Source organism: Bacillus sp. WMMC1349 (genome assembly GCF_013155385.1).
In the GTDB taxonomy this organism is placed as follows: domain Bacteria; phylum Bacillota; class Bacilli; order Bacillales; family Bacillaceae; genus Bacillus.
Window position 1 is genome coordinate 1196030 of sequence record NZ_JABJUQ010000007.1, and the last position, 57671, is coordinate 1253700.

At 38.5% G+C, this 57671-nt stretch carries 58 protein-coding genes, 1 tRNA gene, 1 pseudogene, 1 riboswitch and 1 other annotated feature (2 of these 62 running past the window's edge); of the genes and pseudogenes, 37 read left to right on the forward strand and 23 right to left on the reverse strand.

The features are described from left to right. Both HOO54_RS08410 and HOO54_RS08415 read left to right on the forward strand, forming a co-directional pair. On the forward strand, window positions 1-756 hold the 3' portion of the coding sequence (locus tag HOO54_RS08410) for an MFS transporter (protein WP_172294234.1). The gene continues 498 nt to the left of window position 1, outside the view; only the last 756 of its 1254 coding nucleotides appear in the window; the start codon falls outside the window, past its left edge; the stop codon is at window positions 754-756. Between the two features lie 202 nt (window positions 757-958). After that, on the forward strand, window positions 959-1861 hold the full coding sequence (locus tag HOO54_RS08415) for a phosphotransferase (protein WP_172294236.1): 903 nt from the start codon (window positions 959-961) through the stop codon (window positions 1859-1861). On the opposite strand, the gene HOO54_RS08420 is transcribed toward HOO54_RS08415, so the two are convergent. Then, window positions 1858-2748, reverse strand: a complete 891-nt coding sequence (locus HOO54_RS08420) for a LysR family transcriptional regulator (RefSeq protein WP_172294238.1) — start codon at window positions 2746-2748, stop codon at window positions 1858-1860. The genes HOO54_RS08415 and HOO54_RS08420 overlap by 4 nt on opposite strands. A 125-nt stretch (window positions 2749-2873) precedes the next feature. Between HOO54_RS08420 and HOO54_RS08425 the strand changes: the two genes are divergently transcribed. Next, window positions 2874-3887, forward strand: coding sequence for a YeiH family protein (locus HOO54_RS08425; RefSeq protein WP_172294240.1), 1014 nt, complete (start codon window positions 2874-2876; stop codon window positions 3885-3887). Between the two features lie 764 nt (window positions 3888-4651). Here HOO54_RS08425 and HOO54_RS24705 read toward each other — a convergent pair. Both HOO54_RS24705 and HOO54_RS08435 read right to left on the reverse strand, forming a co-directional pair. Further along, complete coding sequence (locus HOO54_RS24705) at window positions 4652-5203, reverse strand: STM3941 family protein (RefSeq protein ID WP_301539277.1); 552 nt, start codon at window positions 5201-5203, stop codon at window positions 4652-4654. Window positions 5204-5435: 232 nt separating this feature from the next. Beyond that, window positions 5436-5508, reverse strand: a tRNA-Val gene (locus HOO54_RS08435). A 197-nt stretch (window positions 5509-5705) separates the two neighbouring features. Here HOO54_RS08435 and HOO54_RS08440 point away from each other — a divergent pair. The 3 genes from HOO54_RS08440 to HOO54_RS08450 all read left to right on the forward strand — a co-directional run bounded on the left by HOO54_RS08440 (window position 5706) and on the right by HOO54_RS08450 (window position 7067). Further along, a complete protein-coding gene (locus tag HOO54_RS08440) occupies window positions 5706-5993 on the forward strand; it encodes a hypothetical protein (protein ID WP_172294244.1) in 288 nt (95 codons plus the stop codon). A 21-nt stretch (window positions 5994-6014) separates the two neighbouring features. Next, complete coding sequence (locus HOO54_RS08445) at window positions 6015-6305, forward strand: hypothetical protein (RefSeq protein ID WP_172294246.1); 291 nt, start codon at window positions 6015-6017, stop codon at window positions 6303-6305. 216 nt (window positions 6306-6521) lie between these two features. Continuing rightward, window positions 6522-7067, forward strand: a complete 546-nt coding sequence (locus HOO54_RS08450) for an IseA DL-endopeptidase inhibitor family protein (RefSeq protein WP_375335802.1) — start codon at window positions 6522-6524, stop codon at window positions 7065-7067. 229 nt (window positions 7068-7296) lie between these two features. Here HOO54_RS08450 and cysI read toward each other — a convergent pair whose 3' ends face one another. After that, window positions 7297-9015 (reverse strand): assimilatory sulfite reductase (NADPH) hemoprotein subunit, encoded by a 1719-nt coding sequence (gene cysI, locus HOO54_RS08455; RefSeq protein ID WP_172294248.1) that lies wholly within the window; start codon window positions 9013-9015, stop codon window positions 7297-7299. Window positions 9016-9035: 20 nt separating this feature from the next. Continuing rightward, window positions 9036-10802 carry an assimilatory sulfite reductase (NADPH) flavoprotein subunit gene (locus HOO54_RS08460; protein WP_172294250.1) on the reverse strand — a complete coding sequence of 589 codons (1767 nt, stop codon included), beginning with the start codon at window positions 10800-10802 and terminating at the stop codon, window positions 9036-9038. Window positions 10803-10975: 173 nt separating this feature from the next. On the opposite strand from HOO54_RS08460, the gene HOO54_RS08465 reads away from it, so the two are divergent. From HOO54_RS08465 to HOO54_RS08475, 3 genes are all read left to right on the forward strand, one after another. Further along, window positions 10976-11854, forward strand: a complete 879-nt coding sequence (locus tag HOO54_RS08465; RefSeq protein WP_172294252.1) for a LysR family transcriptional regulator — start codon at window positions 10976-10978, stop codon at window positions 11852-11854. Window positions 11855-11955: 101 nt separating this feature from the next. Beyond that, window positions 11956-12297, forward strand: coding sequence for a hypothetical protein (locus HOO54_RS08470; protein ID WP_172294254.1), 342 nt, complete (start codon window positions 11956-11958; stop codon window positions 12295-12297). A gap of 873 nt (window positions 12298-13170) precedes the next feature. Next, window positions 13171-13884: a LysM peptidoglycan-binding domain-containing protein gene (locus HOO54_RS08475; protein ID WP_172294256.1), complete on the forward strand. Its 714-nt coding sequence runs from the start codon at window positions 13171-13173 to the stop codon at window positions 13882-13884. Between the two features lie 50 nt (window positions 13885-13934). Here the strand turns inward: HOO54_RS08475 and HOO54_RS24710 are convergent, their stop codons facing one another. From HOO54_RS24710 to HOO54_RS08495, 5 genes are all read right to left on the reverse strand, one after another. Continuing rightward, window positions 13935-14066: a hypothetical protein gene (locus HOO54_RS24710; protein WP_301539278.1), complete on the reverse strand. Its 132-nt coding sequence runs from the start codon at window positions 14064-14066 to the stop codon at window positions 13935-13937. A gap of 186 nt (window positions 14067-14252) precedes the next feature. Further along, complete coding sequence (locus tag HOO54_RS08480; RefSeq protein WP_172294258.1) at window positions 14253-14417, reverse strand: type II toxin-antitoxin system SpoIISB family antitoxin; 165 nt, start codon at window positions 14415-14417, stop codon at window positions 14253-14255. Then, entirely contained in the window at window positions 14417-15160 is a 744-nt protein-coding gene (locus tag HOO54_RS08485) for a type II toxin-antitoxin system SpoIISA family toxin (protein ID WP_172294260.1), read from the reverse strand. Before HOO54_RS08485 ends, HOO54_RS08480 begins: the two co-directional genes overlap by 1 nt. Window positions 15161-15267: 107 nt before the next feature. Further along, window positions 15268-16266 carry an inorganic phosphate transporter gene (locus tag HOO54_RS08490; RefSeq protein ID WP_172294262.1) on the reverse strand — a complete coding sequence of 333 codons (999 nt, stop codon included), beginning with the start codon at window positions 16264-16266 and terminating at the stop codon, window positions 15268-15270. 12 nt (window positions 16267-16278) lie between these two features. Beyond that, complete coding sequence (locus HOO54_RS08495; protein ID WP_172294264.1) at window positions 16279-16896, reverse strand: DUF47 domain-containing protein; 618 nt, start codon at window positions 16894-16896, stop codon at window positions 16279-16281. A gap of 226 nt (window positions 16897-17122) precedes the next feature. On the opposite strand from HOO54_RS08495, the gene HOO54_RS08500 reads away from it, so the two are divergent. Next, window positions 17123-17773, forward strand: coding sequence for a YesL family protein (locus tag HOO54_RS08500; RefSeq protein WP_172294266.1), 651 nt, complete (start codon window positions 17123-17125; stop codon window positions 17771-17773). Between the two features lie 307 nt (window positions 17774-18080). Next, window positions 18081-19949 (forward strand): rhamnogalacturonan lyase, encoded by a 1869-nt coding sequence (locus tag HOO54_RS08505; protein ID WP_375335803.1) that lies wholly within the window; start codon window positions 18081-18083, stop codon window positions 19947-19949. A gap of 84 nt (window positions 19950-20033) precedes the next feature. Here the strand turns inward: HOO54_RS08505 and HOO54_RS08510 are convergent, their stop codons facing one another. Together HOO54_RS08510 and HOO54_RS08515 are read right to left on the reverse strand one after the other, a co-directional pair. Beyond that, entirely contained in the window at window positions 20034-21344 is a 1311-nt protein-coding gene (locus HOO54_RS08510) for an APC family permease (protein ID WP_172294268.1), read from the reverse strand. A gap of 237 nt (window positions 21345-21581) precedes the next feature. Beyond that, the gene (locus HOO54_RS08515) at window positions 21582-22805 is read right to left on the reverse strand and encodes a S1C family serine protease (RefSeq protein ID WP_253907642.1); all 1224 of its coding nucleotides are present in this window, start codon (window positions 22803-22805) and stop codon (window positions 21582-21584) included. Between the two features lie 219 nt (window positions 22806-23024). Between HOO54_RS08515 and HOO54_RS08520 the strand changes: the two genes are divergently transcribed. The 9 genes from HOO54_RS08520 to HOO54_RS08560 are packed head-to-tail and all read left to right on the forward strand — an operon-like array spanning window position 23025 to window position 32377. Further along, window positions 23025-23849 (forward strand): M55 family metallopeptidase, encoded by an 825-nt coding sequence (locus HOO54_RS08520; protein ID WP_172294272.1) that lies wholly within the window; start codon window positions 23025-23027, stop codon window positions 23847-23849. A gap of 17 nt (window positions 23850-23866) precedes the next feature. Next, on the forward strand, window positions 23867-24793 hold the full coding sequence (locus HOO54_RS08525) for an ABC transporter permease (RefSeq protein WP_172294274.1): 927 nt from the start codon (window positions 23867-23869) through the stop codon (window positions 24791-24793). Window positions 24794-24798: 5 nt separating this feature from the next. After that, window positions 24799-25761, forward strand: a complete 963-nt coding sequence (locus tag HOO54_RS08530; RefSeq protein ID WP_172294276.1) for an ABC transporter permease — start codon at window positions 24799-24801, stop codon at window positions 25759-25761. Between the two features lie 4 nt (window positions 25762-25765). Next, entirely contained in the window at window positions 25766-26755 is a 990-nt protein-coding gene (locus HOO54_RS08535; protein WP_172294278.1) for an ABC transporter ATP-binding protein, read from the forward strand. Between the two features lie 31 nt (window positions 26756-26786). Continuing rightward, the gene (locus HOO54_RS08540; protein WP_172294280.1) at window positions 26787-28403 is read left to right on the forward strand and encodes a peptide ABC transporter substrate-binding protein; all 1617 of its coding nucleotides are present in this window, start codon (window positions 26787-26789) and stop codon (window positions 28401-28403) included. Between the two features lie 14 nt (window positions 28404-28417). Next, window positions 28418-29341, forward strand: coding sequence for a S66 peptidase family protein (locus tag HOO54_RS08545; protein ID WP_172294282.1), 924 nt, complete (start codon window positions 28418-28420; stop codon window positions 29339-29341). Window positions 29342-29353: 12 nt separating this feature from the next. After that, entirely contained in the window at window positions 29354-30433 is a 1080-nt protein-coding gene (locus tag HOO54_RS08550; protein ID WP_172294284.1) for a mandelate racemase/muconate lactonizing enzyme family protein, read from the forward strand. Window positions 30434-30447: 14 nt separating this feature from the next. Further along, entirely contained in the window at window positions 30448-31407 is a 960-nt protein-coding gene (locus HOO54_RS08555) for a C40 family peptidase (RefSeq protein ID WP_309244868.1), read from the forward strand. Further along, window positions 31343-32377, forward strand: coding sequence for an ABC transporter ATP-binding protein (locus HOO54_RS08560; protein ID WP_172294286.1), 1035 nt, complete (start codon window positions 31343-31345; stop codon window positions 32375-32377). The genes HOO54_RS08555 and HOO54_RS08560 overlap by 65 nt, the downstream gene beginning before the upstream one ends. Before the next feature lie 186 nt (window positions 32378-32563). On the opposite strand, the gene HOO54_RS08565 is transcribed toward HOO54_RS08560, so the two are convergent. Continuing rightward, window positions 32564-33430, reverse strand: coding sequence for a dimethylarginine dimethylaminohydrolase family protein (locus HOO54_RS08565; protein WP_172294288.1), 867 nt, complete (start codon window positions 33428-33430; stop codon window positions 32564-32566). Window positions 33431-33605: 175 nt separating this feature from the next. Here HOO54_RS08565 and HOO54_RS08570 point away from each other — a divergent pair, with 175 nt between their 5' ends. From HOO54_RS08570 to HOO54_RS08610, 9 genes are all read left to right on the forward strand, one after another. Next, window positions 33606-34124 (forward strand): acyl-CoA thioesterase, encoded by a 519-nt coding sequence (locus HOO54_RS08570; RefSeq protein ID WP_172294290.1) that lies wholly within the window; start codon window positions 33606-33608, stop codon window positions 34122-34124. A gap of 93 nt (window positions 34125-34217) precedes the next feature. Then, window positions 34218-34955, forward strand: coding sequence for a DUF421 domain-containing protein (locus tag HOO54_RS08575; protein WP_172294292.1), 738 nt, complete (start codon window positions 34218-34220; stop codon window positions 34953-34955). Between the two features lie 114 nt (window positions 34956-35069). Continuing rightward, window positions 35070-36377, forward strand: a complete 1308-nt coding sequence (locus HOO54_RS08580; protein WP_172294294.1) for a pectate lyase family protein — start codon at window positions 35070-35072, stop codon at window positions 36375-36377. 272 nt (window positions 36378-36649) lie between these two features. Continuing rightward, a complete protein-coding gene (gene purU / locus HOO54_RS08585; RefSeq protein WP_172294296.1) occupies window positions 36650-37552 on the forward strand; it encodes a formyltetrahydrofolate deformylase in 903 nt (300 codons plus the stop codon). A gap of 48 nt (window positions 37553-37600) precedes the next feature. Then, window positions 37601-37816: a binding site (T-box leader), on the forward strand. 66 nt (window positions 37817-37882) lie between these two features. Next, window positions 37883-38980, forward strand: coding sequence for a glutamate 5-kinase (proB, locus tag HOO54_RS08590; protein ID WP_172294298.1), 1098 nt, complete (start codon window positions 37883-37885; stop codon window positions 38978-38980). A gap of 14 nt (window positions 38981-38994) precedes the next feature. Then, complete coding sequence (locus HOO54_RS08595) at window positions 38995-40242, forward strand: glutamate-5-semialdehyde dehydrogenase (protein WP_172294300.1); 1248 nt, start codon at window positions 38995-38997, stop codon at window positions 40240-40242. Window positions 40243-40487: 245 nt separating this feature from the next. After that, entirely contained in the window at window positions 40488-40913 is a 426-nt protein-coding gene (locus HOO54_RS08600; RefSeq protein ID WP_172294302.1) for an organic hydroperoxide resistance protein, read from the forward strand. Between the two features lie 132 nt (window positions 40914-41045). Beyond that, entirely contained in the window at window positions 41046-41267 is a 222-nt protein-coding gene (locus HOO54_RS08605; RefSeq protein WP_172294304.1) for a helix-turn-helix transcriptional regulator, read from the forward strand. A gap of 18 nt (window positions 41268-41285) precedes the next feature. After that, on the forward strand, window positions 41286-41660 hold the full coding sequence (locus HOO54_RS08610; RefSeq protein ID WP_172294306.1) for a hypothetical protein: 375 nt from the start codon (window positions 41286-41288) through the stop codon (window positions 41658-41660). 275 nt (window positions 41661-41935) lie between these two features. On the opposite strand, the gene HOO54_RS08620 is transcribed toward HOO54_RS08610, so the two are convergent. Beyond that, complete coding sequence (locus HOO54_RS08620; RefSeq protein WP_172294310.1) at window positions 41936-42379, reverse strand: MarR family winged helix-turn-helix transcriptional regulator; 444 nt, start codon at window positions 42377-42379, stop codon at window positions 41936-41938. A gap of 27 nt (window positions 42380-42406) precedes the next feature. Then, window positions 42407-42877: a guanine deaminase gene (guaD, locus tag HOO54_RS08625; RefSeq protein ID WP_172294312.1), complete on the reverse strand. Its 471-nt coding sequence runs from the start codon at window positions 42875-42877 to the stop codon at window positions 42407-42409. 146 nt (window positions 42878-43023) lie between these two features. Between guaD and HOO54_RS08630 the strand changes: the two genes are divergently transcribed. Beyond that, the gene (locus HOO54_RS08630) at window positions 43024-43653 is read left to right on the forward strand and encodes a histidine phosphatase family protein (protein WP_172294314.1); all 630 of its coding nucleotides are present in this window, start codon (window positions 43024-43026) and stop codon (window positions 43651-43653) included. Between the two features lie 90 nt (window positions 43654-43743). On the opposite strand, the gene HOO54_RS08635 is transcribed toward HOO54_RS08630, so the two are convergent. The 4 genes from HOO54_RS08635 to metE all read right to left on the reverse strand — a co-directional run bounded on the left by HOO54_RS08635 (window position 43744) and on the right by metE (window position 48277). After that, window positions 43744-44598 (reverse strand): DUF6544 family protein, encoded by an 855-nt coding sequence (locus tag HOO54_RS08635; protein ID WP_216664738.1) that lies wholly within the window; start codon window positions 44596-44598, stop codon window positions 43744-43746. A gap of 171 nt (window positions 44599-44769) precedes the next feature. Further along, the gene (locus HOO54_RS08640; RefSeq protein WP_172294319.1) at window positions 44770-45435 is read right to left on the reverse strand and encodes a hypothetical protein; all 666 of its coding nucleotides are present in this window, start codon (window positions 45433-45435) and stop codon (window positions 44770-44772) included. Beyond that, a complete protein-coding gene (locus HOO54_RS08645; protein ID WP_172294321.1) occupies window positions 45432-45746 on the reverse strand; it encodes a DUF5082 domain-containing protein in 315 nt (104 codons plus the stop codon). The genes HOO54_RS08640 and HOO54_RS08645 overlap by 4 nt, the downstream gene beginning before the upstream one ends. A gap of 248 nt (window positions 45747-45994) precedes the next feature. Continuing rightward, on the reverse strand, window positions 45995-48277 hold the full coding sequence (gene metE, locus HOO54_RS08650; protein WP_172294323.1) for a 5-methyltetrahydropteroyltriglutamate--homocysteine S-methyltransferase: 2283 nt from the start codon (window positions 48275-48277) through the stop codon (window positions 45995-45997). Between the two features lie 514 nt (window positions 48278-48791). Between metE and HOO54_RS08655 the strand changes: the two genes are divergently transcribed. Further along, the gene (locus HOO54_RS08655) at window positions 48792-49613 is read left to right on the forward strand and encodes an SDR family oxidoreductase (protein ID WP_172294326.1); all 822 of its coding nucleotides are present in this window, start codon (window positions 48792-48794) and stop codon (window positions 49611-49613) included. A gap of 121 nt (window positions 49614-49734) precedes the next feature. On the opposite strand, the gene HOO54_RS08660 is transcribed toward HOO54_RS08655, so the two are convergent. Beyond that, window positions 49735-50739 carry a S8 family peptidase gene (locus tag HOO54_RS08660; RefSeq protein WP_253907643.1) on the reverse strand — a complete coding sequence of 335 codons (1005 nt, stop codon included), beginning with the start codon at window positions 50737-50739 and terminating at the stop codon, window positions 49735-49737. A gap of 133 nt (window positions 50740-50872) precedes the next feature. On the opposite strand from HOO54_RS08660, the pseudogene HOO54_RS08665 reads away from it, so the two are divergent. Continuing rightward, window positions 50873-51037, forward strand: a pseudogene (locus HOO54_RS08665) (transcriptional regulator SplA domain-containing protein); the annotation flags it as partial. 141 nt (window positions 51038-51178) lie between these two features. Then, window positions 51179-51343, forward strand: a riboswitch (M-box (ykoK) riboswitch). A gap of 251 nt (window positions 51344-51594) precedes the next feature. Continuing rightward, a complete protein-coding gene (gene mgtE / locus HOO54_RS08670) occupies window positions 51595-52950 on the forward strand; it encodes a magnesium transporter (protein ID WP_172294333.1) in 1356 nt (451 codons plus the stop codon). A gap of 127 nt (window positions 52951-53077) precedes the next feature. On the opposite strand, the gene HOO54_RS08675 is transcribed toward mgtE, so the two are convergent. After that, a complete protein-coding gene (locus HOO54_RS08675) occupies window positions 53078-53410 on the reverse strand; it encodes a MerR family transcriptional regulator (protein ID WP_172294335.1) in 333 nt (110 codons plus the stop codon). 181 nt (window positions 53411-53591) lie between these two features. On the opposite strand from HOO54_RS08675, the gene HOO54_RS08680 reads away from it, so the two are divergent. The 3 genes from HOO54_RS08680 to HOO54_RS08690 all read left to right on the forward strand — a co-directional run bounded on the left by HOO54_RS08680 (window position 53592) and on the right by HOO54_RS08690 (window position 54650). Beyond that, window positions 53592-53753 carry a hypothetical protein gene (locus HOO54_RS08680; RefSeq protein WP_172292295.1) on the forward strand — a complete coding sequence of 54 codons (162 nt, stop codon included), beginning with the start codon at window positions 53592-53594 and terminating at the stop codon, window positions 53751-53753. A 91-nt stretch (window positions 53754-53844) separates the two neighbouring features. Continuing rightward, window positions 53845-54018: a stress protein gene (locus tag HOO54_RS08685; RefSeq protein WP_172294337.1), complete on the forward strand. Its 174-nt coding sequence runs from the start codon at window positions 53845-53847 to the stop codon at window positions 54016-54018. A 170-nt stretch (window positions 54019-54188) separates the two neighbouring features. Beyond that, complete coding sequence (locus HOO54_RS08690; protein WP_172294339.1) at window positions 54189-54650, forward strand: MarR family winged helix-turn-helix transcriptional regulator; 462 nt, start codon at window positions 54189-54191, stop codon at window positions 54648-54650. Here the strand turns inward: HOO54_RS08690 and HOO54_RS08695 are convergent. Both HOO54_RS08695 and ku read right to left on the reverse strand, forming a co-directional pair. Next, the gene (locus HOO54_RS08695) at window positions 54647-56485 is read right to left on the reverse strand and encodes a DNA ligase D (RefSeq protein WP_172294341.1); all 1839 of its coding nucleotides are present in this window, start codon (window positions 56483-56485) and stop codon (window positions 54647-54649) included. The genes HOO54_RS08690 and HOO54_RS08695 overlap by 4 nt on opposite strands. A 3-nt stretch (window positions 56486-56488) precedes the next feature. Continuing rightward, window positions 56489-57352: a non-homologous end joining protein Ku gene (gene ku / locus HOO54_RS08700; RefSeq protein WP_172294343.1), complete on the reverse strand. Its 864-nt coding sequence runs from the start codon at window positions 57350-57352 to the stop codon at window positions 56489-56491. Window positions 57353-57493: 141 nt separating this feature from the next. Between ku and HOO54_RS08705 the strand changes: the two genes are divergently transcribed. Further along, window positions 57494-57671, forward strand: partial view of a DedA family protein gene (locus tag HOO54_RS08705; protein ID WP_172294346.1) — the 5' end (the start) only. It continues 464 nt past the right edge of the window; the window shows 178 of its 642 coding nt (coding positions 1-178); its start codon is at window positions 57494-57496; the stop codon falls past the right edge of the window.

Consider the following 57671-nt stretch of genomic DNA (forward strand, 5'->3'; position numbering starts at 1 on the left):
GCAGCAGATACAATGTTGATCACACTGCCGCTTTATCTCATATCGGCAGGTTTAGTTCTTTTGATTAAATATAAAGTAAATGATGATAAGCCGAAAAACAATGGATTCAAACAAGACAATACATATATGAGTAAATTAAGAAGAGGCTTTACCATTGTACGCCGCCATCAAATTTTGTTTCCACTCACGATATATTGCATTTTTCTAAACTTAGGCTCCGCTCCTTGGGAAGCATTATCAGCCATTTATATTTCTGAATTAGACGGAAATTCAATTACTCATTCTATTTTAAGAGTTGCTACTGCAACAGGTGCCTTTCTCATGGGTTTTATCTTAACAAAAGTAAGGGTGAATCGATATGGATTATTGTTTATTGGCGCTGGAATTGTAGAAGGGTTAGCTTTTTTGCTTACAGGTATGAATTCACTCCTATTATTGGTTATTTTTGCAGCCTTTATTTTAGGTTTAACAATAAGTGCAAACAATGTCCCTGAACATACAATTATTCAAATATCAGTCACTGATGAAGACCAGCCACAAGTGTTTGCTGTGACCAGACTAATTTCATATACCATGATTCCAATCGGAGCTTTATTAAGTGGATATGCTGCGTCCGTTTTTGGAGCAGGAAAAGTTATTGCTATTGGTGGAGCCGTTGAAATCATTGCAGGGATTGCAATATTATCTCTGACAAAGCTAAGTAAAACTCAGCGTTCAGACTTGATATTGGCGAAAGAAGAAACAATCAAGATGTAGACCAACTAAAAGGCTTAAAGTGGTTTAATGAAGTAAATTAGTCAACTCAGTCAACAAATCACTATCTAGCTTGATGGGGTGTATAATTCATCAAGTTATTCCATGCTCTCGATTATTATAGAAAATCAGCTTAACTCATTTAATTCGATAAATAAATTATTATTTTAATCGGTATCGATTAAAATAGTAAGGAGGAGAAAACATGACTAATGAAGCAACTTTGCAAAAACTATTTCAGCAAAAAATAAAAAAAGCTGTTGTGTTTGGAGATCTTTATGAAGGTCGCGCCAACAATGTTTGGAGGATCATCTTTGAAGATGCTCCTGACTGCATCGTTAGAGAGCCTAAGTCAGGCCTTGAAGAAAGTGAGTTTTCATTTGGATGTAAAGAGATATTTGGTTTAAATATGAGCCGTGTTGATGAATATATTGAAACAGTGAACGAACAGTTAAAGAAAACCGATTCATTTGCGATTCCTGCTGTTATTTGCAAACAGCAAGTAGATGAACGACGTTTTCTAGTTATGGAAAAAATTGAAGGAAAGCAAGTTACCAGTTTTATTGATCGCTCACCAGGATTTTTAATGGACTATGGTCGACAATTAGCAAAACTTCATCAATTTGATGCTAATTATTTTGGTACTGTTCAAGAAGGTAAACGAGCAAATCTTAGTGAGTTCCATCAAACATTGATATCAACAGCCGAAAAGTTAATCGATCGTTATGACATGCACTCTAAAAATATTAGAGAGTATTTTCCTGTATTTAAAGAAAAAATTCGCAACCTTGAGCCTCCTGCATCTGCAAGCTTTATTTTAATCGATATTGATCCGAGTCAATATGTTGAAAAAAACGGTGTGATTAGTGGGCTTGTGGACACAGAAGCTGTTGCAATCGGACCGCGTGAGTATGATTTTGTTGCACTTGAATATCTATTGACTGAAAGAGAAGCTTTATTTATTCAACAAGGATATGAAGACATTTCTACCCTCCCAAAAAATCTTGACGCTGTTCGTGAATGCTACCGGTTTATTTGTTTATTGTTGGATATTCATGGAACATGGGACTTTCATCAATGGATGAGACACCCCGTGCGGTTTTTTTAGCATGCTTGCCCCACTAATTCCTTGGTGATTTGAATAAATATTTGCAATGCTTTTGTTTGGTATAAGCTGTGTGTCACAATGGAAAATCTCCGTTTGAAGGGCAGTTCAATCACCGGAATGGTGGAGATATAACCGTTTTTCCGTTCTTTTTCAATGGCCCAGTTCGATAATAAAGAAATACCTAACCCTGCTTCAACTGATTCTTTAATCAGTTGCGTACTCCCAAATTCCATCATGTTTTGCGGGGACATATTGTACATTTCAAAAAGTTTTTCGGCAGCTTGCCTTGTCCCTGACCCATTTTCTCTTAATATCCATGTTTCATGACTGAGTTCAGTAATGCTTCTTGCTTTTTTTGTATGGACAAGAGGATGTGATGGAGATGCAACAATATTCATATGATCATCAGAAATCGCTTCGGTATTTAATGTGTCATCAGTAAAAGTTCCTTCAATAATGCCAATATCTATTTGATGCCCTCTAACAAGTTCGATTATCTTCTTCGTATTATGAATCTTAACCGTTGGTGTAATCAGTGGATAATGTTTCTGAAGTTTTGCAATCATCCTAGGTAAAATATATTCTCCGAATGTATAGCTTGCTCCAATGACAATTGGACCGCTTGCATGACGGGTTAGATCATCGATAGATGTTTGCATTTTCGTATAGAGCGCTAAAATCTCTATTGCATGGCGATAGACAATTTCACCAGCTTGATTGAGACGAACATACTTATTGCTTCTTTCTAATAACCTAGTTCCAACAGATTCTTCAAAAACTTTAATATATTGACTCACAGCGGGTTGTGTCATATGAAGTTCCTCTGCTGCCCGTGAGAAGTTTTGTTTTTCCACCACTTTGACAAACACTTTTAAATATTGATCCATCGTTATTCCCCTTTATTTTCTCTATTTATATTGATTTACTTATGATAACTATTATACATATTTATTTTTCTAATGATAAGAATCCATGTATGCTAGATTTATTAACATTCTAGAGGTGATTCATCATGAATTCTAAATTTGCGGGGGTTGAACGATATCAGCTGTTTTGGTTTGGAGGTGTAGGCTTTACATTTATTTTAGCTGGTCTTGGCTTCACCTTAGCTTTTTTACCTGGTTTAAATCATATCGGTCCAATGGCCTGTTCAATTTTGTTAGCTGTGTTGTATCGCCAATTTTTTCAGTATCCGATACTTTTAAAAGATGGAATTCAATTTGTTTCTAAAAAAATTTTACGGTTTGCCATTATTTTATATGGTTTAAAACTGAATATAGATGTAATCCTTCAGCAGGGAGTAGGTTTGCTTGTCAAAGATGCAATGGTTATTACATTTGCGATTTTGGCTACAGTCTGGCTTGGACAAAAACTAAAAGCAGACGCATCGGTCACACTGTTGTTAGGAATAGGGACAGGTGTCTGCGGGGCGGCGGCGATTGCTGCCGTTTCCCCTATTGTTAAATCTAAAGAAGATGAAACCGCAATGTCAGTCGGAATTATTGCTTTAGCAGGTACTATTTTTTCGATTGCGTATACCATTTTAAGACCGATTCTTCCACTATCAGCAAGCGAGTATGGCATGTGGAGTGGAATGAGTTTGCATGAAATTGCTCATGTTGCCTTAGCTGGGGCTCCTGCGGGTGAGAAAGGATTAGCGCTAGCACTTGTTGTCAAATTGGGACGTGTTCTGTTGCTTGTTCCATTATCACTGCTTCTTATCTACTGGATGAAACGAAAAAATGCAGATCAAAATATGTCTGCTAAAATAGATTTCCCATGGTTTTTAGTTGGATTTTTATTGATGAGTTTATTTGGAAGCTTTGTGCTCGGCAAATCAATCTATGTTTCTTCAGAAATGATCAATGGTGTTTCAGCAGTGACGACATTTCTGTTAACATCAGCAATGGTTGGGCTAGGTCTAAACATTAGTTTGCGAGAGCTTCGTAAAAAAGCCTTGCGTCCTGTCGCAGTCATTTTTATCGTATCGATCGCACTATCGATTGTTACGTTTTTGATCGTGTAGTTAGAGAGAGTATAGATCCCTGAGTTATGGTGTCGGTCGACATAGAGAGGAGGGAGAAGGAAAAATTGTGGAAGGCTGTGATCATTCTTAAGGGGTGTTCTGAAAGTGGTGTTGTCGCTTTCCGCGGGCATCCGCGAGTCTCCTTGGAGCTTGTTCTTTGCTCCTGTGGGGTCTCGCCTGATCATGTTGATAAAGGACTTTTTAGACAGCTCTTTCTCTAGTCAAGTACAAATCCCGAATTGTTGTCTAAATACTTATCATTACATAAAACTAAAACTTTCATCTTTTGCGCAAGGTTGTTTATGGTATCGTAGTGCTAAACCGGTTACGAACAGGTTGCTGCTGTTTCCGTGTGTAATAACGTGAAAAACCACTTTCAAAAATATTTATACACGCATAGGACGTAACTTTATGAGGTTTTTCTCTGAGGTTGCGTTTTTAATTTGTCATCATAAGATCTTGTTCTTATAGTGAGTATGGCGTGACTGATAACGCATAAGGCATTTAATTGTTTATGATTTAACTTAATGAATGGAACAGCCCATCCCTGAAAATGATCGAAGTATTTGATATTCTATACGTTCATTTTTGTTTTACAAGCTGTTCTTTTTCTCCTTTAAGTCTGTGATGTGCCATGCGTTATCTTTGATTCGTTCACAACGTACTCTTCTTTTGTGATTGCTGGATAAGAGGTTCAAGGAGGGCGATTCTTTCTCTTCAAAAAATAGTAGCACAAACCTTGGCCTTGGTCTGTGCTGCTAGTGTTAGTTCGTTTTTTCATCATTAAAATGTAATTGTGAATATGTATGAATAATTTCAAGTATTTCTTCTACTTGATATGATATTGTTACAAAATTGATTAAAAAAACAGTGCCTGTCATTTGCTTGTTCATTTCTATACCTTTTCTGCTCATCCGATTATAGTTCTTTATAAACCTACTTTCGTCTTCAATCTCATCAAAAATATGAATACCAATAAATTTTTGCCGGCTTATTTTGCAAATGCTAAGTTCTTTAATATCTTCCCAACTTAGACGGAACTCAGGAATATGTTGATGACTCGTAATCCCATCTTGATTAATAATTAATATCGGTTTTGATTGGATGAAAAGGCGTAACATTTTTGAAACTCCAAATCCGAAAAAAATGAAGGCAAAAATCGAAAGAAGTTTCATCAATATATCTAAAATTAAGGATTGATTGTAAAAAGACATAATAAAGATTAAGATACAGGCAGAGAATAAGAATAAAGACGATAATAACACAAAAACCAATTTCTTTTTGCTCGGATAAACAATTAATTCTTTTTTTGCCATAAGACTATCACACTACCTTTCTCATTTAAAAGTATTAGTTTAATAAAAATCTTCTTAATGTTAACATAAACCATTGTTGAGAAGAAGCAAATAAGGTTTTCATCATGTCGCACCAAAAAGAAAACCGCAACCTTGTCGTTGGTAGGACCGCTACCCTGTGGATAAGTCAACGCAAATAAAAAAACGGCAAGAATGCCGTTATATCAACGTTTCCTGCCGTTTCGATTTTGTATGATTCCGACTGGGCTCGAACCAGCGACCTCTACCCTGTCAAGGTAGCGCTCTCCCAGCTGAGCTACGGAATCATGAAGCTGGGTACTTCCTTACTGACAAGTTCTATTATATGCATATGAACTTAGACTGTCAACTGTTTTTTAAAACTTCAAGGTGTTTTGTAAATGTAACTTAAGTATTTGCATGGAACTGTTCTAAAATCAATATGATGATCATTGAGACAATACCTCAAGATCGCCATGATAAATCTTCAAGAATGAACTGTATTGTGAAAAAAAGTTCGGAAAGTATTGACAACTTCCATTCTTATCTTCATTATTTAATTGAAAGGAATGATTTGGATGGAATGATTGAACTGTTTCATCATCAAATCCAAGCATCGAATTTGTTAAACAGCTGTACAGGGTGTAAAAATGAGGAATGGTTTAAAGGATTTTTGATGTTCCCATGTGGTCATCATGAACATTCTCTCGCAAAAAATCAGGTTATGGTGAGATCAGCTCAGGGTTCATTATCATCTTCATGTGGTTTATTTTCAGAAGGTTTAGTGAAATGATATTAAAAGGGTGATTAAATTATGACAAATGGCCCAACTTCAGTGAAAGGGTTAATTTTCCAAACGCATATTTACAGATTAAAGGAATTGATGGAAAAGTTTTTGGAGGGTAACATCTCGAAAGCAGAGCGCCGCGAATTACTGCAACTTCATGAAGATTGTACAGATATGATGGTTCATATTTTCAAAGACTCGAACCGTGCATTGTTTGATGCTGAATTAATTCCTGCGGAACATGCCAAAAAGATTAACGACCTTTTAAAGAGAATATATCAAAACAGCCAAAATATAAGAGATTTATTAGATGATTAGCACAGTCTTGAGTATGGATCAGTACCTTGTTTTTAGGGTGCTTTTTTTAGTGGACTGATTTTAAGGCGGTGGATCTAGCTTGCGTCAAGCTTGAAATCATGAATAAAACAATCAACGCTTAAACAAAGGAAAAATTTTCTCGAAAATATCTTGTAATCTAATCGTAATTATTGTAACATTTGTAACATAAGAGATATATCCGAGGAGAGAATAACTGTGAAAAAACTAATGATTTTTTTAATAGGTGCTATGTTGTTTCTGCCGAACAGCTCAACGGCCATGAAAAACCAACAATCAACAGACTTAACTAAAAAACAAGTGATGGTCATGACGTTACAGGCTCGTGAACATTTTTGGAACACAATGATGGGGCATAATCCTAAAATAAAACATTCCGCTTGTCAGACGGAAACTGTTGAATATAATCATCTATCATATATGTACATGTGCAGCGAATTTAGTACAAAAGAAAAAATCACAAAATACTTAGCTCCCATTTTTACAAAAAAAGCAATTAAAGAAGGGTTTAAGAAATACAAAATCATGTCTTACAAAGGAAAAATGATCGTTCCTATTGGTGATGGGAGCAACCTTTTAGGTTGGGAAAAATCATCATTTAAACTCATATCTAAAAAAGAGAACATACGCACATACGAATTTACTGTTCCGTCTTTAGATGGATCAGGATCAGTCAAAAGAAAAATTATATTTGTCAAAGAAAATCATAAATGGAAAATGAATCAGCTCGATGCTGTGATGTAAAAGAAACAGCTAGTGTCAAAACAGACACTAGCTGTTTTTGTGAGAATCCTGAAAGTCGTGTGGATGAATAAAAATTGGGGAATTTGCTCGCTTTCCGCGGGCGATCCGCGAGCCTCCTCAGAGCTCGTTCCTTGCTCCTCTTGGGTCTCGCCTGGCTCGCTGTTTCCGCAGGAGTCTCGCAATTCCCCCTGATTTATGTTGAAAAAGAACTTTTTAGACAGATCCTTAATTACTGATGAAAGTTTGTACCATCCGTCGTTTCCTTAACAATGCCAGCGCGAATGACGAAATCACCGAAATGTTCACCTTCCCTGCGTTCTTTCGCATAACGGGGAAGTATCTGCCGAAGTTCGCTTAAAATTTCTTCTTCACCAATGTTCTCGCGGTACATTTTGCTGAGCCGGCTCCCATCAAAAGCGGCACCAAGATACATATTGTATTTGCCGGGGGCTTTACCAATAAAACCGATTTCTGCAAGTGCGTGGCGGGCACAGCCGTTTGGGCATCCGGTCATTCGAATCGTGATGTCTTCGTGATGAAGACCGTTTTCCTCAATGATTTCATCAACTTTGTCAATGAGAGAGGGTAAATAACGTTCTGCCTCAGCCATTGCCAAGCCGCATGTTGGCAGGGCGACACAAGCGATCGAGTTGCGGCGGAGCGCTGTATAAACATTTCCATCTGTTAAACTATATTTTTCAATAAGTTCGTTCATTAATGTCTTTTTTTCGCTTGACACATTGGCAATGATCAAATTTTGATTTGCGGTTAGGCGAAACTCACCTGTATGGATTTTGGCCATTTCACGCAAACCTGTCATCAAACTGTAGTCGTCTTGATCTTTGACACGGCCGCCTTCAACAAACAATGTTAAATGCCATTTTCCTTGGATGCCTTGAACCCAGCCGTAACGATCACCATTATGATCAAAATGATAAGGTTTTGCTTCAGCAAGGCTCCAACCGAGACGATTTTCAAGTTCCTTTTTGATCGATTCTAATCCAAGGCGGTCAACCGTGTATTTAAAGCGGGCATTTTTGCGAACGGAACGATTTCCGTAATCACGTTGAATTGTAATCGTTTTTTCTGCGACTTCATACAATTGTTCAGGCAGACAAAACCCGATGACTTTGGCAAGCTGCGGATATGTCGCTTTATCTCCGTGAGTCATTCCCATCCCACCGCCGATTGCAATATTAAAGCCTAGAAGTTTGTTATTTTCTACAATTGCGATAAACCCAAGATCTTGAGAAAATACGTCAATATCATTTGCTGGTGGAACAGCGATGCCAATTTTAAATTTTCGCGGTAAATAGAGTGGCCCATACATTGGCTCAATTTTAGCTGTCTCTGGTACACCGATCACTTTTTCTTCATCAAGCCAAATTTCATGATATGCACGGGTACGGGGCAGTAGCTGATCACTCAGTGTCTTTGCCCATTCATAGACTTCAGCGTGAATTTCTGACTGATCAGGATTTGAGGCACACATCACATTACGATTGACATCTCCGCAAGCGGCAATCGTGTCCAATAGAACAGTATTGATTTTTTGAATTGTGTTTTTCATGTTCCACTTTAAAATACCATGTATTTGAAATGTTTCTCTTGTTGTCAGTTTCAATGTACCATTTCCATATTGGCGGGCAAGCTCATCCATAACAAGCCATTGTTCAGGTGTTGCTACACCACCTGGCAGCCGCACACGGAGCATAAACTGATAGGCTGGCTCCAATTTCTGCTTTTGGCGTTCATGACGGAGGTCTCGGTCATCTTGCAAATAGCTGCCATGATGTTTTAACAAGCGGTTGTCATCATCAGGAATTCCGGCACTGATTGAATCAAGCATGGCTTCCTTCAAATTACCGCGCAAATAATTGCTTTCTTGTTTTATTCGTTCAACATCACTTGGCGAACCTTCGGGTGCTTTTAATGGTTGGCTTCGCATCGCTAAAAACCCCTTTCATGTTAATATACATCACGCTGATAACGTTTTTGCTGTCTCAACTCCGTTAAATAGGCCTCCGCTTTTTCGAAGCTCATGTTGCCTTCTTTTTGAAGAATGTCTAACAAAGTGTGGTGAACATCTTTCGCCATTTTTTTCTTATCCCCGCAAATGTAGAATACCGCTCCATCTTCAAGCCACTCAAACAGTTCTTTGCTGTGTTCCAGCATACGATGCTGTACATAGACTTTTTCTGTCGAATCCCGTGAGAAAGCAACATCCATCTTCGTCAATACTCCTGTTTTCAGCCATTGTTGCCATTCCGTTTGATAAAGAAAATCTGTCACAAAGTGCTGATCACCGAAAAACATCCATGACTTTCCTGTTGCTCCTGTTTCTTCACGTTCTTGCATAAACGAACGAAACGGAGCGACACCTGTACCAGGACCAACCATAATAATAGGGGTATCAGAGTTTTCAGGAAGCTTAAAGTTTTGGTTGGCTTGGATATAAACCGGAAGTGTATCACCAGGTTGAATACGTTCGGAACATAAGGTTGAGCAGACACCTTTTCGTTTGCGACCGTGTGCTTCGTAACGGACAGTGCCGATTGTGATATGAACTTCATCTGGATTAGCCAAAAAACTGCTGGCAATTGAATAAAGACGTGCTGGCATTTTCCGAAGTATAGAGACAAATTGTTGTGCTGATGTATTGAAAGGTCCAAAATCCCGAACGAAATCTAGCAAATCGCGGCCTTCGAGATACGCTTTGGTTTTTGTCTCATTCTCTGTCAATGAAGGTTGATTGGACCATTCAGCAGCTTTTTGAATCAATTTCTTTGTCAGAACAGTGATTTCAAAATAAGAAGTCAGCGCTTCTTTTAATGGCATGCTTTCACCCTGTTTATTAACGGTTACTGCTTCTTTTGGATCCCATTTCAGTTCCTTTAAAAGCATGTCAACGAGTACGGGGTCATTTTCTGGGTAAATCCCAAGTACATCACCAGGTTTATATGTTAGACCTGAACCCTCAAGTGATAATTCTAGATGGCGTGTTTCTTTGTTTGATCCACGACCATTTAAATTTAAATTTTCCAGTACTTCAGCTCGAAATGGTTTTTTTCTTGAATAAATCGCTTCTGCTGCTTTAGGAGCTTTCACCGTGGATAATGTAGAATTGGTGTTTTCGCCTTGATTCAATTTGCCTAAAACACCTTCAATCCATTTGCCTGCTGGTTCATCATAGTCCAGGTCACAGTCAGCGCGCGGATAAAGTCTTGCACCACCCAGTTCTTTTAGCCGCTGATCAAAGTCTTTACCTGTTTGGCAAAAAAACTGATATGAACGATCTCCAAGTGCCAAAACGGAAAAGTAGAGATCATCTAACTTGGGAGCACGTTTACTATGAAGATATTCGTAAAATGACAATGCATTATCAGGGGGCTCACCCTCCCCATGGGTACTGACAACAATGAGCAGATGTTTTAATTGTTTTAATTGTTTCGGCTTAAAATCGTTCATCGCTGAAACGGTTACTTGGAAGCCGCCTTCTCTTAATTTTTTACCTGCATGGTTGGCAAGGCTCTCTGCATTTCCCGTCTGTGATCCATATAAAATCGTTACGTCTTTAGAAACATTTTGACCTGTTTCATTAGGCAGTGTTTCAAGAGGAGCCGCCAAATACCCGCTCAACCAAATTTTTTGAGACGGTGTTAAGGTGGGAAGAAGGCGATTAAGAAGTTCTGTCTGTTCCTGATTAAACGGACTGTTCATCACTTGAAACGGCAATAAAATTCACCTCACAATAATATAAATGCACTATTCCGATAAAAAAAATAAGGTTTATTGGCAAAAAACCGCTGAACTTTCTCCTTAAAAGTTTACCGGAATAGTAGACATTAGTAAAATATATATTCATTATTAGAGCTATGAAGATTATTAATAATAAGAGGTGAACTCATTTGTATTATGATGCCTTAAAAACATTTGTTACTCTTGCAGAAGTGAAAAACTTTACAAAAACAGCTGAACTTCTCCTTGTGTCACAGCCAAGTGTGAGTATTCATATTAAAAATTTAGAGAAAGAATTACAAACGATATTATTTGAACGCTCACCGAAAAACTTAAAAATTACCCCGACAGGTGAGATTTTATATGACCGTGCCAAACAGATGATCTCCATATATGAACAAACAAAACAAGATATACTGGATCATCACAATATGGTAAAGGGTGAACTGAAAATTGGTGCAAGCTTTACAATCGGTGAGTACATCTTGCCGGCATTATTATTTAATCTTCAAAAGGAATATCCCGAACTTGAACTGCAAATCGTCATTGGAAACACAGAAGAAATAGTTGAATTGGTCCGTCTGTATGAGGTGGATATTGGTTTAATTGAGGGACAGACAAATGACAAAGAACTTTCTGTTCATCCTTTTATGCAAGATGAACTATTTATCACTGCATCAAGCAGTCACGTATTGTCCAATAAAAAAGAAGTGACAATTGATGATCTCCACAATCAGACATGGGTGACAAGGGAGCTCGGTTCAGGCACTCGAGAGTACCTTGACCATGTCATTCGTTCCAATGGTTTAAAAGTAAAATCATTTTTAACAATTAGCAGTAACCAAGCAATTAAAGAAACCCTCATGACGGGGATCGGTCTTTCTTTGCTGTCAGGCAGTGTAATTGCACGAGATATACAGCATGGAACACTTTCAATCATCAAACTGAAAAACCAATCTTTTCACAGAACATTTTCTTATATTTATTCACCTATTATGGGAGAGAAGAAAAATGTCCATATATTTATTCATGCATTGACTACATGTTGAATTTCATTTTTTGGATATTTTATGAATGATTAACTCTGAGCGTTGACTACTCAAATCAGATGGAATATCCTGGGGTTATCATGGAAGAAAGGAATGATGATATGAAAAGATTAGTTAAAAGTTTAGTCGTTTCATTTGTATTTGCTGGTTTTTTTGCACTTCCATGCAATTCTTTACATGTACAAGCAAAAGCATTATCTCCATCAGCACATGTTTCCAAAACTGGTTTTTCTCCACAAGCAATTGTGATCAACAGACCGATGACAGTTGGACAAGAAGATCAATATGTCGGAATTACTAATGTATCATATAGTGGCAGTTCCATTACAGTCAGAATTGCAGGAAATAGAGTTTATGTAAAAGCCATTCGCCGTGGAAAAGCAGTGTTTTCCTATCGAAATACGTTAGGAGAACTCGTGATCAATAATATTACTGTTCGGTAAAAGTTATCAGTACCTTCAAGTGAGAATCTGTTAAGTAATCGTTTCGTCAGCTGTTTTCATGATTGATTTTTTCAGTACGTGTATAGAAATTTAGACAAACATTTAATAGAAGACAAATGTTTTAAAGAGCTGTTCGAGTCTTTTCTTGGGGAACCATCAGCTGTAGGTTCTTTAAAAGGATAGCTCTTTTTTGGTATGTAAAGAGATGATTCACTTCTTCTTCTCAATAAAAATCAGAAATAATAAACAAACCACATGATCAAAGGAAATAGAATGACATAGTGGTTAATGCCTTGTGGAAGATACAATAATAAGAATAAGTGTTGGAACTGCTAATATAAAGTATTTTTTTCTGTGCTATTTCATCTCTATATATATGAATACGAACCAAACTTGTGGCTGTCTAAAATCAACATGGATCAGCGGGAATTGCAGATTCCTGCGGGAACAGCAGACCAGAATCGAACTCCAAGAAGGCTGCTTGCAGATCACCGCGAAAAGCGAGCAAATTCTCCGTTTTTATATAGCTTTTGCCTTTAAAACTGTCATGATTCGGCTTCAAAAAATTTCTCAAAGTCTATCATCTGTGAAAACATAAACTAGTAAATATTTTGGTTTCTAGCGTATTATTATCTACTAAATCAGATATTTATGTTATATGCTAGTTTTATAGAATAATCATAAAAAAACGATAAACCCTAAGTGTATCAGCATTTAACGTGAATGGAGAGGTCTAAAAAGCTTATTTTCAAAAGACTTAAGTAACCAAATTGTAACTCAATTTATATCATTCTGTTATGAGAATGATATTTTTCTATGATACGATTGTCCCTGTTAGTTTCTTAAAGAACTAACAAAGGGAGGATTTAACTTATGAAAAAAACAATCATGTCCTTGATCGCAGCTTTCGCTCTCTCAGCAACTGCATTTGGAGTAGAAGCCTCAGCCAAAGAAATCAAAGTGGAGAATGGTGATACGCTCTGGGGGATCTCTCAACAGTATGGGATGAACCTTAAGGACTTAAAAAAATGGAATCAACTTTCATCAGACATAATTTTGCCTGGGCAAAAGCTGAACATTTCTTTGCCAAAAGAAGAATCTAATCAAGACACGTACACTGTCAAATCAGGGGATACATTAGCAAAAATAGCTAAAAAGTTTACTGTGGATGTCCAAGATCTTAAAAAGTGGAACAATATAACGTCAGATCTTATCATCACAGGTAAAAAGATAACTGTCCATCAAAAGAGTTCAAATCATAAACAATTGAATACACAAACGAACACGCAAAGAACGACAAAAGAAATCACGGTGACGGCGACTGCCTATTCAGCAAATGACGGCGGTATTTCGGGAATTACGAAAACAGGTATTGACCTTAATCGTAATCAACATGCAAAAGTAATTGCGGTTGATCCAAGTGTTATTCCGCTTGGTTCCAAAGTGTATGTAGAAGGTTATGGTAAGGCGATCGCTGGAGATACGGGAAGTGCCATTCGTGGAAATAAAATAGATGTGTTTATTGCAAATAAAGGAGATGCCTTAAATTGGGGTGTGAAAACTGTAAAGGTTAAATTATTAGATTAACAAAAAAACGCAGGGGCAGTATATGAATGTGACCCCTGCGTTTTTTGTTTTCAATGTTTCTTTTTCCGCTTGTTCAGTGCCTGAATCATTTTTTCACTTCTTTCTTTTAGCATCGTCGTATAAACAGATAGGCCAAATCGGCCGAATTCAACGTGTTTTACATGTTTTTTTAGTTTTTTCACAGCATCACCTTACCAGTTGACATTCATCACAATATCATATGTATAAATTGAAAAAATGGAATAAAGAGATGTTAGAAAGAAACAGAATTGTTAAAAATTATCATTCGAAATTGCTGATATAACAGAGTTTGTTAAACGTGAAAAGGGCGTCCAATAGTCAAAAAAATGACTGATTGGACAGCCCCTTCATGCTTTTTTTCGTTTAAATTCACCAATTAACTGTTCATTTTGTTTGAAAATCCGTTTAGTGTGGGGACTGACTTGATAGGTTGCAAAGTTGGAATTCGCTTGTTTTATAAACTGTCCGCGCTTCTTTGTAATGGTGTACTTTTTCTGAAAAGCTGGTTCCATCAATTGTCCTCCTCTTCGTTTGGCAACAGGAGATCGTAAATACTGGTCAGGGAAGTAAACAGGAGATAATCAAATTCTGTGACAAGATCTTCTGATGTTAGTTTCATGACATAGTCAAAATCATGAATTGAAAAGGGAATCAAAATCATCGTTCCATTTTCTTCATAATAAACATCTTTTCGATCCAATTTTTCTTGGGCAGCAAAACGATCTTCCATGTGTTCTAGCAAGTGATCTTTGCTTTCTTCTGAATTATATTCACATAAAGCGGCTGATATATTCATTTTTTCTGCAAATTGTGTAATGAGTTTATCAATACCTTCTGCATATGCTTCTACATCTCCATAATAAATGTGGATTGGCTCATTTTTCAATAGGTATTGAAACGTTTTTAGTCTGTTTTGATATATGTGAAGTAGGTCGTTATTTTCTTCTAGAAGGATTCTTGTGTCAACAGCCAGTTCATTGCTTCCGATTCTTTTAAAATAGGCATTTAAGAAAATAAACGCATCTGTTAATGTGAAAAAGACAGCAACAATTAAATAGTAGAGCCAATTTGTAAAAAGGGATTCAGGGTGTACAGTCCAATAAAGAACTGCACCGATTACATAAAGGAGATACCATGTTTTACGAATAGCAGCCGTTTTTTCTTTTAGTTTTTTTTCAAAACGCCAGACGGCTAAGACATACAAGGTTAAGGCGAGAACAATAAACCAGACTGAGAATTGATAGAATAGCAGCATAACTTGTTCCCTCATTCCGAGAAAAATTTAGTACTATTTTTATAGTTATGCTTGCTATCTTTTGAACATGAAAACTCCCATCCATTTTTTGGACGGGAGTTGGTCAATTAAAAAAACAAATCAAGTATGATATAGCCAAGGGCACCAAGACCAGCTGAAATCGGAAGGGTAATCACCCATGTGACAATCATTCGTTTTGCAGTACCCCAGTTTACACCTTTTACTCGATGTGAAGCACCGACACCTAAAATAGACGAAGATATGACATGTGTTGTGCTTACCGGTAAGTGAATAATTGTTGCACCAAAGATGATTGCCGCACCTGTCAAGTCAGCAGAAACACCATTAACAGGACGAATTTTCATAATTTTTCCGCCCACTGTTTTAATGATTTTCCATCCGCCAATAGAAGTTCCAAGCCCCATGGCTGTTGCACATGCAAACTGTACCCAGAATGGAATATCATATGAAGTGTGCATGTTGCCAGCGATTAAAGCCATCGTAATAATTCCCATCGCTTTTTGCGCGTCATTTGTTCCGTGGGTATAGGACTGAACCGCAGCCGTTAAAATTTGCACTCGGCGGAAATGCTTATTTGTTTTAGCTAGGTTGCTGTTTTTAAAAATGACTTTTACAATACTGTAGATGATGTACCCCAAAACAAATGCCAAAATTGGTGAAAAAATAAGAGCTTCGATAATTTTAATAAATCCACTGTATTTAATTGATCCAAATCCGTCTGATGCAATAACAGCACCGGCAATTGCTCCAATGATTGCATGCGAAGAACTGCTCGGTATGCCAAAATACCATGTTAAAAGGTTCCAAGTAATTCCGGCAATAAGAGCAGCTAATATGACAATCGATCCATTTTCTAATTTAAAGGGATCAGCAATATCGCTCGTAATCGTTTTAGCGACCCCGGTAAATGACAAGGCACCGGCGAAGTTCATCACAGCCGCCATCATGATCGCATGTCTAGGTTTTAAAGCTTTTGTCGATACCGAGGTGGCGATCGCATTTGCTGTATCATGAAAGCCATTGATAAAGTCAAATGCCAAAGCAAAAATGACAATCAATATGGTAAGTAAAAATAAAAGATCCATTATAATCCCTCGTTACGCATTTTTCATAATGATGGTTTCTAAATTGTTTGCTACACTTTGGCAAAAGTCTGCAATTTCTTCAAGTGTTTCATAAATTTCCCGGTATTGTATGACTTTGATTGGATCTGTTTGTGTCCCAAAAAGATTTTTTAAAGATTTGCGATGCAAATTATCGCAATTGTGTTCATATTCTTTAATTTTAATGGCATGAGGTTGAATTTCATTAAGGCGGTTTTCAGCCATCAATTCAATTGTTATTAAAATTTCTTTGGCACATTCTCTAATATATCCGCTGAATTTGTCGATATGTTCATCAGAAGAAGTAATTGAGAAAATTTCCATCATCGCAGAAAAATGCTCAATACCGTCAAGTACATCGTCAAGACTATTGGTAAGCTGAAGGATATCTTCACGTTCAATCGGTGTGATAAATGCTTTATTCAGCTCCTTAATCATCGTATGTACATAGTTATCTCCTTTTATTTCATACTCTTTTAAGGTATCCGCAAATTCTTTAAGGGTCGTTTGATTCTTGACTTTATAATTAACAAAGTACTCAGCCGTTTCATCTAAATTTTTTGCAATTTCCATTAAAAGCAAAGAAAACTTGTCTTTTTTTCTTTTCAACATTTGAAACCCTCCATAGTTTAAATGAGACAATGCACACATCAAAATATTATATATCTTTTTGTCGAAAAAAAATAGGTGCAGTCGAAAAAAATAGATGAATTTTGAATTGTAAATCATAAAACATAAGAGGAAAACCCTGATTTAGCTGTGCTATGGGAGGATTTTTTTACAGAAAGGAGAACTATTTAAATGTAAGCGTTTTCTAAAAGATCTGGGGAGGTCTATCATGAATCATGCGTTTTGGAATGGATGTAGCCGATTTTTTGACTGGGTATTAAGGTTAACATATTTAAATGTGCTATGGATTGGCTTCTCTTTAGGAGGACTAATCATTTTTGGATTAGCTCCAGCGACTGTTGCGATGTTTGCTGTCACAAGGCAATGGGTGCTGGGGAGAAGGGATATTCCTGTTTTTGAAATTTTTTTCGAAACGTTTAAAAAAGAATGGGGCAAATCAAGTATTCTTGGTTTGATTCTGTTATTGATCACTTTGTTGTTATATTTTGATTTTAAAATGGCGGTCTTTTATTTGGGGGGGCAACTCGCTGTACTTAGTTTGTTTGTTAGTTTGTTTATCATTTACAGCATTATACTCTTGTATATTTGTCCAATTTATGTCCATTATGATATGAAACAAATGGAAGTGTTAAAATCCAGTTTTATTATCGGTTTTTCCCAGCCGCTTGTTTCTGTGATGATGATACTTAGTGTAAGTGGTGTCATGTTCCTGTCTTTATTTCATTTTATATTTCTTGTCCTTTTTAGTGGCAGTGTTCTGAGTTTTATATTGACAAAACTGGCATTTCGAGCTTTTCATGCGGTTGATCATCGCCGTGAGAAAGAAAAGCAACAAGCTTTTTCAATGCGTCTAAAGTAAATTCATATGTCATAATACTCAATTTTTTTAATGACTTTACACCTGTTTTTTACTTCAGTGTGTTTATTAGTCTGCCTTACCATACAAGATAGGGTTGATTGTCATGATGGTTACTACTGATGACAACGAGTTAGCATAATTCAAAAGTATCGAAATGGATTTTGTCTGACTGAAAAACTAGACTATTAGAACTATAAAGGCTTTTGGTATACAAATAAAGGTAAATTGAATATATATGGAATACATCATATAATTTGTTGTTGTGAGCGCTCACAATAACAAATTTTAATTATGAAAGGAAAATGTGATGAGAGGGACAAAGTGGGTCAAATTATTCGTAGTTGTAACATTTCTAACTATTAGTCTTGTTTCGTCTTTTCAGATACAAACGAAGGCAAGGGGAGCTGAGACAGGACAGGCAAGGCAAATGGAATTGCTAAAACGCGGGCTGGTTGCTGTTAAAACGGAAAAAGGAGTGTTTCTTAGCTGGCGATTGCTCGGTACTGAGCAACCTTCTGTTTCATTTAATGTGTATCGAAACGGACGTAAACTTAACAAAACACCGATTACGTCTAGCACAAATTATCTAGATGTAAACGGAGATCAAAAGGCAACGTATGAGGTAAGAGCTATTATAAATGGTCAGGAACAGCGGCCATCTGAAAAGGCTCACGTCTGGGGAGAACATTATCAATCTATTCGTTTAGACAAACCAGCCGGAGGAAAAACACCTGATGGGGTACGCTATACATATAGCGCAAATGATGCAAGTGTCGGTGATCTTGATGGTGACGGTGAATACGAAATTGTCCTTAAATGGGATCCTTCAAATTCAAAGGACAATTCAGAGAATGGGTATACAGGAGAAGTGTTTGTTGATGCTTATAAGCTAGATGGTACACGGTTGTGGCGGATTGGTTTAGGTAAAAATATCCGTGCTGGTGCACATTATACACAATTTCTTGTCTATGATTTCGATGGCGATGGTAAAGCGGAAGTCACTATGAAGACGGCTGATGGATCGAGAGATGGAAGCGGTAAGGTAATTGGAAACGCTCATGCCGATTATGGCAATGGAAGAGGACGGATTTTGACTGGAAATGAATATTTAACAGTATTTAAAGGTGACACAGGGAAGGAGCTGGCAACCGTCAACTATGAGCCAGCGCGAGGCAAGGTAGCTAATTGGGGAGATCGATATGGAAACAGGGTTGACCGTTTTCTCGCTTGTGTAGCATATCTCGACGGAAAAACACCAAGCATTGTGATGGCTCGTGGCTACTATGCGAAGACTGAGCTTGTTGCCTACAACTGGAGAGGTGGTAAACTAACAAAACTGTGGACGTTTGATTCCAGTACACCAGGTCATCAAAAATATGCAGGGCAAGGTAACCATAATTTGAGTGTTCATGATGTTGACAATGATGGAAAAGACGAAATCTTGTACGGTTCAATGGCTATTGATGATAATGGCAAAGGTTTATATTCAACAGGTTTAGGTCATGGGGATGCACTGCATGTCGGAGATCTTGATCCAACAAGACCTGGCTTGGAAGTCTTTCAAGTTCATGAAGAAAAGAAATCTCCTTATGGATTATCATTCCGTGATGCGGCAACAGGCAAAGTGATTTGGGGTGTCTGGGCTGGGAAAGATATTGGACGCGGAATGGCTGCAGACATAGATCCACGCTATCCTGGAGCTGAAGTTTGGTCATTTGATGGTCTCTATACTGCACAAGGTAAAAAGATCGGTAACCGCAGACCTGCCTCAATTAATTATGGTATTTGGTGGGATGGTGACCTTCAGCGGGAACTCCTTGATGGCAACAGGATTGAGAAATGGGATTATCAGCATGAAAGAACGAATCGTCTGCTGACAGCGGATGGGTGTTCTGCGAATAACGGATCAAAAGAAACACCAACCCTTCAAGCAGACATTCTTGGAGACTGGCGTGAAGAGGTAATCTGGCGTACAAATGACAGCAGTGCGCTTAGAATTTATACAACGACAAATGTGACAAGTCATCGTTTATATACGCTTATGCATGATTCCGCTTATCGTCTTGGAATTGCTTGGCAAAACATTGGTTATAACCAACCGCCACATACTAGTTTTTATTTAGGTGAAGGCATGTCATCCCAAAAGAAACCGAACATTTATACACCTAAAAACTAGAACTTAAAGTTATATTTCAATTGTTAGAAACTTGAACAAAGCCGCCGATGATGCCTGTTGGTTATTCGGCGGCTCATTTTAGTTTCAGGATTTCTTTTTCATCCAAAAATAAACGGGTAGTCCAATTAGCCCGATTAAGATCGACCATAAACAACTGTAAAAGTCAGTGATAAGGGTGCTGCAAAGGACAAAGAGAGAGCCAGCTATTGCGATAATTGGCATGTATGGGTAAAGTGGAACACTGTACGCTCGCTTGATTCCGCTGTTACGCTTCCGCAAGATAAAGACAGCGAAAAATGCCATCACATAAAAAATATAAATCATAAAAATCGAAATCTCTGATAACTTTTCAGGATTGCTGATCATCATCAGAATGACCGCTAAAATAATCTGAACCATAACGGCGATCCAAGGTGTATGGAATCTTGGATGCACATGGGATATCCAACGTGAAAATGGCAGCTGTTTTTTTTCTGACATCGCAAAGATGACGCGTGGAAAAGTAAGCACTTTACCGTTTAAACAGCCAAAAATGCTGACAATAATGCCAATTGAAATCAATTTGCCGCCGATTGAACCGAATAGTATTGTGGCAGCAGTACTTGTAGCATTTTCACCGAGTTTTACAATTTGCTCAGCCGGTAAAACGTGAAGCAGTGCGACATTGATCAATAAATAACAAGCCGTCACAATCAACAAACCGCCAGTCATCGCTTTTGGCAGCAGTTTTTCAGGGTTTTTCATTTCACCGCCAAGAGCTGTAAGGAGAATCCATCCATCATATGCAAACAGTGTTGCTAAAACCGCAGCTCCAAAGTTTTGTTCTCCGATACTGTTGCCCACTGCACTAAAGATATGCTGATCACCTTTCCAAAGACCGAAAATAATAATACAGGCAATCGGAATCAGCTTACCAATCGTTGTAATCGCCTGAACCACACCACCGTATTTTGTACCAACAATATTAATGATGCATAAAAATGCGACAGTCATGATACCAATCAGTGCAGCCCATGACTTGTCCCAAGAAAATAGATGGGTCATAAGAGAACCGAAATACAATCCGAGTGCACCAATAATGGCTGGTCCATAAATGATGATCTGTACCCATCCGCATAAAAATCCCCAAAACTCTCCATAAATTTCTTCAAGATACGTATAAAGCCCACCTGTTTTCGGAATTTGTGTTCCAATCTCAGCGATGGTCAGCCCGCCTGCAAGTGTTAAGATTCCGCCAAGGAGCCAGGCAAATAGTGCGATCTGTGCGTTGCCAGAATAAACAAGTACACTGCCGGGTTTCATAAATACGCCAGAACCGATAATTGTTCCTATTACAAGAGAAAGCGCAAAGAACAAGCCGATCTCTTTTTTTAGTCCATTTGCTTCTGCATTCATTGATGACGCCTCCCTAGCTGTATGAAAATCTATTTCTATTGTAATAGCATTTTAAAAAAACAGAAATAAAATAAATTTTCTGATTTTCGTATTTATAGAATATATTAATCTCTTTTAAGCATAATCAATTCGATTTCGCTGTTTAAAACGAACTTTATTTAATTTTTTTATGCTATTGTTTGTGTTTTTGTGAATTTGAAAAGGCTGTCGAAGAGCCGACAGCCTTTTTCTAATCGATTATGAAGTTGTTTCTTCTTTTTGATCAAGTGTAAGTTGTTTTGTCATAGTTTTGCCGTTTCTAATAATCGTTACCTTTACTTTATCCCCAATATTGGTGTTTTTATAGAGAATGTTTCGTAAGGTACTACCAGAATCAATATTTTTCCCATTCAGTTTGATTATACAATCGTTCTCTTGAAGACCTGCTTTATCGGCTGGGGAACCTGATTGGACTTTACGAATGTAGACACCTTTGTTTAATTGGTTAGGACCTACTCCAAGTGTTCCTGTCTGATATTGTTCAGGGACCTGTTCAAGATCCATCATCAGGATGCCGATGAATGGACGCTCGATTTTCCCTTTAGTCAGCAGTTGTTCAGCAATTGGCTTCACATCATGGCTAGGAATCGCAAAACCAATGCCCTCTACACCATTTTGGCTAATTTTCATACTGTTAATCCCGATGACCTCACCTGTTGAATTTAAAAGGGCTCCTCCACTATTCCCGGGGTTGATTGCTGCATCTGTTTGAATGACATGCATCTCAGTTTTACCGGCAGATGTATCGACGGGAACGGTTCGATCTACACCGCTGATGATACCTTGTGTAACAGTCCGGGAAAGCTCATTGCCGAGCGGATTACCTATCGCGATCACAGGTTCTCCAGCCCGCAGCTTTGTCGAATCTCCAAAAGTAGCAACTTTGTCTACATATTTAGCTGGAATCTCAACAATGGCAAGGTCTGTTAAAGGATCGCTACCCATCAGTTTTCCGTCTGTTTCTTTACCGTTTGCCAGAGAAACTGTCAGTTTATTTGCCCCTTCAACAACATGATTATTTGTGATGATATAGGCTTTTCCGTCTGTCTTTTTATAGATAACACCTGAACCTGACCCAGCTTTTTCCTCGTTTGAACGATCACTTTCAAAGCCGAACATATCAGCGCTTGACTGTTTTTGATAATTTGAAATACCGACGATGGTTGGTGAGACATCTTCAACCATTTCAGAAATATCCGCTGATTTGTTGAAGACTTGTTTCGTATTCAAATGAGAAGATGAGGAAGAACCTGTTGTTTGTTGTGAAACAGATGAATTTACCGGTTCATCTTTGTGATCATTGATCATCGTTATCCCAAGAACGATGCTTCCTCCAAGGATTCCGCTGATCACCGGTGTCAGCCATGAGAAATTTCGTTTTGCCATTTTAGATTTAGGATGTTGTTCCTGATTGGTTTCCATGTTCACCACACTCCTATTTATTATCATTACCTTTTATGTATCCATCATAAACCAAGAAAATGGGAAAAATGTGAAAACAATATGGTGAATTGTCAAAAAAAATAAAGTTGGCAAATTCCATTTTTGTCAATAATTATTGCAATGAACGCAAATTTTTAATATAATTTGTTGGAATATTCTTAAAATAATAAAAAATTTGAGAGGTTTAGGGGGATGTTGATGAAGCTCTACATGTCAGTCGATATGGAGGGGATTTCCGGGCTGCCTGATGAAACATTTGTAGGTCCAGGCAAACTGAATTATGAACGAGGAAGAGCCATTATGACAAATGAAGTGAATGTTGTAGCCTGTGAAGCATTTCAAAATGGATGCTCAGAAGTACTTGTCAATGATAGTCATTCAAAAATGAACAATTTACTTATTGAACGGCTTCATCCTGAAGTAGCGCTTATTTCGGGAGATGTCAAACCTTTTTCCATGGTTGAGGGACTTGATCATACATATGGAGGGGCGATTTTTCTCGGCTATCATGCGAGAGCATCACTAAGAGGGGTGATGTCCCATAGCATGATTTTTGGTGTTAGGCATTTTTATATCAATGATCAGGTGATTGGTGAATTAGGATTCAATGCGTATGTAGCTGGCTATTACGAGGTTCCAGTACTGTTGGTTGCTGGCGATCGCCAAGCGGCAATTGAAGCTGAAGAACTGATTCAGAATGTGACGACAGCGGCTGTCAAAGAAACGATTTCTCGTTCTGCTGTCAAATGTTTGACACCAGAGAAAGCGGGTCGGCTATTAAAAGAACAGACAGCTTATGCGCTGAAAAACAAAGATAAAGTGAAACCGCTCATCCCTCCTGACAAGCCTGTGCTAAGCATTGAATTTGCCAATTATGGTCAGGCGGAGTGGGCCAATTTGATGCCTGGTACTGACATCAAACCAGGGACAACGATTGTCCGCTATCAAGCGGAAAATATTTTAGAAGCTTATCAAGCAATGCTAGTCATGACAGAGCTTGCCACGCGAACGACATTTTCTTGAAGGAAGGTGTGATAAACATGGCAGGTTACATCATGAAGCGATTTTTCTCAATGGTGTCGACGATCTTAATCATTACAACATTGACCTTTGTGATCATGAAAGTGATTCCGGGATCTCCTTTTAATGAGGAGCGAACTACCAATCAAGTTGTTCAACAAAACCTTGAAGCTTACTATCATTTAGATGAGCCTATCTTTGTCCAATATTTAATTTATTTGAAATCGATTTTAATGTTTGATTTTGGTCCATCAATCAAACAGCCTTCACAAAGTGTTAATGAGTTGCTTTCAAGAGGTTTCCCCGTGTCATTTGAACTTGGGATGATTGCACTTTTGCTAGCGATTTTTTCCGGGATAGCTCTAGGGATTTTTGCAGCGCTTCGGCAAAATGGCTTAATCGATTACTTGGCGATGACGATTGCAGTACTCGGAATTTCGATTCCAAACTTCATTATGGCAACAGTGCTCATTCAACAGTTTGCTGTTAATTGGTCAATATTTCCACCGTCGACATGGACAAGTCCATTGCATATGGTGCTTCCGACAGCTGCACTCGCAATGGGTCCTATGGCGATTATTGCCAGACTAACCCGTTCAAGCATGCTTGAGGTGCTGACTCAGGATTATATTCGGACAGCACGGGCAAAGGGGCTTTCTCCTTTGAAAATCGTGTTAAAACATGCGCTAAAGAACGCGCTGATGCCTGTGATTACCATTCTTGGAACACTGACTGCTTCAATCTTGACGGGGAGTTTTGTCATTGAAAAAATTTTTGCAATTCCAGGAATGGGGAAATATTTTGTTGAGAGCATCAATTCGCGAGACTATCCCGTCATTATGGGAACCACCGTCTTTTACAGCATCATTCTCATCATTATGCTGTTTTTAGTCGATTTGGCTTATGGTATCATCGATCCGCGTATCAAACTGCATAAGAAAGGGTGAGAACTATGAGTCTTCCAGTTCGCAGAGAACATGATGTGTCCACTGGTGAGCAAATCCCGAATGAATGGTTTACGCCGAAGAAACAGAAAAGAGTTGAAAAAGAATCGATTGTTAGGCCAAGCCTTTCATATTGGCAGAATACTTGGTGCGTTCTAAGAAAAAACAAGTTGGCGATGACCGGCTTAAGTATTTTGCTTTTCCTGTTCGTCATGGCGATTCTTGGTCCATTTTTTTCACCTCACAGCGTGACAGAACAGACACTCGCCCAACAAAATTTGCCTCCGTCGTCAAAACATTGGTTTGGCACGGATGAGCTTGGACGCGATGTGTTTACGAGAACATGGTATGGGGCAAGAATATCACTGTTTGTCGGTGTGATCGCCGCTTTCATTGATTTTGCAATTGGTGTCATTTATGGCGGGATTTCCGGTTATAAAGGTGGAAAAACTGACCATATCATGATGCGAATCATCGAAGTTCTACACGGACTACCTTATTTATTAGTTGTGATTCTCTTAATGGTCCTGATGGGACCGGGACTTGGAACAATTATTGTTGCATTGACTGTCACCGGTTGGGTTGGTATGGCAAGGATTGTGAGGGGACAAGTCTTAAAGTTGAAAAATGATGAACATGTTCTGGCATCAAAAACTTTTGGCGCAAATACAATGCGAATCATCCGCCGGAATTTGCTTCCGAACATGATGGGCGCAATTATTGTTCAGATCACTTTGACAGTACCATCAGCCATATTTGCAGAAGCTTTTCTGAGTTTTCTCGGCTTAGGAATTCAAGCGCCATTTGCAAGCTGGGGTGTGATGGCGAACGATGGTTTGCCTGTTATATTATCTGGTCATTGGTGGCGGCTGTTTTTTCCAGCGTTCTTTATCTCGATTACAATGTTCGCTTTTAATGTACTTGGAGATGGACTCCAGGATGCTCTAGATCCAAAACTGAGGAGGTCATGAATTTTTGCAGAAAAAAGTGCTGGAAGTTGATCAATTACACGTTTCATTTTCGACATATGGAGGGTCTGTTAAAGCTGTACGCGGTGTTACTTTTGACTTGTATGAAGGAGAGACGTTTGCAATTGTCGGTGAATCTGGTTGCGGAAAAAGTGTGACTTCACAAAGTATCATGCAGCTGCTTCCAAAGCACTCCGCGACGATTTCAGGTGGCTCGATCTATTTTAAAGAAAAGGATTTGTGCGGTTTGTCAGAAAAAGAGATGAGAACAATCCGAGGTGATCAGATCTCAATGATCTTTCAGGACCCGATGACAGCTTTGAATCCGACCTTAACAATCGGTGATCAGCTGACAGAAGCTATTTTGGAACATCAGACGATCTCAAAAGATGAGGCGAAAAAAACTGTGATTTCAATGCTGGAGCTTGTTGGCATTCCCAACCCGACAGAACGTTTAAAACAGTATCCGCATCAATTCAGCGGTGGCATGAGACAACGAATCGTCATTGCAATGGCACTGATCTGTAAACCGAAGATTCTCATTGCAGATGAACCAACAACTGCTCTTGATGTCACAATTCAGGCACAGATTCTTGAACTATTTAAAGACCTTCAAAGAAAAACTGGCGTGTCCATTATATTAATTACCCATGATTTAGGTGTTGTTGCACAGACAGCGGATAGAATCGCGGTCATGTATGCAGGGAAAATCGTTGAAACAGGGATGAGAAAAGATATTTTTTATCATCCGCAGCATCCTTATACAAAAGGGTTGTTAAAATCCGTACCTAGGCTTGATCTTGAAGATGCAGAACTTGTTCCGATTGAAGGGACACCGCCTGATTTATTTTCACCACCTGCAGGATGTCCTTTTACTGCTCGCTGTTCATATGCAATGGAAGTATGTAATCGCTTGTATCCAGTGAAAACGGAAATCTCAACAGGACATGATGTGTGTTGTTGGCTTCAGGATGAACGGGCAGAGCGGGCAATATGATCTCTGCTACACTTTAAAATGGGGGGATTTGATGAAAAGACTGTCGAGCAGTTTGATCATCATGTTGATGGCTGTCATATTATTTGGGTGTACCGCAAATCAACAGGCAGGGCAAACAGGGAAGAAAAGAGGAGCAGATCAAGAGCAGGTGTTGAAGTTAAACAATGAAAAAGAACCGACATCATTTGATCCGCCGATTGGATTTAACAGTGTGTCATGGCAGGCACTCAACAATTTGATGGAGGGGTTGACAAGGCTTGGTGCTGATCATGAACCAGCAGCAGCAACAGCTGAGAAATGGAACATTTCTGAAGATGGTAAAACATATACTTTTACAATTCGCCAGAATGCGAAGTGGTCTAACGGTGATCCGTTGACAGCGGGGGATTTTGAATTTGCATGGAAACGGCTGCTTGATCCGAAAACAGGCTCATCAGCTGCGTTCTTAGGATATGTGATTGAAGGTGGTGAAGCTTTTAATAGTGGTAAAGGCAAGAAAGATGAGGTAAAGGTTAAAGCGCTAGATGAGAAAACACTCAAGGTGACATTAACCAGACCGCAAACATCGTTTTTGGACATTGTTGCAAATCCGGCTTTTTTCCCAATCCATCAAAAAGTGGCCAATGACAATCCAAAATGGCATGAAGAAGCTTCAACATTTGTTGGAAATGGTCCGTTTAAGCTAACAGAATGGAAACATGATGAAAGTTTTACAATGGAAAAAAGTGATACGTATTGGGATAAAGATACTGTAAAACTTGACAAAGTCACATGGGCAATGGTTGATGACAGAAATACAGATTATCAAATGTTTCAAGCAAATGAACTTGACACATCTTTTGTACCTGCAGAAATGAGCGAAAAATTGATGAGTTCTAAGCAAGTGAAACTGTTCGATCAGGCGGGTCTTTATTTTTACAGGTTCAATGTTAAAATGGAACCATTTCAAAATGAAAAGATTAGAAAAGCGTTTGCATTGGCAGTTGACCAGCAAGAAATTGTTGATTACGTCACTAAAAATGGTGAAAAGCCAGCCCGAGCCTTTGTCTCTCCAGACATAAAAGGACAAAACGGTAAGAGCTTTCGCGAGGAGGGCGGTGATTTAGTTACATTTGATACTGATCAAGCGAAAAAGTTGCTTAAAGAAGGAATGACAGAAGAGCATTACGAAACGCTTCCTGCAGTTACACTGACATACAGCACAAAACCAGAACATAAAAAGATGGCAGAAGCCATTCAACAACAGTTAAAAAGAACGCTGGGCATCAATGTGAAGTTGGCAAATATGGAGTGGAACACATTTCTGGAAGAACAAAAGGCACTTAAGTTTCAGTTTTCTCAAAGCTCGTTCTTACCTGATTATGCAGACCCTATCAATTTTCTAGAAAGCTTTCAAACCGATAATGCGATGAACAGAACTGGGTGGAGCAATAAAGCATATGACCAGCTGATTCGAGCGGCAAAAAGCGATGTGGCTGAAGAGAAGCGCCTACAGCTGATGCATCAGGCTGAAAAGCTATTGTTTGAAGAAATGCCAATTATTCCGATTCACTTCTATAAGCAAGTCCACCTAGAAAAAGAAAATGTAAAAGGAATTATTCGCCATCCTGTCGGCTATATTGAGCTGAAATGGGCTGAGAAGAAATAGGAGGGGATCATCATATGAACATCCTGCCTGAAAAGTTACAGGAAGGTGACATAGTCGGAATCATAGCACCTGCAAGTCCACCTGTTTCTGAAAAACTCGAAATCGGTGTTCAATACTTAAAAGAGCTTGGGCTTCATATTAAAATGGGCCGTGCAATTTTGAAAAAGCACGGCTATCTGGCAGGGAATGATGAAGAGCGTACGCGTGACTTGCATGACATGTTCCAAGATCCTTCTGTTAAGGCTGTGATTTGTGCATGTGGAGGGTATGGAACAGCACGAATCGCTCAGCAAATTGATTACCGTCTTATCAAAGATAACCCAAAAATATTTTGGGGCTACTCAGACATTACTTTTTTACATACAGCGATCCAGCAAAACACCGGACTCATTACATTTCATGGCCCGATGCTCAGTTCAGACATCGGTTCTGAAGATGTTCATCCACAAACAAAACATTCATTTCAACAGCTTTTTCAAAAAATGAACCTTCATTATACGGAAGAGATCTCACCTTTAGAAATCGTGGTTCCAGGAGACGCAAAAGGAAGGCTGATTGGCGGAAATTTAGCACTTTTGGTGACGACACTAGGTACACGATTTGAAATAGATACAAGGGGAAAATTGTTTTTCATTGAAGATATTGATGAAGAGCCTTATCAAATTGACAGAATGCTGAATCAGCTAAAAATGGCGGGGAAATTCGCTGATGCTGCTGGGATTTTACTGTGTGACTTTCACAATTGTCTTCCTAAAAAACGTGAAGAGTCACTATCGCTGAAAGAGATTATTCACGATCATATCACACCATTTGAAAAACCGACACTTTCCGGCTTTAAAATCGGTCATTGCTCACCGAATATTGCAATACCGATCGGAGCTGAGGGGCTGTTAAATACAGAAAAAAAACAGCTGACGATCACACCGGGGGTTTCTTGAAAGGAGGACGGAATGAGAATTACTGATGTTAACACATATCGCATTGCTGTGCCATTAAAAAAACCGTTTAAAACCGCACTTAGAACCGTTCATACCGCAGAAGCTGTGATTGTCAAAATAACCGCTGAGAATGGGATAGACGGATGGGGTGAAGCACCGCCAACCGCTGTCATCACAGGAGAAACAATTCTCAGTATCGAAGGTGCAATTAGGCAGTTATTTACTCCGGTACTGATCGGTCAAAGCTTATTAAACACGGAAGCCATTTTTGTTGATATTGAGAAGTTGATCGTTGGAAATCGAAGCGCAAAGGCAGCCATTAATATGGCTGTATATGATTGTTTGTCACAAATGTGCGGGTTGCCTCTGTATCAATTTCTCGGCGGATACAGGCACAAACTAGAGACCAATTTTACTGTCAGTGTTAATCATCTGAAAGAGATGGGAGAAGATGCCGTTCGCTTGGTGAAGGAAGGGTTCCATACCTTAAAGGTGAAGGTTGGAAAGGATGATATGGAGACGGACATTTCTCGAATTCGTGAAATTAGACAACAGGTAGGGCCGGACATTCAAATCCGGCTTGATGCCAATCAAGGTTGGACAGCCAAACAAGCGGTCACAGCTATACGGAAAATGGAAGATGAAGGTTTTAATATTGAACTTGTTGAACAGCCAGTCCATAAAGCTGATCTAGAAGGTTTAAAACAGGTGACAAATGCAGTAGACACACTGATTATGGCTGATGAAAGTGTCTTTACCCCTGAAGATGCCTTCCAAGTACTTAAATCAAGAGGTGCTGATCTCATCAATATTAAGCTGATGAAAGCAGGCGGTATTTGGCAAGCGCTCAAGATCAATAAATTTGCCGAGGTTTGTGGTGTTGAATGCATGGTTGGTAGTATGATCGAAACTCGGCTTGGTATTACTGCTGCCGCTCATTTTGCTGCAAGCCAAAAAAATGTGACAAGGTTTGATTTTGATGCACCACTTATGCTTAGCGAAGATATTGTTCACGGTGGCATTAGCTATAAAGGCAGTGTCATTACATTCCCAAGTGCTTCAGGACTAGGTATTGACGATATTAGATGCTAAGGGAGGTATGACAGGTGAGTTTACATACAGTGACAGTTTCAGTGGCAAACGTTTGGACACATCGGCACGCACCGCGGGAGATCGATTTCACTATGTTAGAACAGCCGGTCGATGTAAGGGGATGGCTTCAATCCCTAACATATGAAAATCGACTTGAGTTATGTACGAAACATCTCGTGCAAACCCAGGTTCTTTTTGGAGAAGAAGTAGAGGTTCTCACAGAAAAAGCTGGGTGGGCACAAGTAGTGGTCCCCAGTCAGCCTTCAATAAAAGACGAACGCGGCTATCCTGGATGGATTCCGTTATCCTGTTTGGCTAAAAGTCGTCCACGGCGGGTGGAAACAACCGTTGTCATTCAAAAACCGACTGCTTATTTGTACGCGGGAAAAAAGAAAATAAAAACGGTCGAATTGAGTTTTTTAACAAAACTTGCAGTTTTATCTGAAAACAGCGAATGGTTTGAAGTTGAGACACCGATCGGACATGGGTGGCTGAAAAAAGAGGATGTTAAAATGTCAACAAATGCCAAAGGCTCTGGAGTAGACATCGTGCAAACCGGAGAAGCTTTTTTGAAGCTCCCTTATTTGTGGGGGGGAATGAGCGGATTTGGCTATGACTGTTCAGGATTCACCTTCAATATGTTAAAAGCGAATGGATATCAAGTGCCAAGAGATGCCGGTGACCAAGCAAAGGAGGGAGAAGCAATCGCCTTTGACAGACTTAAACCGGGTGACCTGTTATGTTTTGCAGCTAAAGAAGGCACAGGTCGGGTGCATCACATTGGTTTTTATTATGGAAACGGGCAAATGCTTCATTCACCGAAAACGGGTAGATCGATAGAAATCATCACGCTTGAAGGAACAGAATATCAAAAAGAACTGTGCACTATTCGTCGCTACTATTTAGAAAATGGGGGAGATTCCGCTGGGAAAACAAACATTGTTCAGTGTCAATCAGCTAAAAATACATTTTGATATTGGAAAAGGAAAAACAGTGAAAGCAGTTGATGGTATTTCTTTTATGATCAACAAAGGGGAAACGTTCGGACTTGTTGGTGAATCAGGATGCGGAAAGTCAACTTCTGGTCGAGTGCTGATGAGGCTTTACAAACCGACAGAGGGTGAGGTGACTTACAAGGGAAAAAACGTTCATCAGCTAAATAAAGTAGAAGCATTTCAGTATCATCGCAATATTCAAATGATCTTTCAAGATCCATATGCCTCTTTAAATCCCCGTTTAACGGTGAGAGACATTATTTTAGAGCCAATGGAGATTCACAATCTGTATGGGGGGCGAAATGAGCGGCTTGAAAAGGTGGACGAGCTATTAGAAGCAGTCGGTTTACACAGGGAGTTTGCCAATCGCTATCCGCATGAATTTAGTGGAGGTCAAAGACAAAGGATCGGTATTGCGAGAGCGCTTGCGCTTGAACCGGAATTCATCATTGCAGACGAACCGATCTCAGCTCTTGACGTATCTGTACAGGCTCAAGTTGTCGGTCTCTTGAAAAAGTTGCAAAAAGAAAAACGACTGACTTATTTGTTTATCGCTCATGACTTGTCAATGGTCAAACATATGAGTGATCGGATCGGTGTCATGTATTTAGGAAACATGGTTGAAATCACAGATCGGGTTCAATTGTATAAAGAGCCGCTCCATCCTTATACACAAGCTCTTTTATCTGCTATCCCAATTCCTGATCCGGATATTGAAGATAAACGAAAACGAATCATTTTAAAAGGTGAGCTTCCAAGCCCAATTGATCCGCCAAGCGGCTGTGTTTTTCGGACGAGATGTCCAGCTGCCATGGAAGTTTGTGCACTTAAAAAACCTGCTCTGCAGGAAATTGATAAAGATCATTTTGTTGCCTGCCATTTATATAATAGAGAATTAGAGCAAATGACTGATGTGATGAAAGTCTTGTTTGGGGCAAGGTCAGAATAAGCTGTTCAACAAAAAAAGAGGCTGTCTAAAAAGTCCTTTATCAACATGAAGAGGGTATTGCGAGACTCCGGCGGGAACAGCGAGCCAGACGAGACCCAAGAGGAGCAAGGAACGAGCTCCGAGGAGGCTCGCGGATCGCCCGCGGAAAGCGAGCAAATTCCCCTCCACACTACTTTCAGGACCCCCTTATTTACAACTTCGCTGAAGTGGCATGGTACAGCATCTAAATGATCCGCCGGATTTAATAATTTCTGAAAGATCGATTTCAATTACTGTATAGCCTCTCTTGTGAAGCTGTTTGTTTAATTGTTTATTATGGGGTAGGCTGATTACTGTTTGATTACCGAGTGAGAGAATGTTTGTACCAAGTGTAAACTGTTCATCATCAGTAATTTCGATCAAATCATAACGTTCCTTGAGTCGTTTGTATTCATTTTCTCCCAAGGCTTTCGGGTAGATGAGTGCTTCATCTTGCGAAAGGATATTAAAGATGCAATCTAAATGGAGAAAAGATTCTTCAAACGGAATCGGAATGACTTCATATGAGGTGAGCTGGCGCTTTAATTGTTGAACAGCTGAAAATGTTGTTCGCTGACTGATTCCTGCGTAAACAGTGTTCTGATCGATGAGGATATCACCACCTTCTATACAACACCCTTTATTAAAAGGTTGATAAGAGAGGTTTTCTTTTTCAAGCCATCTCTGCAAAACATTTTCTTCACCTTGACGGACCTTAGCTGAAAGCTGTGCTGTAAAAATGGTTTCGCCGATAACGAATCCGATGTCTCTCGTAAACACCTGCTCAGGAAATTGGCTTACAGACGGCAATAAAACAACTTCTACACCTTGATTTTTGAGCTCTTTTATCAATGTCTCATGCTGCTTTACAGCAAGCGTTTTATTAATATTATCGTGATAAAAATACTTCTGTGTTTCATTGATGACCTCAGCGATCTCCATATATTCAGGTCTGCAAAGCGCAACTATCTTTAATCTATCATATTCACTATTGCAACCTGCTCTACCATTTTTTTTCACTGAAACTGAATTCATAATGCTCCCACCATCCTTCATTAATATATATATTATTCCCTTTTAACATGAAGAGGTAAACACTTTCATAAGAAAATCTTACAAATTCCGCGGATAAAATCTTTAGACAAATCAATTCTAATAGTGTTTAATTAAGAAAATTCCTGTTATAAACATCATCAAAGGAGTCATGAACATGAATCAATCAGAGATTAGATACTGCCGGGAATCCAAAGTTGTCAAAACAAGCCGGGTTTTTCCGCTTGATACAAACAACCACAATACACTATTCGGAGGAAAATTGATGAGCTATATAGATGATATTGCTTCGATTTCTGCAGCGAGACACTCCCGTTGTGAAACAGTTACTGCATCAATGGATTCAGTTGATTTTCTTGAACCGATTCGCCAAGAAGATTCTGTTTGCTTGGAATCTTATGTGACATGGGTTGGCAGAACATCGATGGAAGTATTCGTAAAAGTGATTAAAGAGCATTTACTGACAGGTGAACGGACATTGGCGGCAACATCTTTTTTAACATTTGTGGCTCTTGATCAAGCTGGGAACCCGCAAATTGTCCCGCAAGTTGAGCCTGAAACAGATGAAGAAATCATGCTTCACGAAACAGCTAGACAGCGTGCCGAACAACGCAAAAGTCATCGAAAGCATAGTAAAGCTCTTGCCGAAGCACTCGCTGTAGATAAGCCATGGTAAGCATTTTCCCCCGATCTTTTTAAGATCGGGGATTTTTGAATGTTCCGACCAAAAAATGTAAAAGATAAAACCAAAAAGCGGAGACAGAACGTTATGAACTTTGAATATTTATGGATATTTTTATTGAAACCGGCATTAGTTTTTACAACTGCTTACATTCTTTTTCGAGTGGCCGGAAAAAAGGCCGTTTCACAAATGTCGAACTTTGACCTTTTGTTAACATTTGCCATTGGAACGATTATCAGTGAACCGATCCTTACATCGAAAGTTTCTATGTCCATTTATTACGCGGTTATCTTTCTCGTCTTTTATCTGTTAATTGAAAAGCTGTCTTTACACAATAAGTGGAGATGGTTTCTTGTTGTTCAGCCAACCGTTCTGATTCGAAATGGGGATATTGATGAAAAGGGGTTAAAAAAAGAACGGCTGACAGTTAATGAACTTCTCGGTAAACTTCGGGAAAAAGGCTATGCTGATCCTCATGATATTGATTTAGCTTTAATTGAAGAATCTGGACAAATCAGCGTGATTCCAAAAGCGAATGCGAGACCGGTTCAACCGCGCGATTTAAATCTTCAAACTGCCCGGAATTTTGTACCGATCCCACTAATTTTAGACGGAGAAATTATTGAACACAACTTAACATATTTAAAGCTAACAAAGCAGTGGCTATTTCATAAGTTAAGTGAAAAAGGGATTCAAACAACAGCCATTTCGTCAATCATGTTAGGTACCTTAAATGAAAAAAATGAAATTATAATCGATCAACATCGTTCTCAAGATGTATCAACAGGTGATCCTTATTTATATAAACCAGGTGATGATGGGTAATTTTTCATAAATTAGCTTGAACAAAAAACAAAACATAGGAGGAAATTATGTTGTTTTTTGTATTTTAATAGAATATATTAGAAATTGTGAAAAATGAGATAAGAAGGTGAAATGATGAAAAAACTTTTTTGTTCTACATTGCTTTTGGGTACTTTGTTACTCAGCTCATCTATGCCCGCCCAAGCAAACGACTATGGACATGAAGTGCTTGGGAAAAAAGATGGTTGGGGAGCCTATGGAGAAGGTACAACTGGGGGAGCGGCTGCTTCTTCTCATCATGTGTATACGGTTGAAAACCGAAAGCAACTTGTTGATGCATTAGGGGGTCATAACAATCAAAATGGCAACAATAGTACTCCAAAAATCATTTATATTAAGGGAACAATTGATCTAAATGTTGATGATCATAATAAGTCTTTAAGCTATGACGATTATAAAGATCCAGCATACAACTTTGATCAGTATATTAAAACATATGATCCTAAAAAGTGGGGGAAAAAAGAACCGGCAGGTAAACTTGAAGAAGCAAGAAGCCGTTCACAGAAAAAACAGAAAGAGCGTGTCATCATGAATGTAGGTTCAAACACGACAATCATCGGTCTGAATCATGATGCGAAAATTGTCGGTGGAGGTTTCCACCTTAAAAAGGCCGAAAATGTAATCATCCGCAATATCGAATTTCAAGATGCCTATGACTATTTCCCTGCTTGGGATCCGACTGATGGAAAAAAAGGGAACTGGAACTCTGAATATGACAATCTTTTAATAGAAACATCTAAGCATATTTGGGTTGATCATTGTACATTTAATGATGGAAATCATCCTGATGAAAAAGCTGGTACATATTTTGGGCGTGAGTTTCAACATCATGATGGACTGCTAGACATTAAAAAACAATCCGATTTTATAACGGTATCTTATAATGTATTTTCAGACCATTCTAAAAATACAATTATTGGATCTAGCGATAAATATACTGCTGATCAAGGTCATTTACGTGTGACATTCCATCATAACATGTATTCCAATATTAAAGAGCGCGCACCAAGAGTTCGCTTTGGTATGGTTCATATGTACAATAACTATTTTAAAAGTACGAAAAAAAGCTACAACTATTCTTGGGGCATCGGCTTTTCGTCAAAAATTTATGCTGAGAGCAACTATTTTGATCTGCCAAAAGGAACAAAGCCTGACAAGATCATAAATGTCTTTAAAGGGAATGCTTTATATGAAAGAGATACACTTTTGAATGACCAAACAGGCGTTGCAAAAATTGATGTTGTAAATATGTATAATCGTGCTCATCATGCTTCAATTAAACCTTCGGTGGGGTGGAAACCTGTTCTTTATGGCAATATCAGCCCAGTTGAAAAGGTGCCTGAGATCGTGCAGAAACAGGCTGGCGCAGGAAAATTAAAATAACTTAGAAAACGGACATGTCGATGTCCGTTTTTTTAATGCCTTATTAAATAAGGGGATTTGGTGGCTGTTACAACGAAAGTTTATCCGATTCTCTTACAAAAACAGAACCACATTATGAAAGGAATATAGAAAACCAAGAAAATCGATATGATGGGAGTAGTGGACTGTATTGCTGTGTTTACTTGAAACAAAAACGTTAATTGATTTTTCAATCAACTCAAGTATAATGTAGAGATAGTTTATGAATTCAAGGTAAAGAGGGTTATCCAAACATGAAATCTTATATAAAACAGCAGTTAAAACACTATCAAGACCACAATCATGAAAAGGCACGTTTGCTTGTCAGCTGCCCAGATCAACCGGGCATCGTTGCAGCTGTTTCGACATTTTTATTTAACAATGGTGCGAACATTATTGAATCCAATCAATATACAACAGACCCGGAAGGCGGACGCTTTTTCCTTAGAATTGAATTTGAAGCTGGCGGTATTGGTGAAAAAATCGGACAGATGAGAGAGGCGTTTGCTGTAGTTGCTGATCATTTCGAAATGACATGGAGTATCAGCTTGGCAAGTGAATTAAAGCGAGTCGCCATCTTTGTTTCGAAAGAACTCCATTGTCTGAACGAATTACTATGGGAGTGGCAGAGTGGGAATTTGATGGCGGAAATCGCAATGGTGATTAGCAATCATGAAGATGCCAGAGAAGTTGTTGAATCGTTAAAAATTCCGTTTCTCTATATGAAAGCAAATAAAGATATTCGTGAAGAGGTCGAAAAACAACAGCTCAAGTGGCTTGAGGAGTATCGTGTTGATGTCATCGTCTTGGCCCGCTATATGCAAATCTTAACTCCTGACTTTGTTTCAGCACATCCACACAAAATTATTAATATCCATCATTCCTTCCTTCCAGCATTTATCGGAGCTAACCCGTATAAACGCGCTTATGAAAGAGGTGTCAAATTAATTGGAGCTACCTCTCATTATGTGACAAATGAACTGGATGAAGGTCCGATCATTGAACAAGATATTGAGCGTGTTGATCATAGAGATCATGTAGAAGATCTGAAAAATATTGGTCGGACTATTGAAAGAAGTGTTCTTGCAAGAGCGGTTAAATGGCACTTAGAAGACCGAATTATTGTGCATGGAAATAAGACGATCGTTTTTAGCTGAATTTTGATCTTGACATGGATCAGTTTCCTAGGCATAATTAAAAAAAATCAGCGAGCGTTGAAGAGGATTAGTAAGCAGTTTTTTCTGTGAAAGAGAGTGAAATGACCTGCTGAAACATTTCACCACAAGAAACCTGCTGAACCTGCCTTAGAGTCTTAGGAAAAAAAACCTAGGCGTCTACCCGACGTTACCGGGAAAGCGGAATGGGCATTTTGAGCACATTCAATGAAGGTGGTACCGCGGAAAGCTTTTTTCGTCCTTTTTTTAATTGGACGAAAAAGGCTTTTTTTATTGATTTGTTGCCGCTCGAACATCTCGGAGGGGAAAATTGTGAAAAAACAACGGATTGTAATTAAAATCGGAAGCAGTTCATTAACAAGCTTAAATGGCAGTATAGATGAGGCTAAAATAAGAGACCATGTTCAGGCAATAGCTGCCTTAAAAAAAGCGGGGCATGAAGTCATTTTTATTTCTTCAGGTGCTGTCGCTGCTGGATTTCTCCAGCTAGGATATCCGACAAGACCAGTCACTTTAAAGGGAAAACAGGCTGCTGCAGCTGTCGGTCAAAGCCTCTTGATGAAGCAGTACATTCAGCAGTTTGCCGAATATGATTTGCTATGTGCCCAGATCTTATTGACAAGAAATGATTTTGCCAAACGAGAAAGATATCGAAACGCTTATGCAACCATGATTGAACTGATTGAAAGAGGGCTTATTCCAATCATCAATGAGAACGATTCTGTTTCTGTTGAAGAGCTGACTTTTGGTGATAATGATATGCTTTCTGCCTTAGTGAGCGGACTGATTCATGCTGATAAGCTGATAATTTTAACAGATATTAATGGTCTCTATCATGAAAATCCAGTAGAAAATCCGGATGCCCGCCGTTTTGATTATATCTCTGATATTACAGAAGATCTTTTAAGTTATGCTACTTCTTCAGGCTCAAAAGTTGGAACGGGCGGGATGAAATCAAAGCTGTTGGCTGCAAAAACAGCTCTTTCTCTAGGTGTTAATGTTTTCATCGGTACAGGAATGGGAAAAGATAAACTCATTCAGGTTTTGAAGGGAAACGGTGATGGAACATATATTGGCCAATCTGATTTGTCTTCAGTGAACAATCATAAACAATGGATTGCCTTTCACTCTCCTATCACAGGAAAGATCATCATTGATGAAGGAGCAGAACAGGCACTTTTGGAAAAAGGAAGCAGCTTATTGCCAGCTGGTGTTATAGATGTTTGTGGGAGTTTTGCCAAAGGAGCAGTTGTTAAAGTTTGTGGTCCAAATGGATTAGCAGGGAAAGGTCAAGTTCTTTATTCGTCAGAAGAGCTATTAAAAATAAAAGGAAAACGCAGTGATGAGGTCAACTGTAATAAAGGAATAGAAGTCATTCATCGAAATGACTGGATCAGTATAAAAGAATAAGGAGGCTAATTCAAATGAACGAAGTAATTAAAAAAGCAAAACAGGCGAAAAAGGCGAAAGCAGAGCTAGTGCATCAAACAACAGAAGCGAAAAATGAAGCTCTTTTTCTTATAGGTGAAGCGCTTCGTTCTAAGCAAGACTATATATTGGAAGAAAATCTCAAAGATATTGAGTATGGCAAAGAAAAAGGATTTTCTCCTGCGATAATAGATAGGCTTTCCTTAAACCGTGAAAGGCTGAACGATATTGCAGATGCTCTCTCGCTCCTCATAAACCTTAACGATCCTGTCGGAGAGCGTTTGGAAACCATTCAAAAAGAAAATGGGCTGCTGATTGAAAGGGTTCGTGTTCCGCTAGGTGTTGTCGGCATGATCTATGAAGCGCGTCCAAATGTGACGGTTGATGCTGCTACACTTTGTTTGAAAACAGGAAACGCTGTGATTCTCCGCGGTAGTTCATCTGCAATCAACAGTAACAAAGCGCTTGTCCGTGTCATTCAGGGAGCACTTGCCCAATCCATGTTGCCGAAGGATGCTGTCCAACTCATTGAAGATACGAGTAAACAAACGGCGAAACAGCTGTTTACTTTGAATGAGTACTTAGATGTATTAATCCCAAGAGGTGGAAAAAAGCTTATCGATATGGTGGTGCGGGAATCAACAGTCCCTGTGCTTGAGACAGGAGCAGGGAACTGCCATATTTTTATTGATGAGTCAGCACAATCGGAGATGGCAGAGCAAGTCGTAATCAATGCGAAAACCCAGAGACCCTCTGTTTGTAATGCTGTTGAATCTCTACTCATTCATGAAAATTGGGTAAAACACTCTGGGAGATCACTGCTGAACACACTTCAAACAAACGGGGTCGAAATTAGAGGAGATCAACTGATTTGTGAACTGGTTCCTTCAGCCGTTCCAGCGGAAGAACTAGATTGGGAGACTGAGTTTTTAGCACCTATTATCAGTGTAAAAACTGTCTCTGATATCCATGAAGCGGTCAAACATATTAACCGCTATGGAACAAGGCATTCTGAAGCGATTCTTACCGAAAATGAAGAAAATGCTCGCTTTTTCTTAACATCTGTTGATGCAGCCGCTGTTTATCATAATGCTTCAACTCGTTTTACAGATGGGTTTGAGTTTGGATATGGAGCAGAAATGGGTATCAGTACACAAAAGCTTCATGCAAGAGGTCCAATGGGACTTGAAGCATTGACTTCTTCTAAATATGTCATAAAAGGAAACGGACAAATTCGTATTTGATGGCACACGTTCACAGCCTATTTCAATGAGTAGATATCAATACCCTTTAGGCTTCAGTGCTGTCACTATACGTTTGTCTCTCGCTTTTAAAATATCCCAAGCTTAGCAGCTGACCTGTCTATCGTTCTGAAAAAACCAAAAAAAGCATTCTGCTATTTTTAGCGGGATGCTTTTTAGTTGAATTTTAAATTTTAGTTTTATAAAATTTAATTGTACACAATTTAAATATAAGGAGGAGATTTTTTATGGCAAACGTTTTATTTACCTCTCAGGCTACTGCAAAAGGGGGTAGAGATGGACATGTTACAACACCTGACCATGTATTGGAATTGGAGTTAGCTATGCCTGGAACGCCAAAAACAAAAAAAGCAGAGCAATCGACAAATCCAGAACAATTATTTGCTGCTGGATATGCAGCATGTTTTGACAGTGCATTACAATTGACTGCTAAAAAATCAGGTGTAAAGATTGAAACGGAAGTAACAGCTCATGTCAGTCTTCTAAAAGATGAAGCGGATGATGGGTTTAAGCTAGGTGTCAGACTTCAAGTGAAAGGAACAAATATTGAAAAAGCAGAACTAGAAAAGCTTGTCGATCAAGCCCATCAATTATGCCCGTACTCTAAGGCGATATCTGGAAATGTTGAAGTCGTTCTTGAGGTTGGATCATAAAAAACAGTATGGCGGTATTTAGCATGGTCATGTCTAAATGAATGATCATGCTTTTTTTAATGTTATAGTAAAGCATCCTTTACGTAAAGGATGCTTTACTATATAATAAGATGAAAAGGAGGGAGGCATGGATTGAAAAACAAGGTAATGGAATATCGAAAACAAATGGGTTATTCCCAAGATAAATTCGCTGAAAAACTTGGTGTTTCAAGACAGACAATTATTTCAATTGAAAAAGGAAAATACAATCCTTCCCTTCCATTAGCATTAGTCATCGCAAAAATCTTTAAAACTTCTGTAGAAAATATCTTTTCTTTGGATGAAGAAGATCTCAAGAAATATTTTAAAGAATAACTCATAGGGGGTATTGAGATGGTATCAAGAAAAGTATTTTATTTCGTTGGTGTGCTCTTATTTTTTAATGTCACTGTGCGAGTCATGATCACCATCATAACAGACACATTTTCAATTGTTGAGGTGTTGCCTTGGGGTGCCATGACATTCATGAGTTTTGCGATGGGTTATCTGCAACCGCAATTGTTGCATAAAGACGAACGGATGGAGCACATCAAACAAAAAACAATGCAATATTCGTTAGTGACAACAATGGTGTATATTTTTTTCATGATGATCGGGACTCAGTCGAATCTACTCATGCTAACGGCAGAAGAAGTTCTCAGCATTCTAATGGCATTAATTGTCATTGCCGTTTGGTTCATTTGGATCGTTGTCGCCAAACAAAACTAATTAGAAAGGCTGTGGTGAGAAAATGAAAAATTTATATATTGTTGGAGGGTTGTTACTTATTACAGTTCTCATCCACTTATTTATACGAAAAGATGTTGATGAAAACAAAAGACTAACGCAAAAAGGGAAAATAAAATTGGGGTTGTCGTTATTTGTCATCATGCTTTCAACCATCATCACCATAGTTTTAGTAAATGGTAAATAGGGCATAGAATCAATTATCGATCCATGCCCTTATTTGTTTGATAATTGAAGGCGCTTTCGCCATGTAGATTTCATTTTATTTCGTTTGTTATCGATTGCAGGAAAGAACGCAGCACATCTGATAGGTGTTTTAATTCTTCTGAAGTTAAGGGTGTCCGCGTCATCATCTCCGTCGGAATATGACTTGCTTTTTCTTTTAGCTCTAACCCAGTTGGCGTTAATGAGACAATAACGGATCGTTCATCATCGGATGATCGTTCGCGTTTAATGAAGCCGTGCTGTTCCATTCTTTTCAGCATTGGCGTCAGTGTCCCTGAATCCAAATAGAGCAATTCACCCATTTTTTTAACAGTTAACTGCTCATGTTCCCATAATAATAGCAATGTAACATATTGAGGATATGTTATATTCAGTTCATTGAGCAGCGGTTTATACAATTTTGTCATCTCTCGTGAGCTTGCATAAAGCAAGAAACACAACTGCCGGTCAAGTTTCATATGATCAAAATCGTTCATCCATTCACCAACTTATTAGAAACAATTTTAATACTCAATTTTTTGCTCGATGTTTACCCAAGTCTGAAAAGGTTTAAGCTTGTCCGTAACTTCAATCTTATAAAAAGGAATCTTCCGTTCACTTTGACTTTTTGTTATTTCTTCATAAATGAAGGAATCGTCAAAACCTGCCGATGCGGCATCTGAATGTTGTGATGCAAAATAGACTTCCTTCGGTCTGGCCCAATAAATGGCGCCTAAACACATTGGACACGGTTCACAGCTCGTATAAAGAATGCAGTCACTCAACTGATAATCACCGATTGCTTCACATGCCTTACGAATAGCTGTCACTTCTGCATGTGCTGTCGGGTCATTACTTGTTGTCACATTGTTTTGTGCTTCGGCAAGGATTTTTCCATCTTTTACAATGACAGCGCCAAAAGGTCCGCCTGTACCGCTCTTTACACCTTCTACCGCAAGTTCGATGGCTCTCTGTAAGTATGTTTCGTGATTCATTTCTGTTCCTCCTTGGTTGACTTGCATTTTTATTATAGCTGAAGATGTTGAAAAAATGAAATGAGTTCATAAAATGCAATTCATTTACATGAATGTGTGATGTGAAATACAATAAATGATAGACATGAAAGATGGAGGAGAATTGTTTGCTTACTTTATATATTGCTAGACATGGTCAGACTGAGTGGAATATTGAAAAGCGAATGCAAGGCTGGGAAAATTCTAATCTAACAAACTTGGGATTAGCAAATGCGCAAGCACTTGGCAAAAAATTAAAAGATGTTCATTTTCAAGCCGTATATGTTAGTACAAGCGAACGTGCTGTTCATTCAGCTCAAGCCATTCTACAAGACAGAGTGCTTCCTTTCATAAAAGATGATCGATTTAGAGAAATTGGTCTTGGTTGTTGGGAAGGAAAAACATACGCAGAAGTTCAACAAACTGATGCCGACATGTTGAAGGCTTATTTTGATCAACCTGATCAATATATTCCAAATGGGGGAGAAAGTTTTCCTGCTTTTGAAAGCAGGGTGAGACAAGCTCTCAAGCAAATTTTAGACAACCATCGGGAAGGAAACGTCTTACTTGTCAGTCATTCTGTTTTTATTTTAATGCTTTTGAATATATTAAAAAAACGACCCATTCAAGAACTTTGGAATTCAGCTTATGTTAGTGATACCGCACTAGCAGTAGTTAACATTGCTGAAAATGGTAATATTGCCATTTTGAAAGAAGGGGACGGAGAGCATCGAATCAAACAAGAACAGAGTTGGTAACACTCTCTCATCGTTAGAGCTAAACTGCGCATCGCCATCCTGATCCGTGACCCTCGGAATGACGATCGCAGTTTTTTGTAATCGTTATAACTAATCGATCTCTATCTTATTATACTGTACATCAGCAATTTCAAAATGGAACCAATCAAAGTCGCCTGTCTCCAGCTTCCAAATCACTTTTCCTTGAACTGGAATTTTGATTCCGTTGAATTCTTGATAATCTTTCAGTTGAATAAGCCATTTTTCTAGAGAATATGTTCCTTTTGACTCCATGTAACGATCTGCTAAAAAGCTTGTCACTTCACCCTTATCATTAAATTGGAATACGCCAGATCCGGTTATTCCACCATAACTCATCGTTGCTTTCGCAGAGTTTGAATCGATTTCCTCCCACTTTATCGCATGATGTATGGCTGCCGTTGGAAACCATACTAACTCCCCTAAATATCTTAGAAGTGTACCTTGATCAATTTCTGTTCCACTTGCATCGGCGATTTTTATAAAAGAGAGGAGTTTAATCAGCATATTTCCTTTGCCTTGATCATATTTATCTCTTCCAGCGATATGAATGAATGGAGCAGCTTTAATTAAGCATTTCCAAATGAACGCGGGCTTATCGATTGTATAATAATAAACAGCTTTGGCAGACATCCAAGGTTTGCCCTTTTCTAGCCGTAGCTTTGCGTTTTGTTCAATGCGAACTGTTTTTATTTTCTCTCTACCGATCACTTGAGAATGGTGTAACCATTTTTGAACACATGCTGGCAAAGTTCCTAAATCAGCTTTTTCTACGATGTGTTTTTTGTTGGCGTTATCAATATTTCTAGCAAATAATGTTTGGGCTTCTTGTTTCACTTTTTTATGAAAGATGATATTTGAAATCCCGCTTACGAAAAAAACGAGGATCATCATGATGATGAGCCCTAAAGCTAGCCCTTGAATCAATGTTTCTTCCTCCTTATAAAAGCTAGTTATCATGTTAGCATACTTCATTTGCGTAATGAAATTGAAAAAACTTGAGGGGGGAGTGCCTGGATGTGGCAATTAAAAAAGCCGGCGGTGATGCCAGCCTTGGTTTAGAGGTTTGCCTATATTTTGCTGTCACACTAAAACCATTTAAGACAATGGCTGGGGTGTATTCTTCGGTAGGTAAACGGTTTGAACATTGCTTGCTTGTTTTGTTATACATGAAACCGTAAGGGAGAGAGGACCTTTTGCGACATGCTGATAGGCTAGAAGACAAAGGTTTTTTACGACTCTGTTATTAAATAACTGCCGTGCCGACCAAAGCGACCGCTTTCCTTGATCATCAAACTGAAAACAAGCTCCATTGTGAGCGTTTGTTAACAGACCTGTTAGACCGTTCTTCTTTAATTCGTTCATTAAAAAACGTGGTTCGGACAAAATTGATAATTCTAACTTAAATTGATCAGCTGATAATCCTGATGTTGCTAGAAATGTCATGATGTGTGAATAGTCAGCGAGCTGACCGCTATGTTGAAATAGCTGCGCAGCAAGGATTTGATCGGATTTTTTCATCCGGGACTCAGTGTAGCAAAGTAAATGATGGATGTCGTCCAGTGTCCTTAAATAGCTTTTTAATTCGTAGTCTAATTCAGTCTGAGCATGGTCAATAGCATTTGTCTGTGCCGCTGTCACATTTAAGAGTAGTACATGGAGATGCCGATTCAAAAGCTGTATCATATCACTAATCCGTTCTTGAGATTGGTTAAACTGAAGGGCAAGGGTATTTAAGTTGTTTAAATTGATACGGATACTCATATCAGTTCCTCAGTTTTCCGTCTTAGCCGCTTGATCTCCTCTGTCGCTTGCTGCTTAACAGTTCGTAGACTGTCATAAACACGGTATTCGGCATCATCAAGATCATCTAATAGAGCGTCATACATCTGGCGTGCTTGCCCTTGCCAGTCATTCATATACAATTGATGGGCTTTTAAAATAGTTAAGCTTTCATGTCTCAGTTCAGTCATCACATCACTCAACTCTCCTATATAACGTTCAAGAGATTGAATATCTTCGTCATATGTTTTTCTTTTAAATTCACGTTCAAAGGTTTTTCCATCGTCACTCAATATATATTTTCCTTCCTTTCCAATCAGCTACTACAAATATGTTAAAAGAAAAAGGAATGGAAAGGAATCGTACAAATGAATCAAAAGTCTTAATGGGAGATTTGGCGAGTGAATGACCGATGATAGTATAAAAGAACCATCTGGTGGTGAGAATTTTAAAGTGATGTGTTGAACAAGACTCCAATGACCTAAAATGAAAAAAAGGCTGCCGGAATTTCGACAGCCTCACCATCGGCAAACATTTTGTTTTAAACGGTTTGAGCCAATGAATCTCTTGCTTGTTTTGCAGCTTCTACCATATTTTTCAAAGCGGCAATTGTTTCTTCAGGTTGCCTTGTTTTTAAACCGCAGTCAGGGTTTACCCAAAAACGGTCTTTTGGACAAACTTTAAGAGCATCACAAATGATCGTAAGCATTTCACTGACAGGAGGGACCCGCGGACTGTGAATGTCATATACACCGAGTCCAAGACCTTTTACATAAGGACGGTGTTCGAGATATTCGAGAAGCTCACCATGGCTTCTGCTATGTTCAATCGTAATCACGTCTGCATCTAGGTTTTCAATCGTATCGACAATATCTTCGAAATGACTGTAACACATATGAGTATGAATTTGCGTTGTATCTTGAACAGATGATGTAGACAGTCTAAAAGCCTGAGCAGCCCATGTGAGATAGTTATTCCAGTCACGTTCTTTTAATGGAAGTCCTTCTCTTAATGCAGGTTCATCAACTTGAATGATTTGTATTCCCGCTTTTTCAAGTGTTTCAACCTCTTTTTTAAGAGCATAAGCAATTTGAAAAGCGATTTCTTTTCTTGGCAGATCACACCGGGCAAATGACCAGTTTAAAATGGTAACAGGACCTGTTAACATGCCCTTTACTTGTTTGGAAGTCAAAGATTGGGCATAAACGGTTTCCTTCACAGTCATCGGTTCTTTAAATTCGACATCTCCATAAATCAGTGGCGGTCGGACACAGCGAGAACCATATGATTGAACCCAGCCATATTTAGTAAAAGCGAATCCGGCCAGCTTTTCCCCGAAATACTCAACCATGTCTGTCCGTTCGAACTCTCCGTGAACAAGAACGTCAAGTCCGATATCTTCTTGAATATCAATCCATTTGTTAATTTCTGCTTTAATAAAAGCTTCATATTGTTCATCTGACCATTCTTGTTTTCGCCATTTTTGCCGTGCGCTTCGCACTTCAGCAGTTTGTGGAAAGCTTCCGATTGTTGTTGTTGGTAACAGTGGCAGTCCAAGTGATTCATTTTGGAGAGTAAGCCGTTTTTCGTAAGCTGTTTCACGAGTAAAATCTTTTTCAGTCAGCTGTTCTTCGGTAAACGTCTCATCCGCGGCTGTCCCGAACTGTTTAAGTGTGTTTAAGTGCCGGTTTACGTTGTTTATTTGCTCTCCGATCGCTGCTTTTCCCGATAGTAATCCTTCTTTTAATAGATGGAGCTCAACACATTTTTCTTTTGCAAAAGCTAGCCCGTTTAACAAATCTTTCGCCAAATGTTCATCAGGGTGGATGGCTACTGGAACATGGAGCAGACTGTTTGAAGGTTGAATCCAGATTTCGCTAACTCTGATTTCACTAACAAATTCGGTGATCCAATCAAGTCGTTCTTCCAGATTTGTTTTCCAAATATTGCGCCCATCCAATATTCCAGCGGCAAGGACTTTATCCTTTGGAAAGCCAAGGGATTTCAACTGTTCAAGGTTTCTTCCTTGATCATGAACAAAATCAAGCCCAATTCCTTCAACAGGAAATGAAATCAGCTCTTCGTATCCATCAACTGAGTCAAAGTAGGTTTGCAAAAGAACGTTAAGTGTTGGAACTTCATCTTTAATGGATTGATAGATTGCCTTTGCAGCCGCTATTTCTTCTGGAGAGGCTGTGACAAGAGCTGGTTCGTCAATTTGTACCCATCTAACACCTTCCAGCTCAAGCTCTTGAAGAAGTTGGATGTATAGAGGGATCAACTGTTGATAAATGTTTGCGACTTCTTGTTTTTCATAGCCTTTTGCCAGTGTTACAAAAGTGTATGGACCGAGAATAACTGGCTTTGTTTCTACACCAAAGACTGTTTTTACTTTGCGATAGGCTTCTAACGGTTTATTTTCTGTCAGACGGAATTCCATTGATTTTTCAAATTCAGGCACAAGATAGTGGTAGTTTGTGTTAAACCATTTAGTCATTTCGCAAGGTACAGCGTTTTTAGTTCCTCTAGCCATTGCGAAATAAGTATCTAGAGGATCTTGAATATGCTTAAATCTTTCCGGAATCCAGTTGAACATCACCGCTGTATCAAGGACATGATCATAGTATGTAAAATCAGACACTGGTACAATGTCAATTTGCTGATCCAGCTGTGTTTGAACTGCCTCTAAAAATTGTTTTTCCATCTTTTGAAGAAATGTTTCACGGTCGATTTTTTCTTTCCAATATGACTCAAGCGATTTTTTCCATTCCCTGTTTAATCCGATTCTTGGAAAGCCTAAGCTACTTGTCTTCACAACTGTCATTTGATCTCCTCCTTTAAAAATCAATAAAAAAGACATTCACTTGTTTTGGGGATTTAGAGGTGAATGCCGCAAAACAGCAACTTGTGTTCGAGATCTGTGCTACATCAACTCTTGAACACCTCCTACCAGTCATTGGAGCAGCAGATCAACTCTCCAACCGGATATCTCATTCTTTCCAGATCAGAACAGTGGGTTTTTGAACTGCTTTCTGTTAGCTTTTCACAAATTTTTTCAAATCCAGATCAAAGCTAGATAACCATGTTCCTGATGATGAAATTGTTTAATAGATTATATACCGTCATGGCATTTTAGTCAAAATTATTTTTTTATTCTAATAATTTAAAAGATTAATAAAAAAACTGTAAATTTTCACGATCCTTTCAGCCATTCGAATGTTTTGTACCATTCCGTCAAGCTCTGGGAGCGTATGAAATGTTTTAATATGGGGAAGCTGATCATAGTCAAAAAATGTGTATTTGAGGTGGCTTTATACATCCATAAAGGAGTAGAAAGAATGATCTTATTAACAGGTTCTACTGGAACAGTAGGAAGAGAAATTGTCAAACAACTATCAGATCTAGACGTACCATTTAAAACTACTTCTAGATCAAAAAAAGGAAATGGAGTTTACTTTGATTTTGAAGACAATGATTCTTATCTTCCAGCTTTGAATGGCATTGAGAAACTATTTTTAATTCGTCCACCACACATTTCAAATATCAAAATGTACTTAGATCCAGTCATCGACTCCGCTAAATTAGCAGGAGTAACACAGATTGTTTTCTTATCCCTATTAGGAGTCGAAAAAAATCCTTTAGTACCTCATTATAAGGCTGAACGTTCTATTAAAAAGTCAGGAATTCCTTATACTTTCTTACGTCCAAGCTTTTTTATGCAAAATTTAGTTCAGCAGCATGGGGAGGAGTTACGTAAAGATCGTCAAATTTTTGTGCCAGCAGGTAATGGGAGAACAAGTTTTATTGATGTTCGTGATATTGCATCAGTGGCAGTAAAAACGTTAACTGAGCCAGGGCATAAAAATCAGGCATATTCACTTACTGGTTCAGAGGTTCTGACCTATTACGAGGTAGCCGATATGTTAACAGCTGAATTAGACATAACCTTTACTTATGCCAATCCATCTGCAAAAACATTCAGAAAGAGAATGTTAGAAAAAGGAGTTCCAAAAGAATTCATCACCATTATGATTGGTATTTATTTAACTGCAAAGTTAGGACTGGCTAAGAAGATAACATCTGATCTAGAGAACATCCTTCAACGGCAGCCGATTACTGTCAAACAATTTATCCACGATTACCGTGATGAATTCATTTAACTAGCAAAATCATGTGGCGTCCGCTAAAAAAGCTGGTCAATGGGACAGGAAAAGTCCTCATAACCAGCCAATTCATTATTGAATATTAACAAAAAAGTCTTTGTGAGCAGATCTTCATAAATTAAAAGGAAAGGAGTTTTATCTTTGCAGTTTTTTCGACTAAAATATCTGGAGAGGTTAAATATAGAAAACCATTTCCAATCAATGTTTTTGAGTAATCATCAAGAGGAATCGTTCGACGGATCAATTGGGCGTATAGCTCCGGCTCGGTCAATTTACGATTAAATGCTTTTTCTTCTATAGATTGAATAAGAGCCAATGCTCCGCTGACATGGGGAGCAGCCATCGATGTTCCCGTTAATTTCCCATATTGCTGATGAGGTAATGTTGACAAGATTTTTTCACCAGGTGCCACTAAATCAATTTGCTTATTCGCATTTGAAAATTCAGATGATTCTCGCGTGACAGATACAGACCCGACAGCGATCACTTCATTATATGCTGCTGGGTATGAGTATTCCTCTGTCCGCTCATTTCCATCACCTTCATTTCCTGCGGCACAGACGACAAGAATACCATTTTGGACAGCATGATCAATCGCTTTTTTCAATTCTGGAACATCATTGGGTCCGCCCAGAGACATTGAAATGATATCTACTTTCTGTTCGACGGCATAATTGATCCCATTAATAATCCATTCATATTGACCAGATCCGTCTTTACCGCCAAGCACCTTGACAATTAACAGGTTTGCAAGAGGCGCAACCCCTGAAATTCCTCCGCTGTTCCCATTGGCGGCAATCGTACCAGCTACATGGGTACCATGTCCATTATAATCATTGTATTGGTCTTCTTGACCGTTATCATCGCTAGTGAAGTTTTTTCCGCCGATAATTCGGTTAGCTAAATCTGGATGTTTGGTATCACAGCCTGTATCAAGAACTGCAATTGTAACATTTTTTCCTTTAAAACCTTGTGACCACAGCTCTGGTGCCTTAATAGCATTGATTCCTTCCGGCATTTCACTAGCTTCCAAAAGCTTTTCATCCATGACATAAGGAATTAATCGCATTTGCATGTTTAAAGCCTCCTTTTTTGTGCTGCTTTGGTGAGGTACAAGGTGCATGATAAAATTATAAAACATCTCTAAAATTTAAAAAAGGTTCATTTGTATTAATTTTTTGAAAAGTCCAAATTTTAAAAATAACGGTCGATTAGCTCATATCTATGAGTAAAATGAGGTACCCTATAGAAAAAAAGGAGTTGTTTTTATTATGAAAGAAAAAGATGACCATCAGGTAGAATTATCAATTAATCAGGCGGAATTTGTACCACATCCGAAGTTTGATGAGGAGTATACTCTTTTGCTTCATGAAAACTATCATTTCCTCTCAAATGAAGATATTTCAAAGGAAAACGAGTAATCTTTAAAATGCCTCATCTGATTAAAAAGCTGGTTCGTTTTTTGACGGAAAAAGAAACTTTCACATATATTAAAGGGTTATTATTGTTTTATTTATTGACAGTTGCCCTTTTTTTCTGTAATCTCATTTTGTCCGACCAATATAGCTTTTCGTTAGGTGAGGCTCCTGTATGGAGATACGCTGCTGCCCAAAAATGTCCAAAGACGCCAATGGGTCAACAAGAATCATCGACATAAGGTGATTTTTAACGCAGCTGACATCATGTCTATGCCATACAGTGCTAAAGCTCTACGATTGAAGGCGTTAGGGTTTTATTTTGTATGGCTTTTTAACACCTTCATTTTAATGAAATAGGTGTTTTTTTATTTTATAATAAAAATAAATAAATGGATTTTTCTAAGGAGGTGTGAGTATGGATTCTCCCCATTCGAGGCGGTTTAAACATACGAAAGACATCATTAGGCACAAAACATTGATTGAGGATGAGGAGATCTTTAAACATCACACCTTCTGTTATGGTGGTATAAGGATCTCCTAAAAAGGAGGTACAATGACCCATGTTGCAAAATATGACATATGATGAACTGATTTTACGAATTATTATTTTACTCAGAGATGGAAAACGAAAAGAGTTTCAACATCTTTTAGAGGAATTGCAGCCGTATGATATGGCGATTTTATTTAAAGAAATGCCAGAAAAGCACCGCGGGCGTTATCTTTCTTTTTTAACCGTTGATGACATAACCGATTTGATGGGAGAGTTAGAAAAAGAAGAACAGTTTGTTGTGTTAAATAAAGTCGGTAAAGAAAAAGCGACCCATGTCATGAACAAAATGGATAATGACGATCTTGCCGCACTTCTTGAGGAGATGGAACCGAAGCTTAAGGATCAGCTTCTTTCAAGCATGGAAGCTGAAGAATCCGAAGCGGTTAGAGTACTAATGAACTATCCAGCGGAAACAGCGGGAAGAATAATGACAAACCGTTTTGTATGGATTCCTCAAAACTATACGGTAAAGGAAGCTGTTATTAAGCTGAAAAGTTTTGCAGAGATTGCCGAGTCGATCAACTATTTATATGTGATCAATGAAGTAAAACAGCTTGTCGGTGTTTTATCTTACCGCGATTTGATTTTAGCTGAACCAGATGAAAAAGTGCAGGATTTAATGTTTACAAGGGTTATTTCTGTTGATGCCATGCAAGATCAGGAAGAGGTCGCAAAGCTCATTGAAAGGTATGACTTTCTAGCAATTCCCGTTGTTGAGAAAGAACATAAACTTGTTGGAATCGTTACTGTTGATGATATTATCGACATTGTGATTCAAGAGGCGAATGAGGATTACGAAAAATTTGCTGCTTCGGGTAAAGCGATCACGTTTGATACAAAATCGTATGTTGCTGCATACCGACGACTCCCTTGGTTAATTTTACTTTTGTTTATCGGTCTGATTTCCGGCAGTATCATGAGTTATTTTGAAGATACGCTTCAACATGTTGTGGCATTAGCCTTTTTCATGCCAATGATTGCCGGAATGACAGGAAATACAGGCACACAGTCATTAGCGGTTGTGATCAGAGGCCTTGCCAAAGAGGAGCTCAATAAGAAAACGATCTTTCGCTTGATTTTTCGAGAATTGAGAGCCGGTATCATTATTGGGATTGTATGTGCTGTTTTTATTACAGGCATCGCAATTGTTTGGCAGGGGAATTTTTTACTTGGTTTTGTGGTAGGTACATCACTTTTAGCAACACTTATTATTGGTACGATGGCGGGTACGATTGTCCCGATTATTCTTCACAAATGTAATGTCGACCCAGCGATTGCCTCAGGTCCGTTAATTACAACTTTAAATGACATTTTATCTCTATTAATTTATTTTGGTATTGCAACAGCATTTATTCATGCCTTATAAATAGCAGCCGCCCTCCTAAAAAAGGAGGGCTTTTTCTATAGCGCTGTCTAAAAAGTCCATGATTAACATGCATCAAGGAGGAGATTGCAAGATCCCGCTTGTTCATGCAGACCACGATGAGAAACCGTTAACGGTTTCTATATTTGAAGTGTGCATTTAGCTGCCCTTGAAGCATTTTTTTTCTTAGTTGTTGATCATTTTTTAAACTTTTTTCTTTTTTGCGCATATCTTTAAGGATCTCCGCTGTTTGAACACCGTCTTCGCGTTTATTTGCAATATCCATCAGCCGCTCTACATCCGCGAAGGAGTATTTTCTAGTTCCCCTTGATGATCGTTGCGGATAGATTAGTTTTCTTTCTTCATAATATCGAATTTGCCTTACTGATAAGCCTGTGAGCTCGCTGACGATACCAATAGAAATCACTTTTTTATCCTTGTAAGAATGGTCTTCGACTGTCATATTCCCACCCCTAAGACGACTTTTTTTGTATTATATAAAAAATTGAGAGAAAAATCTTATGAATTGTAATAAAATCTGACATTGATAAAAAATTTACGGAAGAAAACTTAACATAAACGATGAAACGGACTTGAAAATTTTATAATATTTATCTACAAAATGGATTAAGGGGGAGAGTCTATTGGTGAAAGAAGAAAAACAAGCTGTCCTGCTCGCTCAAGAAATAGTGGCTTTAGATAACAGAAGAGATGAATTGTTTGAAATGTTAATAAAACTTGCAGGAAAAGAAGCATTTCCACTATTACGTTCAGTGCAGAACGGTCTTTACCAAAAATCATCTTAAGTTGAGAAATCTTTACATGGTGTTTATTTTTTATTAACAAACCGATTGTAAGATAAAGCTGAGGGAATATCTGAAAATGAGAGGAGATACAATGAGTAAATTACTAAAAAAAGCATTGGAAGAAGAGAGAAATCACTATACGAAAAAATTGATTTCAATTGGTGCATGTCAGCAAGATATTTTGCATAAGATGACAATTACAGAATTGCGAAAAGAATATATTTACTTTTTCCAAAAAGATAAAGCCTCGCTTAAAAATAAATAAATAAAGCGGGGCTTTCTTTTTAATAGATGAAAAAAGAAGAAGGAGTTTCCCTATATTTAACGAAAATATATACGTGTAGAAGAGGGAGGAGATCCCCTTTCTTTTTGTGGGTGTAAGGGTTTACATTCGCTTTAATTTATTTCAAGAAAACAGTATAAGAGGTAGATGATATGAGACTTTCGTTTAATGAGGAAGAGGTTCACCGTGCCATGTCTTTGTACAAAGTTTTTGCAAGAGCTTTTAAAAGCATTTCAGAACATAGTATTCGGGATAGTAAGGAACATGGCTTTAATCCAACAGAATTTGCTGTATTAGAACTGCTTTATACAAGGGGAGCTCAGAAGTTACAGCAAATCGGTTCAAGACTGCTCCTTGTAAGCGGGAATGTCACTTATGTGATTGATAAACTGGAAAAAAACGGTTTTATCAAAAGGGAGCAGGACCCGAAGGATAAACGGTCTGTTTATGCGAAATTGACGGAAAAAGGTCAAACATACCTTGATGAAATTTATCCTATCCATACCATGAGAATTACACGTGCTTTTTCAGGATTGACAAAAGAAGAACAGGAAGAGCTCATAAAACTATTGAAAAAAGCCGGAATTCACAGCCAACATCTTTTGTTTCGTTAAAAATCGCTGTCTTTTAAGTGATCAAGAATCGCTCTAATTGGTTTATCTTGCGGCTGTCTAAAAAATTGTTCGAACGGGCATCCGATTTCATTTATCCTTTTGATGACAGCATCCATTGTAAAATCAACAGGTGATAAGCTGGAATTGATTTCTGACCAAAATAGTGGAGCAGCAACTGTTCCCAGTTCATTTCCTCTTGGAGAGTATGGACAGATTATCGTTTTTCCAGGAGCATGCTGGACATAGTCAATGTAAAGTTTTCCTTGCCGGTTTTTAATTAATCGTTCAGTTGTAAACAAATCAGGAAATAGTGAGACGCAATATTTCGCAGCAAAACTTGTAAAAATGCGAGTCTCATCATAAGTAAATGTGTTTTTTGTAAGCGGTATATAAATTTGTATACCTTTGTTTCCCGACAGTTTAGGAAAGGATTGAAGACCGAGTTGTTCAAATAAGTGCCGTAGTTCCTCAGCTGCGCGAACAGCGAGGGAAAACTCCGCTTGTGAAGGCGGATCAAGATCAAAGACAATTTCAGTCGGGTGCTGTGTATCAACTGTTTGAAAAGGAATATGAAATTCCAAGGCAAGCTGGTTGGCAAGCCATAATAAAACAGAATAATCATGACATAGAATATGTTCATGCTCTTGATCTTTAACAGAAGTAATAAAATCAGGGGCATAATCAGGCTTGTTTTTTTGAAAAAAAGATTCTTTACATGCTCCGTGGGGATAGCGAATTACTGTAAGCGCCCGATTTTTTAAAAAAGGCAAAAGAGTTTCACCCGATTCAATTAAGTAACTGATGTAATCTGCTTTTGACTTTTCGGTTTTCGGAAAAATGAGCTTGTCCAGATTTGTAAATTGCAAAGCTGGGTTTATGTTTTTTGAATGCAGTAAAAGCCGCAAATACGTGCAATCTTCCCATGACATATCGAACTCGAATTTGACAAAAGAAACTTCCCGCAATGTACCAAAATGGATTGTCAAATAATGCACCATCATACAAATCGAAGGAGCGATCACATATTCACCAGTTTTTACTTCTTTTCCATGTTGTTTGACAATCGCAAGGACAGCGTTTCTTTCCTGATTTGACAGGCCATGGGAAACTGAACCGATCTCTTTTATTTTTCCGCGATCAACAACGGCTATTGTGATATAACCATTTGCCTGATTATATCCTGTCATGAAAACGGCTGCTCGTTTGTGGTTTTTTAGTTTCACCCATTCAGCCGTTTTTTTGTTTTCTTTCCAGAGGCTGTCTTTTTTTTTCGCAACCACTCCTTCACCATCATATTTTTTAATGTGTTCCCAAAGTGAACGAAAATCAGACGTTTCTGATATATATTGAATTCGCTCATTTGAAAAAGGGTCAGGGGCTAGTGGGATCTTGAGCTGAACTGAAAAGTCATAAAGCATTTTCTTCCTTTCCTCATAGGATAATGAAGTGATGTTCTTTCCTCTGCATGTCAGTAAATCAAAGGCAAGGTAGTGACATGGTTGATGAGTAGCAGCTTCTAGAATAAGTTCTTTTCTTTTCAATAATCCTCGTTTTTGCACATATTCAAAATTTGAACGGTAACGGTTTGTTAATGAAACGATTTCCCCATCGATTGTAAATGGGAGATATTTTTCAAGTTCAGGTAGCTTTTTTTTAATATCCTGTGTAATTTCAGGAAAAGCGCTATTCAAAGAAAGACCATTCCTGCTGACTAGGGAAACCTCTGTTTGAGAAACGTTTAATAGCCCACGGTAGCCGTCATATTTTACTTCATATCGCCAATTTTTACCTAGTGGAGGTGAAGACGAGAAAGTGGGCTGCATTGTAAGGGCCATATTCTATGTGATCTGGGAGGCTTTTTTTCGGGATGTTTTTTGTTTTTTAGCCTCTACGCCCACTGTTTTTTCTTCTTTCACTACTTCTTGTTTTTTCGTTCGTTCAATACTTGCCTGAAGAGCGCTCACTAAATCGATCACATCCTCACGTGACGAAGTGTTTGCAACAGGAGTTGTCAATTCATTTTGATCAACCTTTTCCTTAATTTTTTCCATGACTGCAACTCTGTAAGTATCTTCATATGTTTCAGGCATAAAAGTAGTTGTCAGTTCATCAATTAATGAAATTGCCGTTTGCAGTTCTTTTTGGTTGACTTCTGTTTCTGTCGGCACTCCAGGGACATGTATCGTGTTTCGCACTTCATCAGAATAGTGGATCGACTCCATTAAAATACAGTTGTCGTATACCCTTAGGATGGCAAGTTGTTTTTTGGAACGAATTGTCATATGAGCAATTCCGATTTTTTCTGTTTCTTTCAGAGCCTCGCGAAGAAGGGTGTACGCTTTTACACCATTATCTCCAGGTCCGACAAAATAAGACCGGTTAAAATAAATTGGATCAATTTCTTTAAGTTGTACAAAATCAACAATTTCAACTGCTTTATCTTCTTGCTCTTCCTTTAGCTGATTCATTTCTTCATCATTAAAGGTGACATATTTTCCCTTGACATATTCATATCCTTTAACAATATCATCTGATGATACTTCTTGATGGCAATTTGTACACTTTTTTTCATATTGAATTGGTGAAAGGCATTGTTTATGAAGAGAACGCCACTTAATGTCTTTGTCTTCGGTTGCGGCAAACAATTTGATCGGAATATTGACAAGCCCAAAACTAATTGAGCCTTTCCACATCGTATGCATTCGTTCAACTCCTTTTTCCTTAGTGATGCCATTGTACGATTTGTTTCATGAATAGTAACATATGGATTTGAAGCATCATACAAAAAACTGTGGTAAAATCAAGTTTGTAAGTTCTTTAGAACTTGAAATTTTTTTAAGGCTGTGATTGATATCGAACAATTGATTTTGTCAATGGTAGAGGCTTTTAAAAACCTCTCATATTTTGGTGTGTTTCTTGCTTTATGTATTGAGTTCATACCAGCTGAAGTTGTTCTTCCTCTTGCCGGATATTGGGTTTATCAAGGTGATATGTCTCTTATAGGTGTCGTTCTGGCAGGAT

What these genes read in the sequence shown, in the direction of transcription:
- HOO54_RS08415 (WP_172294236.1), top strand. Translation starts at nt 959, where the DNA reads ATGACTAATGAAGCAACTTTGCAAAAACTATTTCAGCAAAAAATAAAA.
- HOO54_RS08420 (WP_172294238.1), bottom strand. Translation starts at nt 2,748, where the DNA reads ATGGATCAATATTTAAAAGTGTTTGTCAAAGTGGTGGAAAAACAAAAC.
- HOO54_RS08425 (WP_172294240.1), top strand. Translation starts at nt 2,874, where the DNA reads ATGAATTCTAAATTTGCGGGGGTTGAACGATATCAGCTGTTTTGGTTT.
- HOO54_RS24705 (WP_301539277.1), bottom strand. Translation starts at nt 5,203, where the DNA reads ATGGCAAAAAAAGAATTAATTGTTTATCCGAGCAAAAAGAAATTGGTT.
- HOO54_RS08445 (WP_172294246.1), top strand. Translation starts at nt 6,015, where the DNA reads ATGACAAATGGCCCAACTTCAGTGAAAGGGTTAATTTTCCAAACGCAT.
- cysI (WP_172294248.1), bottom strand. Translation starts at nt 9,015, where the DNA reads ATGCGAAGCCAACCATTAAAAGCACCCGAAGGTTCGCCAAGTGATGTT.
- HOO54_RS08470 (WP_172294254.1), top strand. Translation starts at nt 11,956, where the DNA reads ATGAAAAGATTAGTTAAAAGTTTAGTCGTTTCATTTGTATTTGCTGGT.
- HOO54_RS08475 (WP_172294256.1), top strand. Translation starts at nt 13,171, where the DNA reads ATGAAAAAAACAATCATGTCCTTGATCGCAGCTTTCGCTCTCTCAGCA.
- HOO54_RS08480 (WP_172294258.1), bottom strand. Translation starts at nt 14,417, where the DNA reads ATGGAACCAGCTTTTCAGAAAAAGTACACCATTACAAAGAAGCGCGGA.
- HOO54_RS08485 (WP_172294260.1), bottom strand. Translation starts at nt 15,160, where the DNA reads ATGCTGCTATTCTATCAATTCTCAGTCTGGTTTATTGTTCTCGCCTTA.
- HOO54_RS08490 (WP_172294262.1), bottom strand. Translation starts at nt 16,266, where the DNA reads ATGGATCTTTTATTTTTACTTACCATATTGATTGTCATTTTTGCTTTG.
- HOO54_RS08495 (WP_172294264.1), bottom strand. Translation starts at nt 16,896, where the DNA reads ATGTTGAAAAGAAAAAAAGACAAGTTTTCTTTGCTTTTAATGGAAATT.
- HOO54_RS08500 (WP_172294266.1), top strand. Translation starts at nt 17,123, where the DNA reads ATGAATCATGCGTTTTGGAATGGATGTAGCCGATTTTTTGACTGGGTA.
- HOO54_RS08505 (WP_375335803.1), top strand. Translation starts at nt 18,081, where the DNA reads ATGAGAGGGACAAAGTGGGTCAAATTATTCGTAGTTGTAACATTTCTA.
- HOO54_RS08510 (WP_172294268.1), bottom strand. Translation starts at nt 21,344, where the DNA reads ATGAATGCAGAAGCAAATGGACTAAAAAAAGAGATCGGCTTGTTCTTT.
- HOO54_RS08515 (WP_253907642.1), bottom strand. Translation starts at nt 22,805, where the DNA reads ATGGAAACCAATCAGGAACAACATCCTAAATCTAAAATGGCAAAACGA.
- HOO54_RS08520 (WP_172294272.1), top strand. Translation starts at nt 23,025, where the DNA reads ATGAAGCTCTACATGTCAGTCGATATGGAGGGGATTTCCGGGCTGCCT.
- HOO54_RS08525 (WP_172294274.1), top strand. Translation starts at nt 23,867, where the DNA reads ATGGCAGGTTACATCATGAAGCGATTTTTCTCAATGGTGTCGACGATC.
- HOO54_RS08530 (WP_172294276.1), top strand. Translation starts at nt 24,799, where the DNA reads ATGAGTCTTCCAGTTCGCAGAGAACATGATGTGTCCACTGGTGAGCAA.
- HOO54_RS08540 (WP_172294280.1), top strand. Translation starts at nt 26,787, where the DNA reads ATGAAAAGACTGTCGAGCAGTTTGATCATCATGTTGATGGCTGTCATA.
- HOO54_RS08545 (WP_172294282.1), top strand. Translation starts at nt 28,418, where the DNA reads ATGAACATCCTGCCTGAAAAGTTACAGGAAGGTGACATAGTCGGAATC.
- HOO54_RS08550 (WP_172294284.1), top strand. Translation starts at nt 29,354, where the DNA reads ATGAGAATTACTGATGTTAACACATATCGCATTGCTGTGCCATTAAAA.
- HOO54_RS08560 (WP_172294286.1), top strand. Translation starts at nt 31,343, where the DNA reads ATGGGGGAGATTCCGCTGGGAAAACAAACATTGTTCAGTGTCAATCAG.
- HOO54_RS08565 (WP_172294288.1), bottom strand. Translation starts at nt 33,430, where the DNA reads ATGAATTCAGTTTCAGTGAAAAAAAATGGTAGAGCAGGTTGCAATAGT.
- HOO54_RS08570 (WP_172294290.1), top strand. Translation starts at nt 33,606, where the DNA reads ATGAATCAATCAGAGATTAGATACTGCCGGGAATCCAAAGTTGTCAAA.
- HOO54_RS08575 (WP_172294292.1), top strand. Translation starts at nt 34,218, where the DNA reads ATGAACTTTGAATATTTATGGATATTTTTATTGAAACCGGCATTAGTT.
- HOO54_RS08580 (WP_172294294.1), top strand. Translation starts at nt 35,070, where the DNA reads ATGAAAAAACTTTTTTGTTCTACATTGCTTTTGGGTACTTTGTTACTC.
- purU (WP_172294296.1), top strand. Translation starts at nt 36,650, where the DNA reads ATGAAATCTTATATAAAACAGCAGTTAAAACACTATCAAGACCACAAT.
- HOO54_RS08595 (WP_172294300.1), top strand. Translation starts at nt 38,995, where the DNA reads ATGAACGAAGTAATTAAAAAAGCAAAACAGGCGAAAAAGGCGAAAGCA.
- HOO54_RS08600 (WP_172294302.1), top strand. Translation starts at nt 40,488, where the DNA reads ATGGCAAACGTTTTATTTACCTCTCAGGCTACTGCAAAAGGGGGTAGA.
- HOO54_RS08610 (WP_172294306.1), top strand. Translation starts at nt 41,286, where the DNA reads ATGGTATCAAGAAAAGTATTTTATTTCGTTGGTGTGCTCTTATTTTTT.
- HOO54_RS08620 (WP_172294310.1), bottom strand. Translation starts at nt 42,379, where the DNA reads ATGAACGATTTTGATCATATGAAACTTGACCGGCAGTTGTGTTTCTTG.
- guaD (WP_172294312.1), bottom strand. Translation starts at nt 42,877, where the DNA reads ATGAATCACGAAACATACTTACAGAGAGCCATCGAACTTGCGGTAGAA.
- HOO54_RS08640 (WP_172294319.1), bottom strand. Translation starts at nt 45,435, where the DNA reads ATGAGTATCCGTATCAATTTAAACAACTTAAATACCCTTGCCCTTCAG.
- metE (WP_172294323.1), bottom strand. Translation starts at nt 48,277, where the DNA reads ATGACAGTTGTGAAGACAAGTAGCTTAGGCTTTCCAAGAATCGGATTA.
- HOO54_RS08655 (WP_172294326.1), top strand. Translation starts at nt 48,792, where the DNA reads ATGATCTTATTAACAGGTTCTACTGGAACAGTAGGAAGAGAAATTGTC.
- HOO54_RS08660 (WP_253907643.1), bottom strand. Translation starts at nt 50,739, where the DNA reads ATGCACCTTGTACCTCACCAAAGCAGCACAAAAAAGGAGGCTTTAAAC.
- mgtE (WP_172294333.1), top strand. Translation starts at nt 51,595, where the DNA reads ATGTTGCAAAATATGACATATGATGAACTGATTTTACGAATTATTATT.
- HOO54_RS08675 (WP_172294335.1), bottom strand. Translation starts at nt 53,410, where the DNA reads ATGACAGTCGAAGACCATTCTTACAAGGATAAAAAAGTGATTTCTATT.
- HOO54_RS08685 (WP_172294337.1), top strand. Translation starts at nt 53,845, where the DNA reads ATGAGTAAATTACTAAAAAAAGCATTGGAAGAAGAGAGAAATCACTAT.
- HOO54_RS08690 (WP_172294339.1), top strand. Translation starts at nt 54,189, where the DNA reads ATGAGACTTTCGTTTAATGAGGAAGAGGTTCACCGTGCCATGTCTTTG.
- HOO54_RS08695 (WP_172294341.1), bottom strand. Translation starts at nt 56,485, where the DNA reads ATGGCCCTTACAATGCAGCCCACTTTCTCGTCTTCACCTCCACTAGGT.
- ku (WP_172294343.1), bottom strand. Translation starts at nt 57,352, where the DNA reads ATGCATACGATGTGGAAAGGCTCAATTAGTTTTGGGCTTGTCAATATT.